The sequence below is a fragment of the Sphingobacterium faecale genome (genome assembly GCF_016746095.1).
GTDB classification, from domain to species: Bacteria; Bacteroidota; Bacteroidia; order Sphingobacteriales; family Sphingobacteriaceae; genus Sphingobacterium; species Sphingobacterium faecale.
The window spans coordinates 403,700-461,370 of record NZ_JAERTY010000003.1; the positions used below are offsets into that span (position 1 = coordinate 403,700).

50 protein-coding genes, 3 tRNA genes and 1 riboswitch (2 of these 54 running past the window's edge) are annotated in these 57,671 nt (G+C 40.0%); of the genes, 17 read left to right on the forward strand and 36 right to left on the reverse strand.

Going from position 1 to position 57,671, the window contains the following annotated elements; genetic code table 11:
* On the forward strand, positions 1-69 hold the final stretch of the coding sequence (locus JKG61_RS07355) for an ABC-F family ATP-binding cassette domain-containing protein (protein WP_202102317.1). It extends 1,563 nt beyond the left edge of the window; the window shows 69 of its 1,632 coding nt (coding positions 1,564-1,632); its start codon lies beyond the left edge, outside the window; it ends in the stop codon at positions 67-69.
* Between the two features lie 29 nt (positions 70-98).
* Here the strand turns inward: JKG61_RS07355 and JKG61_RS07360 are convergent, their stop codons facing one another.
* The 3 genes from JKG61_RS07360 to dnaE all read right to left on the reverse strand — a co-directional run bounded on the left by JKG61_RS07360 (position 99) and on the right by dnaE (position 5,930).
* Entirely contained in the window at positions 99-962 is an 864-nt protein-coding gene (locus JKG61_RS07360) for a pirin family protein (RefSeq protein ID WP_202102318.1), read from the reverse strand.
* A gap of 144 nt (positions 963-1,106) precedes the next feature.
* Positions 1,107-1,424, reverse strand: coding sequence for a thioredoxin (gene trxA, locus JKG61_RS07365; RefSeq protein ID WP_021070119.1), 318 nt, complete (start codon positions 1,422-1,424; stop codon positions 1,107-1,109).
* A gap of 90 nt (positions 1,425-1,514) precedes the next feature.
* Positions 1,515-5,930, reverse strand: a complete 4,416-nt coding sequence (gene dnaE / locus JKG61_RS07370; protein ID WP_202102319.1) for a DNA polymerase III subunit alpha — start codon at positions 5,928-5,930, stop codon at positions 1,515-1,517.
* Between the two features lie 148 nt (positions 5,931-6,078).
* Here dnaE and JKG61_RS23285 point away from each other — a divergent pair, with 148 nt between their 5' ends.
* Positions 6,079-6,324, forward strand: a complete 246-nt coding sequence (locus tag JKG61_RS23285) for a PLDc N-terminal domain-containing protein (RefSeq protein WP_202102320.1) — start codon at positions 6,079-6,081, stop codon at positions 6,322-6,324.
* A gap of 32 nt (positions 6,325-6,356) precedes the next feature.
* Here the strand turns inward: JKG61_RS23285 and JKG61_RS07380 are convergent, their stop codons facing one another.
* Complete coding sequence (locus tag JKG61_RS07380; protein WP_202102321.1) at positions 6,357-6,869, reverse strand: OmpA family protein; 513 nt, start codon at positions 6,867-6,869, stop codon at positions 6,357-6,359.
* A 51-nt stretch (positions 6,870-6,920) separates the two neighbouring features.
* Positions 6,921-9,128, reverse strand: coding sequence for a glucoamylase family protein (locus tag JKG61_RS07385; protein WP_202102322.1), 2,208 nt, complete (start codon positions 9,126-9,128; stop codon positions 6,921-6,923).
* A 185-nt stretch (positions 9,129-9,313) separates the two neighbouring features.
* Here JKG61_RS07385 and JKG61_RS07390 point away from each other — a divergent pair.
* Both JKG61_RS07390 and JKG61_RS07395 read left to right on the forward strand, forming a co-directional pair.
* Positions 9,314-9,386 (forward strand) — tRNA-Gly (locus tag JKG61_RS07390).
* A gap of 5 nt (positions 9,387-9,391) precedes the next feature.
* Positions 9,392-9,476: transfer RNA gene (locus JKG61_RS07395), tRNA-Leu, on the forward strand.
* A gap of 292 nt (positions 9,477-9,768) precedes the next feature.
* Here JKG61_RS07395 and JKG61_RS07400 read toward each other — a convergent pair.
* Positions 9,769-10,065, reverse strand: coding sequence for an FtsB family cell division protein (locus tag JKG61_RS07400; RefSeq protein WP_202102323.1), 297 nt, complete (start codon positions 10,063-10,065; stop codon positions 9,769-9,771).
* A gap of 140 nt (positions 10,066-10,205) precedes the next feature.
* Positions 10,206-11,501, reverse strand: coding sequence for a phosphopyruvate hydratase (gene eno, locus JKG61_RS07405; protein WP_202102324.1), 1,296 nt, complete (start codon positions 11,499-11,501; stop codon positions 10,206-10,208).
* A gap of 295 nt (positions 11,502-11,796) precedes the next feature.
* On the opposite strand from eno, the gene JKG61_RS07410 reads away from it, so the two are divergent.
* Positions 11,797-13,101 (forward strand): DEAD/DEAH box helicase, encoded by a 1,305-nt coding sequence (locus JKG61_RS07410; protein WP_202102325.1) that lies wholly within the window; start codon positions 11,797-11,799, stop codon positions 13,099-13,101.
* Here JKG61_RS07410 and coaD read toward each other — a convergent pair.
* Genes coaD through JKG61_RS07425 form a run of 3 tightly spaced genes read right to left on the reverse strand, consistent with a single transcriptional unit; the run spans position 13,091 to position 14,942 of the window.
* Entirely contained in the window at positions 13,091-13,564 is a 474-nt protein-coding gene (gene coaD, locus JKG61_RS07415; protein WP_021070110.1) for a pantetheine-phosphate adenylyltransferase, read from the reverse strand. The genes JKG61_RS07410 and coaD overlap by 11 nt on opposite strands.
* A 44-nt stretch (positions 13,565-13,608) precedes the next feature.
* Complete coding sequence (locus tag JKG61_RS07420) at positions 13,609-14,157, reverse strand: RsmD family RNA methyltransferase (RefSeq protein ID WP_202102326.1); 549 nt, start codon at positions 14,155-14,157, stop codon at positions 13,609-13,611.
* A complete protein-coding gene (locus JKG61_RS07425) occupies positions 14,148-14,942 on the reverse strand; it encodes a DUF3822 family protein (protein ID WP_202102327.1) in 795 nt (264 codons plus the stop codon). The genes JKG61_RS07420 and JKG61_RS07425 overlap by 10 nt, the downstream gene beginning before the upstream one ends.
* 93 nt (positions 14,943-15,035) lie before the next feature.
* Here JKG61_RS07425 and JKG61_RS07430 point away from each other — a divergent pair, with 93 nt between their 5' ends.
* The 3 genes from JKG61_RS07430 (at position 15,036) to JKG61_RS07440 (ending at position 19,585) form a co-directional block, all read left to right on the forward strand.
* Positions 15,036-16,454: an ATP-dependent DNA helicase gene (locus JKG61_RS07430; protein WP_021070107.1), complete on the forward strand. Its 1,419-nt coding sequence runs from the start codon at positions 15,036-15,038 to the stop codon at positions 16,452-16,454.
* 87 nt (positions 16,455-16,541) lie between these two features.
* Positions 16,542-19,028: a S9 family peptidase gene (locus JKG61_RS07435; RefSeq protein ID WP_202102328.1), complete on the forward strand. Its 2,487-nt coding sequence runs from the start codon at positions 16,542-16,544 to the stop codon at positions 19,026-19,028.
* Positions 19,029-19,036: 8 nt separating this feature from the next.
* On the forward strand, positions 19,037-19,585 hold the full coding sequence (locus tag JKG61_RS07440) for a hypothetical protein (protein ID WP_202102329.1): 549 nt from the start codon (positions 19,037-19,039) through the stop codon (positions 19,583-19,585).
* Between the two features lie 34 nt (positions 19,586-19,619).
* Here JKG61_RS07440 and JKG61_RS07445 read toward each other — a convergent pair whose 3' ends face one another.
* The 13 genes from JKG61_RS07445 to JKG61_RS07505 form a co-directional block, all read right to left on the reverse strand.
* Positions 19,620-20,399 carry a hypothetical protein gene (locus tag JKG61_RS07445; RefSeq protein ID WP_202102330.1) on the reverse strand — a complete coding sequence of 260 codons (780 nt, stop codon included), beginning with the start codon at positions 20,397-20,399 and terminating at the stop codon, positions 19,620-19,622.
* Between the two features lie 20 nt (positions 20,400-20,419).
* The gene (ruvB, locus tag JKG61_RS07450; RefSeq protein ID WP_202102331.1) at positions 20,420-21,442 is read right to left on the reverse strand and encodes a Holliday junction branch migration DNA helicase RuvB; all 1,023 of its coding nucleotides are present in this window, start codon (positions 21,440-21,442) and stop codon (positions 20,420-20,422) included.
* Entirely contained in the window at positions 21,442-22,167 is a 726-nt protein-coding gene (locus tag JKG61_RS07455) for a polyprenol monophosphomannose synthase (RefSeq protein ID WP_202102332.1), read from the reverse strand. The genes ruvB and JKG61_RS07455 overlap by 1 nt, the downstream gene beginning before the upstream one ends.
* A gap of 63 nt (positions 22,168-22,230) precedes the next feature.
* Positions 22,231-23,763 (reverse strand): peptide MFS transporter, encoded by a 1,533-nt coding sequence (locus tag JKG61_RS07460; RefSeq protein ID WP_202102333.1) that lies wholly within the window; start codon positions 23,761-23,763, stop codon positions 22,231-22,233.
* A gap of 55 nt (positions 23,764-23,818) precedes the next feature.
* Complete coding sequence (locus tag JKG61_RS07465; RefSeq protein ID WP_202102334.1) at positions 23,819-25,606, reverse strand: peptide MFS transporter; 1,788 nt, start codon at positions 25,604-25,606, stop codon at positions 23,819-23,821.
* A 129-nt stretch (positions 25,607-25,735) separates the two neighbouring features.
* Positions 25,736-27,298, reverse strand: a complete 1,563-nt coding sequence (locus JKG61_RS07470; protein WP_202102335.1) for a peptide MFS transporter — start codon at positions 27,296-27,298, stop codon at positions 25,736-25,738.
* A 99-nt stretch (positions 27,299-27,397) separates the two neighbouring features.
* Complete coding sequence (locus tag JKG61_RS07475; protein WP_202102336.1) at positions 27,398-28,198, reverse strand: hypothetical protein; 801 nt, start codon at positions 28,196-28,198, stop codon at positions 27,398-27,400.
* Between the two features lie 79 nt (positions 28,199-28,277).
* Positions 28,278-29,156 carry a sugar phosphate isomerase/epimerase family protein gene (locus JKG61_RS07480; protein WP_202102337.1) on the reverse strand — a complete coding sequence of 293 codons (879 nt, stop codon included), beginning with the start codon at positions 29,154-29,156 and terminating at the stop codon, positions 28,278-28,280.
* A gap of 89 nt (positions 29,157-29,245) precedes the next feature.
* The gene (locus tag JKG61_RS07485; protein ID WP_202102338.1) at positions 29,246-29,980 is read right to left on the reverse strand and encodes a (Fe-S)-binding protein; all 735 of its coding nucleotides are present in this window, start codon (positions 29,978-29,980) and stop codon (positions 29,246-29,248) included.
* On the reverse strand, positions 29,973-31,295 hold the full coding sequence (locus JKG61_RS07490) for an MFS transporter (protein WP_202102339.1): 1,323 nt from the start codon (positions 31,293-31,295) through the stop codon (positions 29,973-29,975). The genes JKG61_RS07485 and JKG61_RS07490 overlap by 8 nt, the downstream gene beginning before the upstream one ends.
* A 41-nt stretch (positions 31,296-31,336) precedes the next feature.
* A complete protein-coding gene (locus JKG61_RS07495) occupies positions 31,337-32,659 on the reverse strand; it encodes a D-alanyl-D-alanine carboxypeptidase (RefSeq protein ID WP_202102340.1) in 1,323 nt (440 codons plus the stop codon).
* A gap of 135 nt (positions 32,660-32,794) precedes the next feature.
* Entirely contained in the window at positions 32,795-34,240 is a 1,446-nt protein-coding gene (locus tag JKG61_RS07500; RefSeq protein ID WP_202102341.1) for a dicarboxylate/amino acid:cation symporter, read from the reverse strand.
* Positions 34,241-34,388: 148 nt separating this feature from the next.
* The gene (locus tag JKG61_RS07505; RefSeq protein WP_202102343.1) at positions 34,389-34,739 is read right to left on the reverse strand and encodes a 4Fe-4S binding protein; all 351 of its coding nucleotides are present in this window, start codon (positions 34,737-34,739) and stop codon (positions 34,389-34,391) included.
* Between the two features lie 165 nt (positions 34,740-34,904).
* Here JKG61_RS07505 and JKG61_RS07510 point away from each other — a divergent pair, with 165 nt between their 5' ends.
* The 5 genes from JKG61_RS07510 (at position 34,905) to dnaJ (ending at position 38,667) form a co-directional block, all read left to right on the forward strand.
* Positions 34,905-35,918, forward strand: a complete 1,014-nt coding sequence (locus tag JKG61_RS07510; RefSeq protein ID WP_202102345.1) for an acyl-CoA reductase — start codon at positions 34,905-34,907, stop codon at positions 35,916-35,918.
* 35 nt (positions 35,919-35,953) lie between these two features.
* Positions 35,954-36,157, forward strand: a complete 204-nt coding sequence (locus JKG61_RS07515; RefSeq protein WP_202102346.1) for a fructose-6-phosphate aldolase — start codon at positions 35,954-35,956, stop codon at positions 36,155-36,157.
* A 3-nt stretch (positions 36,158-36,160) separates the two neighbouring features.
* On the forward strand, positions 36,161-36,841 hold the full coding sequence (locus JKG61_RS07520) for a cell division ATP-binding protein FtsE (protein WP_202102347.1): 681 nt from the start codon (positions 36,161-36,163) through the stop codon (positions 36,839-36,841).
* Between the two features lie 82 nt (positions 36,842-36,923).
* Positions 36,924-37,508 carry a nucleotide exchange factor GrpE gene (locus tag JKG61_RS07525; RefSeq protein ID WP_021070088.1) on the forward strand — a complete coding sequence of 195 codons (585 nt, stop codon included), beginning with the start codon at positions 36,924-36,926 and terminating at the stop codon, positions 37,506-37,508.
* Positions 37,509-37,521: 13 nt separating this feature from the next.
* On the forward strand, positions 37,522-38,667 hold the full coding sequence (dnaJ, locus tag JKG61_RS07530; protein ID WP_202102348.1) for a molecular chaperone DnaJ: 1,146 nt from the start codon (positions 37,522-37,524) through the stop codon (positions 38,665-38,667).
* A gap of 30 nt (positions 38,668-38,697) precedes the next feature.
* Here the strand turns inward: dnaJ and JKG61_RS07535 are convergent, their stop codons facing one another.
* The 4 genes from JKG61_RS07535 to pdxH form a co-directional block, all read right to left on the reverse strand.
* Positions 38,698-40,107, reverse strand: a complete 1,410-nt coding sequence (locus JKG61_RS07535) for a PDZ domain-containing protein (protein WP_202102350.1) — start codon at positions 40,105-40,107, stop codon at positions 38,698-38,700.
* A gap of 259 nt (positions 40,108-40,366) precedes the next feature.
* Positions 40,367-41,560, reverse strand: coding sequence for an NADH-quinone oxidoreductase subunit D (locus tag JKG61_RS07540; protein WP_021070085.1), 1,194 nt, complete (start codon positions 41,558-41,560; stop codon positions 40,367-40,369).
* An 8-nt stretch (positions 41,561-41,568) separates the two neighbouring features.
* Positions 41,569-42,048 (reverse strand): NADH-quinone oxidoreductase subunit C, encoded by a 480-nt coding sequence (locus tag JKG61_RS07545; RefSeq protein WP_202102352.1) that lies wholly within the window; start codon positions 42,046-42,048, stop codon positions 41,569-41,571.
* A complete protein-coding gene (gene pdxH / locus JKG61_RS07550; protein WP_202102353.1) occupies positions 42,045-42,698 on the reverse strand; it encodes a pyridoxamine 5'-phosphate oxidase in 654 nt (217 codons plus the stop codon). Before pdxH ends, JKG61_RS07545 begins: the two co-directional genes overlap by 4 nt.
* Positions 42,699-42,894: 196 nt before the next feature.
* Here pdxH and JKG61_RS07555 point away from each other — a divergent pair, with 196 nt between their 5' ends.
* Positions 42,895-43,455 carry a YqgE/AlgH family protein gene (locus JKG61_RS07555; RefSeq protein WP_237249406.1) on the forward strand — a complete coding sequence of 187 codons (561 nt, stop codon included), beginning with the start codon at positions 42,895-42,897 and terminating at the stop codon, positions 43,453-43,455.
* A 52-nt stretch (positions 43,456-43,507) separates the two neighbouring features.
* Here the strand turns inward: JKG61_RS07555 and JKG61_RS07560 are convergent.
* Positions 43,508-43,581 (reverse strand) — tRNA-His (locus tag JKG61_RS07560).
* Positions 43,582-43,694: 113 nt separating this feature from the next.
* Entirely contained in the window at positions 43,695-45,581 is a 1,887-nt protein-coding gene (htpG, locus tag JKG61_RS07565) for a molecular chaperone HtpG (protein ID WP_202102355.1), read from the reverse strand.
* Positions 45,582-46,018: 437 nt separating this feature from the next.
* Positions 46,019-46,113, forward strand: a riboswitch (SAM-I-IV-variant riboswitch).
* Positions 46,114-46,180: 67 nt separating this feature from the next.
* On the opposite strand from htpG, the gene JKG61_RS07570 reads away from it, so the two are divergent.
* Entirely contained in the window at positions 46,181-46,468 is a 288-nt protein-coding gene (locus tag JKG61_RS07570) for a 5-oxoprolinase (protein WP_202102357.1), read from the forward strand.
* On the opposite strand, the gene JKG61_RS07575 is transcribed toward JKG61_RS07570, so the two are convergent.
* Positions 46,465-47,577: a DUF2891 domain-containing protein gene (locus JKG61_RS07575; protein ID WP_202102359.1), complete on the reverse strand. Its 1,113-nt coding sequence runs from the start codon at positions 47,575-47,577 to the stop codon at positions 46,465-46,467. The two genes, JKG61_RS07570 and JKG61_RS07575, sit on opposite strands and share 4 nt — an antisense overlap.
* A gap of 117 nt (positions 47,578-47,694) precedes the next feature.
* On the opposite strand from JKG61_RS07575, the gene JKG61_RS07580 reads away from it, so the two are divergent.
* On the forward strand, positions 47,695-48,357 hold the full coding sequence (locus tag JKG61_RS07580) for a DUF937 domain-containing protein (RefSeq protein ID WP_202102360.1): 663 nt from the start codon (positions 47,695-47,697) through the stop codon (positions 48,355-48,357).
* Positions 48,358-48,508: 151 nt separating this feature from the next.
* A complete protein-coding gene (locus JKG61_RS07585; protein WP_021070077.1) occupies positions 48,509-49,714 on the forward strand; it encodes an MFS transporter in 1,206 nt (401 codons plus the stop codon).
* On the opposite strand, the gene JKG61_RS07590 is transcribed toward JKG61_RS07585, so the two are convergent.
* The 6 genes from JKG61_RS07590 to JKG61_RS07615 form a co-directional block, all read right to left on the reverse strand.
* Positions 49,711-50,871, reverse strand: coding sequence for a BaiN/RdsA family NAD(P)/FAD-dependent oxidoreductase (locus JKG61_RS07590; RefSeq protein WP_202102361.1), 1,161 nt, complete (start codon positions 50,869-50,871; stop codon positions 49,711-49,713). The two genes, JKG61_RS07585 and JKG61_RS07590, sit on opposite strands and share 4 nt — an antisense overlap.
* Before the next feature lie 13 nt (positions 50,872-50,884).
* Entirely contained in the window at positions 50,885-52,300 is a 1,416-nt protein-coding gene (locus JKG61_RS07595) for a M14 family zinc carboxypeptidase (RefSeq protein ID WP_235049495.1), read from the reverse strand.
* A gap of 140 nt (positions 52,301-52,440) precedes the next feature.
* Positions 52,441-53,487, reverse strand: coding sequence for a S66 peptidase family protein (locus tag JKG61_RS07600; RefSeq protein ID WP_202102362.1), 1,047 nt, complete (start codon positions 53,485-53,487; stop codon positions 52,441-52,443).
* A 118-nt stretch (positions 53,488-53,605) separates the two neighbouring features.
* Positions 53,606-54,940, reverse strand: coding sequence for a dihydroorotase (locus tag JKG61_RS07605; RefSeq protein WP_202102363.1), 1,335 nt, complete (start codon positions 54,938-54,940; stop codon positions 53,606-53,608).
* Between the two features lie 65 nt (positions 54,941-55,005).
* The gene (locus JKG61_RS07610) at positions 55,006-55,677 is read right to left on the reverse strand and encodes an ATP-binding cassette domain-containing protein (RefSeq protein ID WP_202102364.1); all 672 of its coding nucleotides are present in this window, start codon (positions 55,675-55,677) and stop codon (positions 55,006-55,008) included.
* A gap of 336 nt (positions 55,678-56,013) precedes the next feature.
* Positions 56,014-57,671, reverse strand: partial view of a UbiD family decarboxylase gene (locus tag JKG61_RS07615; protein WP_202102365.1) — the 3' portion only. The gene runs 181 nt beyond the window's last position; the window shows 1,658 of its 1,839 coding nt (coding positions 182-1,839); the start codon falls outside the window, past its right edge; the stop codon is at positions 56,014-56,016.

Sequence of the window (57,671 nt, forward strand, 5' to 3'; positions counted from 1 at the left end):
ACTTATGACGAATACATAAACTCTGATATTGTACAAACACAACGCGAAGAAATGTATAAAGTAAAATAAAAAAGAGCGGTAATACCGCTCTTTTTTATTTATACCAATTCTCCAAACTTACCTGTATTAAAGTCTTCAAACGCTTGTTGTATCTCTTCTTTAGTATTCATCACAAAGGGGCCATACGTCGCAATCGGCTCATTAATCGGCTCTCCACTCATAATCAATACTATCACATCGTCTTCAGCTTCCACAGTAAATTGATCTCCATCGTTATAGAATAGTACCATTTTGTCTGTTCCTGCTTTAAAAGTATCGTTTACTATAACATTTCCCTGAATAACCAATAAGGCTGTATTGTAATGCGCGGGGAAATCAAATGTTGCGACCGCCCCCTTATTCAACTTAGCATTCATTAAATGTAATGGTGTGAAAGTCGAAGCTCCCCCCTGTATCCCATTATACTCTCCAGCAATCACCTCGATAATCCCTTCGTTATCTTCTAATGCATAAGTAGGGATATCTCCATGTATCAAGGCTTGGTATTTAGGCGGATCCATCTTATGTCTTGCAGGAAGATTTACCCACAACTGCACCATCTGAAAATCACCTCCCTGTTTACTCCATTCCGTCTCATGAAATTCTTTATGCAACACACCAGATGCTGCAGTCATCCATTGTACATCCCCTTCTCCAATAATCCCACCACCACCAGAACTGTCACCATGCTCTACTCTACCTTTATAGGCAATTGTTACGGTCTCAAACCCACGGTGAGGATGTACACCGACCCCCTTCGGAATGTCGCTAGCTGGAAAATTATACATAGAGTTATAATCCAACATAATAAAAGGACTCATCCTTGTCATCGGCACGTAACTCGGTATAAAATTGTGCACTCTGAACCCATCTCCAACAAAATGTGCTGGTTTGGGATTAAAAATATGTTCAACAGTTTTCATCTTTACAGTCTCCTTAAATTCATATAACAAAGATACATGCAACGGACTTACTAGAACTTAATATAGGTTAAGAAACAAAAACAGTGTACAAAAAAAAGCATTCATTACTGAATGCTTTTCTATGTAGTTTCCAAAAAGAAAATTTTACAATTGCTTTTCTAATTTTTCAGTCAATACCGATTTAGGAACTGCACCTACTTGTTTATCAACGATCTCACCATTTTTGAAATATAACAATGCAGGAATATTTCTAATACCAAAACGTACTGATATCTCAGGGTTGTTATCAACGTTCACCTTGCCAACAACAGCTTTACCATCATATTCTTTTGCAATCTCATCCACTACCGGACCTACCATACGACAAGGACCACACCATTCTGCCCAAAAATCGATCAATACAGGTTTATCGGATTTCAAAACAAGCTCCTCAAAGTTGCTATCTGTAATTTCTAATGCCATAATAATATCCTCTTTTTATAATTTAACACAAATATAATCAATTGCCCACAATTGTAGTCTAATCGTATTGTAATAAATATCTATACCCTATCAATTTAATTGATATCGGATTCCTTTATTCTCCAACTCATCGATCAATTCGTTAGTCACTTTAATCTTTATAGTTTTGGCTGGCATCTCTACAACAATATTTTCCTGTACATCCATTACCTTAAACTTCAAGCTACAATTGGCAACCTCTCCCTCTTCGACTGAAGCATGTACCAGCTCATTGATCAGCTTCACCACCTCTTCATTCAACTGCTGCAAAGCAATCTGTATAGTAAAGCTCTTAGCCAGCTTTTCTCTTAAATCAGAGAGCAATTGTATATTCTTGATTTCAAAGCCCCAGTTTCCGACCTGCTTAAAACGTTCTTGCACCAGTCCTCGGATCTGTACGAAATAACCGTCTTGGAGATATCCTTTAAATTTGACATAATCCTCTCCAAAAACAGCAATTTCATAAGAGTCGGAATAATCCTCAATTATAAACGAACCAAAAGGTTTACCATTTTTGGAAACACGATGTGCCGCATTCGCAATAATACCACCGACAACAGCTTCTTTATTTTTGATGCGATTAAATTCAAGAAGCACTTCCTCTTCTACTTCCGAAGCTTTTACCTTATTGATCAGCTGTAAATCTCGAACTGTATTCGCACAAAAGTGCTTAATCTCAAACTTATAGTTATCTAACGGATGACTTGTCAAATATATACCAATGACATCTCTTTCATATTTAAGTTTCTCGATCAATCCCCAAGGAGGACAAGGCGCCAAAACAGGCTCTGGCAATTCAGCTGCAGCTCCCCCTCCAAAAAGACTGGCCTGAGCCGAGTGCTCATTTTCCTTAAAGCGCTGCGCAAATTTTATGGCTTTTTCAATCCCAGTCGTATTATCCCCATCTTTATAGAAATACTGAGCTCGATGCGTATCCGTAAAGCTGTCAAAGCCACCGGCATGTACCAAACTTTCAAAGGCCTTCTTATTAGCCGAGCGCAAATCAATACGCTTAGCAAAATCAAATATAGATTTATACAATCCTTCGCTACGCGTCTCCACAATAGTATCTACTGCTCCTGCACCAACCCCCTTCACCGCACCAATACCAAACCGGATAGCTCCTTGCTCATTCACCGTAAACTTGTAGTGAGATTCATTCACATCAGGCCCCAATACCGCAAGCCCCATTCGCTTACATTCCTCCATAAAGAAAGTGACTTGCTTAATATCATTCATGTTATTCGACAGTACCGCAGCCATATACTCTGCAGGATAATGTGCTTTTAGATAAGCGGTCTGATAAGCTACCCAAGCGTAACAGGTCGAGTGTGACTTGTTGAAAGCATAACTTGCAAAAGCCTCCCAGTCAGTCCATATCTTCTCCAGAACCTTCGCTTTATGGCCCTTTTCTACAGCCTGCTCTACGAACTTAGGTTTCATTTTATCCAACACAGCCTTCTGCTTCTTACCCATTGCTTTACGCAGAACGTCAGCGTCTCCTTTAGAGAATCCAGCAAGCTTTTGCGACAAAAGCATGACCTGCTCCTGATATACCGTAATACCATAAGTCTCTTGCAGATATTCTTCACAAGCGTCCAAATCGTAAACAATAGGTTCAATACCATGCTTACGTTTAATGAAAGAAGGAATATACTCCATCGGCCCCGGTCTATACAAGGCGTTCATAGCGATTAAATCCGCAAACACCGTCGGCTTCAGTTCTTTCATATACTTCTGCATCCCAGGAGATTCGTATTGGAAAACCCCAATAGTCTCTCCACGTTGGAATAGTTCGTAAGTGATCTCATCGTCAATAGGAAACTCATCCGGATCCAACTCAATACCATGTCTCAGTTTAACATTCGCAACTGTGTCCTTAATAAGAGTCAGCGTCTTAAGACCCAAAAAGTCCATCTTAAGCAATCCTGCACTCTCAACCACCGAGTTATCAAACTGAGTAACATACAAGTCGGAGTCCTTTGCCAACGATACCGGCACAAAATTCGTAATATCATCAGGCGTAATAATCACACCACAAGCATGAATTCCTGTATTACGCATAGATCCTTCCAACACACGCGCTTGCTTGATTGTCTCTGCTTCAAGTCCGGCCCCATCTGCCAAAGATTTTAAGCGATTCACCGCATCCAACTCTTCTGTGCGAAGCACTTCCTTGAGCGCCTTTTCTTCCAGATTGAAAATCTTACTCAGCTTAAGATTCGGGATTAACTTCGCTATTTCGTTCGCGTCTGACAAAGGCAGATCCAAAACACGCGCCGTATCCTTTATAGAAGATTTGGCAGCCATGGTACCATACGTAATAATCTGTGCTACCTGAGATGCACCATATTTGTCTATTACATATTGCATTACACGACCACGTCCCTCATCATCAAAGTCGATATCAATATCTGGCATGGATACCCGATCTGGATTCAAAAACCGCTCAAAGAGCAAATCATATTGAATCGGATCAAGGTTAGTAATACCCAGACAGTAAGCTACAGCAGAACCTGCTGCAGAACCACGTCCAGGCCCAACAGAGACCCCCATATCACGTGCAGCAGCAATAAAGTCTTGTACAATCAAAAAGTACCCTGGATATCCTGTACGTTCAATGGTTTCGAGTTCGAAATCCAATCGTTCGGTAATCAGATCATCTATTTCCTTATAACGCTTTCTCGCTCCCACATAAGTAAGATGCTTCAAATAGGCATTTTCCCCTCGCTTCCCACCATCCAAATCATCTTCAGCATGTTGAAATTCTTCGGGGATATCAAACTTAGGAAGGAGAACATCCCTATTAAGCGAAAAGATTTCGACCTTATCCAAAATCTCCTGTATAGTCAAAATAGCCTCAGGCAGGTTACCAAAGGCTTTCTTCATCTCTTCAGAAGATTTAAAATAATACTCTTGATTAGGCATACCAAAACGGAAACCTCTTCCCCTTCCTTTTGGGGTCGAGAGCTTCTCTCCATCTTTTACGCACAACAAGATGTCATGGGCATGCGCATCAGCCTTATTTACGTAGTACGTATTATTAGTTGCGACTATTTTTACCTGATGCTTGTTTGCCAGTCTGATCAGGGTTTCATTAACCCTATCCTCATCCTCCTGCCCATGTCGCATCACTTCGATGTAAAAATCATCTCCAAACAGCTCTTTCCACCACACCAAAGCTTCTTCTGCCTGATTTTCACCAATGTTCAATACTTTACTGGGCACCTCACCTTGGAGATTACCCGAAAGCACAATCAAATCATCTTTATATTTCTCGACAATGCTCTTGTCGATCCTAGGCACATAATAGAACCCCTCAGTATAGGCTGCCGAGGCCATTTTTGCTAAATTGTGATATCCGTTTTTATTTTTCGCCAAAAATACAATTTGATAGCCATTGTCCTTTCTAGACTTATCCTTGCGGTCCTCACAAACAAAAAACTCACACCCCACAATAGGTTTAATCAGCTGTCCTGTTGGTTCCTGTCCCCCGTCAATCTCCTCCTTCTGCTTTGCTTCGACCTCTTTATTATGCCCGAGCACTTTACTCACAAAATGAAAGGCCCCCATCATATTCCCGTGATCCGTCATTGCTACCGCAGGCATATTATGTTTTGCTGCCGCTGCTACCAAATCTCCAATAGAAATCGTTGACTGAAGCACCGAAAACTGAGAATGATTATGCAGATGCGCAAAAGGCGCATTCTTCAATGCCTCTAATGCCCCCTGATCAACAACTATCTTTTTATCTCCTTGATCACGTCGGCGAATAGCATCCGAAGCAGCCTTTAAGTTCGTATGTTGAAGACCAACAGTAGCAATTGGTTCCTGGTTCTGTTTCTTGAAATCGACGAAATACCCCGTATCGACCTGTAAATCCTCAGCCGTAAAGACATCCTGTCGTATTAATTCAAAAAAACACCTTGTCGTAGCCTCCACATCGGCTGTCGCGTTATGTGCTTCTGCAAAAGGAACACCAAATAGATAAGAGTGCAGTTCAGTAAGATTCGGTAATTTATATCTCCCCCCTCTACCTCCAGGAAGTTTCAATAAATTTGCAGTAACCTCCGTACACGTATCAAGTACAGGCATAGAGGCCATTGGCGATTCTACCCCATAGCGGTAGAACTCACAGCCCATAATATTGATATCAAATCCAATATTTTGGCCGACAACAAATTTAGCTTTGGAAAGCGCCTCATTAAACTTGACAAGTACGTCTTGCAATGGGACTCCATTCTCAGTAGCTAATGCCGTAGAAATTCCATGAATTTTTTCTGAGTCAAAAGGAATATCGAAGCCATCCGGTTTAATAAGATAATCCTGATGTTCAATTAGATTACCCAATTCATCGTGTAATTGCCAAGCAATCTGCACACACCTAGGCCAATTATCTACATCCGTAATTGGCGCATCCCATCGCTTTGGTAACCCTGTTGTTTCGGTATCAAATATAATGTACATAGTCTATCCCTCTAAATCAAAACAAAAATACTCAAATAAGCTAAGATATTATCGACATTGTTTCCACAATGAAAGTTAAAAAATGGCATCGACCTATTTTTATTCGAATTTTATGTAACTTAGGAAAGAATCAAACAATTAAACCCTTATGAATGATTTACTTTTTTTAAATTTAGGCACACAGGAGATTGTCTTTTTTACAGTATTTTTTGTAGCGGGCTTGGCTCCCTTAATTTTTGCTATTCTAGCGTTAGTTGACATTTTCAAAAGAGATTTCTCTAAAAAGACAACAGATCGCATTCTATTGATTTTGTTGGTACTTCTTCTTCCGATTATAGGATCAACTATATATCTAATAGCCTTACGAAATACCTATCCATTAAAAAGCTTTTAGGTTGTACATACATGCGCACAACCTAAAAGACTTTACTGTAGAATAGTGACCTCTACCCGTCTGTTTTTCTGTCTTCCTTCAGCACTCTTATTGTCTGCTACAGGTTTAGATGGTCCGAATCCTTTTGTAGATATCCTCCCTCCTGAGACCCCTGCATCTTCCAGATACTTCTTCACCGAAGCAGCACGTTTATCCGAAAGCCATACATTATACCCCTCTTCTCCGGTAGCATCCGTATGTCCATCTACCCGAATTTTCTTCGATTTATCCTCTTTCAATAATTTCGCTAATTTTGTAAGTTCTACTTTGGCTTTATCTGTGAGGTAAGACGAATTCGTAGGGAACAATACATCCGACGATAAAGTAAACTTTATCCCTTCGTCTGTTCTCAACGCATCTTCAAATTCACTTTTAACATTTTTCAATCCATCATCTGTTCCGTCTTTAGATATGACAGCTCCGGGATTTACAACAATCTGTTGTTGTTTACAAGCTGTAAAAAACAGAACAGACGCACTCACTGAAAATAAAAAGATTTTCTTCATATAACTTATTATAACAATCTATCCAAAAACACAAACTAATATATAAAAATTTTAGTTAATGTGTTCTTGCTGTTTAAAAAACAATTCCTCTCTAATTTTTTTCAATTCCGGAATCTCTTTATAAAGTTTCCATATCATTCCTGTCTTAGCATTCTCCAACATAACTGCTATTGCACCTTGATTCAAGGCCAGATATTCATCAGAAACATCGTCATTCCGCAAATCTAACCAAGATCTAAAACCATATTCCGTAAACAATATATGCCCATATTGCCCATATAATGCTAATAAAGAAGCTATTCCTAGCTCCCTATCGGCAATAATCGAAGATGGTGCTATAGCTGGATTTATTCTATAATTTCCCACACTATCCTTATGTTGATAAAACCCCCAAATATCACTATTCGTGGTACCGACCCCCAATTCATTATCCCTTCGCTTTACATAATGAACATAAGAAGCCAAAATCTGATCCCAATCTAAAATACTATCTCTTAATTCTCGTGGTTCTATAGTCAAAAAAGGCTTATATAAGTCCATTAAACTGCCTCCGATTTCTCCTAAAGGGAGATACACACCAAAACGTGTCGACGGTTGAAAAATTGAAAATCCTGTCACTGTATCCGTTCTTTCTTCCATAAAAGAAAGGAGACCATGAGGCTCATGCACAATACTATCAGAATAGATATCTGTATCCAACTCTTCGATATGCTCGTATCGTTTTATATCATATTGTTTATAAACCCCGCTACGGTAAGCCGAAGCCGGGAGCGGATATTTAGATGAAGAGATAGCTAACAAATAAGTATTTAAAGCGTCATTAGCTCCCGAGACCAACGAAGCTGGGTTAAATATATCTACAGCTTCACCTTCCATCAAACTTAACTTAGAACGAAGAATATTATCAGTCCCCTCCACAACTAGCTTTTGCCAATTTATATGGTCATAAAGTGCGGTTATTCTATTTCTCAAATCGTTCTCCACCTCGTTATCTGCCGAAAAATATTGTCTGGCGATCAGTAGCGCCTCAACTAGTGAGGCTGTTCCATTAACGTCGTAGGAAGATACCCCCCTGCGATATTCAGGCACACCTTTTCTACCATCAAAATAAGCTGGAAAAACACCATATCTATTCTGCGCACGTAACAGAAAATAAGTCATCTTGGAAATTCTATTAAGTGCTACCTGTCTGCTGATAAATTTACGTTCCACACCAATCAAAAGTGCCAATACCGCTGGAGCAGTTTCCTTTGTGGAGACCACAGCCTTTTCCTTCGATCGATAAGGCATATACATTCCACTGTTAATGTCGAAATTCTCCACAAAATAGTTGACATGAGTCATCTGAATGAGTGTAATCAATGCGTCGCTTTCCATAGACTTGGTTGAAGCCTCCTTAACTGAAGAAAACAAAGACTCTTCATAGTTGTAATCCATCCAAGTGATTTTATAAAAATACTTCTGTCCAATAACTGGAACGATATCAAGACAAGACTGCATCTGAATTGGCCGTATCCCTATAGGTTTGAATACCTCCCCATCTTCGGATCTATAAATTTTAATATAACGTATACTAGGAGTCAGGGGAAGTTGCCATTTCAAATGAACGATCCGATCGTAACCTACAGCTTCCGTTAGCACAGCGTTAGTACTTAACTTGACTTCGGAATACTTTGCCGGCAAAAATTCAACTTGATCAATAAATATGTGATGTAGATCACGGGATGTCGCACTTTGAATAAAATGTATGCCTTGAATAGGTTCGTCAAGATTCGAAATTTTAAATTCCCTAGTAGGAATTTTGACTTGCACCCATTTACCTACCTCAAAGTCCTCGACATATGACCTTATATCTAACGTATCAGAGGTCTTATACGACTGGCCAATGTATATCTTTGGCAAATCAATTAACCCGGTGTTTTCTGACTTTATATACAGACGTATGCTCAAAAAATCTTTATCAGAAAACCTATAATGATATTTCTGCCTACTATAGCGTAAACTAACATCCCAATGCCCCTGTTCATTGGACAGGTATTGAAGAGAAAGTGCATTACCCGGTGTAAAAAACAAAGTGTCTGACACCAATAGATGTCCGTTAACATTTTCCACCCAACTCGATCCAGCATATTGAACCCTACTCTTTGCATAACTCCCTTTCACCAAACTATTGTCAAACACGACCTCAGGATAGGTATCAGCATACACCTGCCCTAGACAAAAGCTAAAGAAAACAACGAGAAAACCTAAGTACTTCATATCTTTCTATTGATTCAACGCTCAAAAATACGCAAAAACCATGCATTAATAACCTACAGTAGGTAATTTGTTCAATACAACAAAAATTAATCTACACAAATTGAGCGGATTACATACTGGAGTAACAATTAAGAAAATAAAAATTTTACTTTTTCAATTTTCTCTCTATCTTTGCATCACGTCAAGCGAAAGTAGCTCAGTTGGTAGAGCACAACCTTGCCAAGGTTGGGGTCGCGAGTTCGAATCTCGTCTTTCGCTCAGTTGCCTAGGTGGTGGAACTGGTAGACACGCAGGACTTAAAATCCTGTTCCCGTTAAGGGAGTGCGGGTTCGATTCCCGCCCTAGGTACAAGAAAAAGGCTAATCTTAAGATTAGCCTTTTTCTTTTTAAAGAATCCATTTATCTTTCGCATCCCCTCCATTCACTGAAACCTATACTACCTTTATTTAAAGTCTTAGATCACATCTAATCCCACATTTTTTTTATGCTCAACAAATTTCTCTGTATATAAACAATCCAAAACCCAACTTATTCCCTCCAGCGTTAATTAATTCCACTAAAGGAAAATCTATAAAAGGTAAAGAAAAGAGAACACACACAACAGAAAAACGCAAACTGATGTGGACATAAAAATAAAAAATTATTCTGGATCGACTTCTGAGATTACATATACATCCTCATTCGTCTTCTTCATTTTATACTTCTCACGGGCTATGCGCTGTATCTCAGTAGGATTGAACTGCGCATCTTTAATAGCCTTTTCTATATTATCTGTTTCGGTAGAATAGAATTCTTTTTCCAACTCCAATTTATTCCGTTCCTGTTGATAGCCAATTTGCGTAGCTACATCATATCTATCAAAAAAGCACATCCATATTAAAAAAGCTATCCCAGATATAAGGAATCTATTCTTAACTAAAGATACTATTCTTTCCATGACACAAAAGTAATACTATGATTGGACTTTCCATCTAAGTTAAGCAAACTTTTACACATATAACCCATCACTAGATATAGTGGCAAAAGGCGACAATAAAACTTTCAAAAAAAGGGGCTAAAGCCCCTTCTTATTATCTTTTATTTAATTGCAAACTTAAAATTCTTCCCAATGAATCTAGCATTTGCACCAAGTTCTTCTTCGATACGTAACAACTGATTATATTTTGCCATACGATCCGAACGTGAAGCCGAACCAGTTTTAATCTGACCACAGTTTAAAGCTACGGCCAAATCAGCGATTGTAAAATCTTCTGTTTCGCCCGAGCGGTGAGACATGACAGAGGTATAACCACTATTTTGAGCGAGAGTAACCGCATTAATCGTTTCTGTCAACGATCCGATCTGATTTACCTTAACCAAGATAGAATTGGCGGTATCTGTATCGATACCTTGTTGAAGACGTTTTGTATTTGTCACGAACAGATCGTCACCTACCAATTGTACACGTTCTCCGATTTTATCCGTCAACAATTTCCAACCTGCCCAATCATCCTCTTGCATTCCATCCTCGATTGAAATGATAGGATATTTTTCGGACAGCTCGGCTAGATAAGCAGCCTGTTCTTCCGAACTACGCACAGCTCCCTTATCGCCTTCAAATTTCGTATAATCGTATTTTCCATTTACAAAAAACTCAGATGCAGCGCAATCTAAAGCCAGACAAATATCCGAACCTGGTTTGTAACCTGCCGACTCAATAGCTTTCAACACCGTCTCAATAGCATCCTCAGTACCCTCAAAAGTTGGAGCAAAACCACCTTCATCCCCTACTGCAGTAGACAGACCTCGATCGTGCAAGATCTTTTTAAGACTATGAAACACTTCTGTTCCCCAGCGCAAGGCTTCGGAAAAAGAAGGTGCCCCTACAGGCATGATCATAAATTCCTGAAAAGCGATAGGAGCATCAGAGTGCGATCCGCCATTAATGATATTCATCATTGGAATAGGCAATGTATTCGCATTGACACCTCCGATATAACGATATAACGGCTGACGGGACTCCTGAGCAGCAGCTTTTGCAACAGCTAGAGACACACCTAAAATAGCATTAGCACCCAACTTACCTTTATTCTCTGTACCATCAAGATCAATCATGATCTTATCAATTGCGTTTTGTTCAAAAACATCAACACCTTCCAAAGCCTTCGCTATAGCTGTATTAACATTCTCCACCGCCTTCAAAACACCCTTACCAAGGTATTTTGCTTTATCGCCATCACGCAACTCGACCGCTTCGTGAACACCTGTAGATGCTCCTGAAGGAACAGCAGCTCTTCCCACAAAACCATTTTGTGTGGTTACATCAACTTCAATTGTTGGATTTCCGCGCGAATCTAAAATCTGGCGCGCATGTACATCGATAATTAAACTCATTTTCTTTTATAAGGTTATGATCAAACACAGCTAACACTTAGTGTATTATTAACACTAATATATGGCCTATAATTCAAAAATAGAAATTATATATGAAATATCCATACAGAGCTTACATACTATATCATAAAAAAGCGTTCAATCGGGGAGATTGAACGCTTTTTAACTAACCAATTATTAACCTAAATTATGAATACTAAATAACAAACAAAACCCATGCCAAAAAACAAACCATTATCAACTACAGCAACATCTTATTCGGCAGATAATAGATAGAAAAAAGTATCTTTGCGCTATGGAATTATCAGCACTGTTAAAAAGGCTACAGATCGAAGATCTTAATAATATGCAGAAACAGACCTTGTCGCAATTCACTCCAGCACAAGATCTTCTATTATTATCCCCCACCGGTTCGGGTAAGACACTAGCTTTTAGTCTCTTAATAGAGCAGTTAATTATAAACAAAAAAAATGAAGTACAAGTCCTTATAGTCGTTCCTACACGCGAACTGGCTTTACAAATAGAATTTGTTATCAAAACAGTCATAAAAGGTCATAAAACAGTATGTTGCTATGGAGGGCACGACACGAAGACAGAGAGAAATGCATTGAAAGAGGCTCCTGGTATCTTAATAGGTACTCCTGGACGCATCATATACCACCTGGATCACAAACATTTTTCAACAGACAGCATCCACACCCTAGTATTGGATGAGTTTGACAAATCGCTAGAACTGGGTTTTCTAGATCAACTGGAAAGAATCATCTCCGAATGTACTGCTATTCAGCGTAAAATATTGACATCCGCTACCGATCTAGATGATTTCCCCTCTGTTCTCAAATTGAACAACCCCATAAAATTAGACTTCTTAGCAGACATAGAAAACAAACCTGCTATACATTTCAAAAAGACAGTATGTCCGCCACAATACAAATTACAAACACTATTCAACCTAATATGCAGCTTAGAGAACCAAAAGATACTAATATTCTGTAACCACCGAGATGCAGTCGACCATATCAGTGAGCTATTAGAAGACAGAGGTCTCATCCACGATATGTTTCACGGTGGGCTAGAACAACGAGATCGGGAATTGGCAATACTTAAATTCAGGAATAACAGCAACAGGATACTCATTACTACCGACCTGGCAGCAAGAGGATTGGACATTCCTCAGATTGACACAATCATACATTATCAGCTGCCCAACAAAGAAGACGCATTTATACATCGAAACGGACGAACAGCACGCATGAACAATGCTGGAGAAGTTGTCATTATGTTAAAACCTGAAGATCATTTCGCCTACCTTCCAGACGACACCGAAGAGATCATCTTAGAAGACAGGTATCCGCTTCCGGACAATACCCCTTATGCAACCGTATACATCCCTTATGGCAAAAAAGATAAGGTAAATAAAATAGATATCGTTGGATATATGCTACAAATGGAAGGATTGGAAAAGACAGATATAGGTCTGATTGAAGTAAAAGACAAAGAGTCTTATATTGCCATAAAAAGACATTTGCTGACAACCATCATTAAGAATACTGAAAACGGTAAGATCAAAGGCAAGAAAATAAAGTTCTTCAGGACCTAGCCTTTAAAAACGCCAGCACCGCAGGAGGGACCAACTTATTGACAGATCCTCCATTTCCGAGAATATCACGAACAATCGTTGAAGAGATATGAGCCGTACCACTACGGCTTATCAGGAAATAAGTTTCTATACCCGGAGCCAGTATAAGGTTGTTTTGCGCTATCGTATCTTCATATTCAAAATCCTTCGTATTCCGCAATCCCCTCAGGATAAAGTTGGCTCCTACTTTCTGACAATAATCAACTGTCAATCCGGTAAAGAGATCCACAACCACTCTCGAGTCCCCTCTATACAGCTCTTCGATAGCCAACTTTCGCTCCTCGTAGGTCATAAGCCCCTTCTTAGAAGCATTGACCCCTACAGCAATATAAACTTTATCAAACAGCGTTAAAGAGCGATCCACTAAATCCTGATGTGCATAAGTAAAGGGATCAAATGAACCTGGGAAAACTGCTACTTTCATATCGAAACAAAATCAATAATACTTAATTATTCCAAACTATCAGCCTAAGGTTGCAAATCAGGCTGCTTATAAAAACTAAAAGAGGAATTTCCATATTTCCTAGTCTCAACATGTAAAGCATGTTGTCCTAATTTGCGCATAGTGGGATGTTCCACAACCAAAACTCCTCCCGGATTTAAAAGACCGTTGGACAGGATCAACTCTGGCAACTGGGGCAGCACACCGATATCATATGGCGGATCCGCAAAAACAAAATCAAACGAATCGCCACAACTCTGTACAAACTTAACCACATCTGCTTTACGCGTACGTATAGCTTCAAGATTGTGCTTACTCGCTATATCACGCACATACAGTAGACACTTGTTATGAATATCGACAGATAGCACCTCTTTTACTCCTCTAGAAGCTAATTCAAACGAAATATTTCCAGTACCGCAAAATAAATCTAGACAGCTAAGCCCATCCCAATCGACATATTGCTGCAATATACTAAACAAAGCCTCTTTAGCAATATCCGTGGTTGGACGCACCGGCAAATTAGTTGGAGGATTAAGCCTAATTCCTCCCAATGTTCCCCCAATTATACGCATGACACACTATCCGCTAAAACATTCAATGCTTCCAGTGCTCGTTCCACATCACCATCCGCTACGGACCACTTGTCTTTCGCTTGAATCATATCGACCCATTCTGCATATCTATTCAAACGGGCAAACCATTCAGACTCCCTAGATGCTCCACTCAATAAGATCTTCGATATTTTCCCCTTAATAGAAAAATTGTTAAACACATTCAGTACAAAGTAGCTAAGATCATCCGCAGTAGCCACTTCAAATGTATTATACAATCGCATCTCCCCATTTATGAACAAGAACAAATCAGCCTGATCATCATAAATATGAACACCGAGAACCTCACCCTGAATAGGGATATAGCTTTGAACCTGATTGATAACAACCTCAAAACACGGAGTAAAACCAGCCTCTGGAAATATCTTTTTCCAACGATTGAGCAAAGAACGTTCGTATTGATACAAAGCAGTGATTCCCAAAACAGAAATATTACTTGTCATAATATGCTCAACTTGACTATCCATAAAATAATCCACATACAAATTCTTTTCTGTTTCATGGTATACATCCGAAGGTACCCATATCAGCCCTTGGTGTGGAAGATTTACAGATACATTCTTAAATGGCAGGCTCAACATCTTCGTTGCCTCCGCAGAAGGACTTAGGTTATCATAAGCCATATAGACCAACACCTGCCTATCTTCATCCAGCACTACCAAGTGGTCAGTTTGAAAATCACTCTGAATAAGGAGTGAATAATTTGACACGTAGTGTAGATAAAAATCGGCTGCTATATAATGCATGTGTATAAATTTTTAAGATAGAGGTAAATCGTCCAATCAAACAAAATTAGCTTTTACAATTGAAATGCCAAACCTTTTTAGATAACTTTGGACGTGTTCATCAACAATTTACTTTTACAACAATTCAGCTGGCCCCCTACCGATCAACAAAAGGAAGTCTTTGGACTGTTGTCGGAATTTCTGCACACTTTTTCAGAAGCCTCCTGCTTTATTCTTAAAGGATATGCCGGTACAGGTAAAACCACAATAATAAGTACATTAGTCAAAAGTCTTCCAGCTATACGAAAAAAAACAGTATTATTGGCCCCCACTGGACGGGCAGCCAAGGTGATGGGATCTTATTCAGGCAGGAATGCATTGACGATACATAAAAAAATCTACAGAAAACGCAGTGTCACTTCCCTTCAGATGGATTTCGAACTCGCCGAAAACCTCCATGAAAACACCCTATTTATAGTAGACGAAGCTTCCATGATCACCACCGAGGGATTTAATATGTTCTCCAGCGGGCTACTCAGCGACTTGATAACCTATGTACAATCCGGCAAAAACTGTTGTTTAATGCTCGTAGGCGACAGTGCCCAATTGCCTCCTGTTGGACTAGACAACAGCCCTGCTTTAAATCCAGATTTTATACAATCCGAATTTGGATTTCACATTTACCTATATGAATTGACAGATGTTGTCCGTCAGGACAAAGCATCAGGTATATTGTTTAATGCTACAAAAATCAGGAATGAGATTCGCCTCGATGAAGAATCTCCCCAATACACATTTCCTCAATTCGTCACCAAATCATTTAATGATATTTTCAGAATGAATGGCGACAGGCTTATCGAAGGACTACATTATGCTTATGACAAATTCGATATTGAAAATTGCATGGTCATCTGCCGATCCAACAAATCAGCCAATCTCTACAACAAACATATCCGCAATCAAATTTTATTCAGAGAGGAAGAGATAACAGGTTCTGACCGCATCATGGTCGTCAAAAACAACTACTACTGGTTGCAACAGCATGACGAAACACATACTGGCTTTATAGCTAATGGAGACATGGCAGTCATCAGAAAAGTAGGCAATATCCATGAGATGCACGGTTTTCGTTTTGCCGATCTCTATCTTGAATTTACAGATAATAATGAAGGCGATGCCATACGCTGCCGTGTCAACCTAGACAGCTTGCACGTTGATGCCCCTTCCCTACCTTATGAACAACAGCAACAGCTCTACGAATCTATAGCTCGAGACTATGAAGATATCCCACAAAAAAAGGACAGAATGGAGGCTATAAAAAAAGACCCCTATTACAATGCTTTACAAATCAAATTTGCTTACGCCATCACCTGCCATAAAGCACAGGGCGGCCAATGGCCCCTCGTATTTGTAGATCAAGGCTATATGACCGATGAAATGCTAAACACCGAGTTTCTGAGATGGCTTTACACCGGTATTACCCGGGCTACAAAAGAATTATTCTTGGTAAACTTCAATGAGAAGTTCTTCTAGCTATCAAAAATATTACAGGTTTCCATCGTTTCTCCCCAAATAAAAGGATATTTTAGCCTTCCTAAATTATTAACATTCTCATTTGGCATGAAGTATTATTTATTAGGTCTATTAGCCTTATGTGTCACCTTAGGACACACTCAAGAAGCAGAGAAGCCAATTCGACCAAACTATCAGCAAGCGGCTAAGTTTGCCCCCCACAAGTTAAGAAGTTTAATTTTTTCAACCGAAGTAACACCAAACTGGATTAATTATGGGGATAAATTTTGGTATGAATATACCACCCCATCGGGGAAAAACTGGTACCTGGTTGACCCGAGCGCACGAAAAAAAACCAATCTATTTGACAATGCTGAAATGGCAGCAAAAGTCACCTCGATAGTCCGTAATCCATTCGATGCTCAGCACCTTTCTCTACAGAATATCCGTTTTATGGACAATGAGAATCTAATCCGTTTTGAAGTACAAAGCACCAAAGATACCGTAAAGAGTAAGGAGGAAATCCAAAAACAAACCAACAAAAGAGATACTATCAAACGTAAAACTTTTCACTTTGAATATAACATTGTATCCAAACAGCTCAAAGAAATAAGCGATACTACCAAAGAAAAAGCCAAGCCAAGCTGGGCCAGCTTTAATCCAGACACTACCCGTGTGTATTTTGCAAAAAATTACAACCTCTATTGGATGGATTATGATAATTACCTGAAAGCATCCAAAGATGAAAAGGACTCTACTATCGTCGAACATCAAATTACAACCGATGGTGTACCTTATTATGCCTGGGGCGGTGATCAATACAGCACCACCACGACCGACAAAAAGTCAAAGGAAGAAGAATTAAAAAAACGTAAAGCGGTATGGCTCAACTGGTCTCCGAACGGAAAGCACTTTGCCATTTCCAGAAAAGACAACCGTGAGATATCCGATCTATGGGTGATTAACAATGTCGGTGGCAAACGTCCTACCTTAGAGACCTACAAGTACTTGATGCCTGGCGAAAAGGACTCTACAGAAGCGGAGTTATATCTATTTAACACCGACACACACCAAGCCAAACAAATCAGTATAGCAGCTTTTAAAAATCAAACCTTGAGCCTATGGGGACAAGAAAGAACAAAAGCCAGTTATAAAGGCAAACATTACATCAACTACTGGCTTGGCAATGACCAAGAGTTTTACATGGCACGCTCGAGTCGCGACCTAAAAAAAATAGATGTTATCGCAGTAAATATCGATGGAAGCACCCGCGTACTTGTCGAAGAACGCGCCAATGTATATTTAGATATCAAAGCGCCGAAACTTGTCAACAATGGTAAACAATTCATACACTGGTCTCAACGCGATGGATGGGGACATTTTTATCTGTACGATATACAAGGTAAGCTGATCCATCAGATCACAAAAGGAGACTTCCACTGTGATGAACTAACAGCGTACCAAGAATCTACCGGAAACCTGTTTTTTAAAGCCAATGGTAGAGAAAAAGGAATAGATCCTTATTACACATTCTACTATTCGATCAACAAGAATGGAGGTGCCGCAAAATTATTAACACCTGGAGATTTCGATCATCAGGTAGCTGTCAGCGAAAGTGGCAACTATATCATTGACAACTTCTCACGCGTCAATACACAGCCGGCCACGAATCTTTACAGCTCTTCAGGTCAGCTAATCATGAAATTGGAAGAAGCAGACCTATCCCAATTATTTGCAACAGGGTACAAATTCCCCGAACCTTTTAAAGTCAAAGCAGGAGATGGTATTACCGACCTATATGGTGTGATGTACAAACCATTCGACTTCGATTCGACAAAAACATATCCAATTATTGAGTATGTGTATCCTGGTCCTCAAACAGAAGCCGTAAATAAGAGCTTCGGCAGGGGGATGGATCGAATTGACCGTTTAGCGCAAATGGGATTCATCGTTATTTCCGTAGGAAATCGGGGCGGACACCCTTCCCGTTCAAAATGGTACCATACTTACGGTTATGGAAATTTGAGGGATTACGGTTTAGAAGACAAGAAAGTGGTAGCCGAACAACTAGCCAATAAGTATCCCTATATAGACATCAACCGTGTCGGTATAACAGGACACTCCGGAGGTGGATTTATGTCCACTGCAGCTATGCTCGTATATCCTGATTTCTTTAAGGTAGCCGTATCTGGAGCTGGTAACCACGAAAACAACATCTATAACAGATGGTGGTCCGAACGTCATCACGGTGTTAAAGAAGAAGTATCAGCAAAAGGAGACACCTCATTCAACTACCAAATTGAGAAAAACACCGAATTGGCTAAAAATTTAAAAGGCAAACTATTAATCGTCACCGGAGACATTGACAACAATGTACACCCTGCCAACTCCATACGTATGGTAGATGCTCTTATCAAAGCAAATAAAAGATTTGATTTTGTATTATTACCGGGACAACGCCACGCCTTTGGTGATATGACAGAATATTTCTTCTGGAAAATGGCAGATTACTTCAGCGAACATTTACTGGGTTCCTCCAACATGAACGAGGTAGATATGACGGAGATAAATAAAGACCGTCCCTTGAGACGTTAATAGAAACAATGGACAACCAACGGTTCCAGACTATTTCAGAAGCACTGTACCAATACGGTGCTTCTGATCTTAATAAGGATATCTTAAAACATATATCTATTGATGAATTGATCTGCGTAAGCACATCAACAGAAAACCAACGCGCTGCGTTTCGTGCAGCATGGGCATTAGAACACATCCTGCTCTCCTCTGTCGATCTACTCCATCGATACCAGAAACAGATTACAACCTTATACATCACTACGAAGAATTGGAGTGTCTTAAGAAGCATCTCAAAACTCCTCATGGAGCTACACAACGCTTCAAAAAAAGGATTAGACCTTCCAGATGAAGATAACGAAGAAAAACTCCTCGAAAAGACCTTTGAACTATTAGCAGATACCAACTGCCCCATTGCCGTACGTTGTAACGCATACGACATACTCCTGGCATTCGTTGTCAAACACCCCTGGCTTGCACATGAATTACGGATTCAGATCCAATTTGACTTAGAGAAAAAAAATACCCCCGCTTTATCAAGCAGAGGTTTAAGAATCTTAAAGAAGCTGAAAGATTAAAGACAACATGATCGTCTAAAGAGGCTATCCTATACTAAAACGAATACCTAGCTCCTAGCGAATACATCGTATACATATCATTTTTCGTACCTATTCTTACAAGATTAGCATCACGGGGCATATAACCGTCCAGCAAATCATTATTAGCAAAGTTAAACTGTCCATTAACAAGTATGCTCCAATAGTTACCTGATTTGGAGTAGCGTCTATTCACAGGTACGGCAAAACCAATGTTAACAGTAGGAAGCGTTACCGAATTTATTTTCTTTTTAAACACCGGATTACGCGTACCATCATCGGTCTCTATCGGGCCATAATTACCGGGCGGCACTTGAGGTTGCGTAGGATTTTTACGAAAGACAGAATCATAATTATTCATAATCCCCAGTACACCTACTCCAACATAAAAGGACTTTCCCAAAATATCCAAGGTAGACTGTCCTGATTTTGCTGCCGAAGAAAAAAATTCAAAAGGATGAAATGTTAACATCAGCCCACCACCCATATAATTATTCTTTACGTAACGATTACTAGTGGATAAAATATTGTCTTCCATAGCCTCCAGCACGCCAAACTGTCCCTCTACCCCAACATATAACCCACGTTTTATCTGATAATCTCCTTTTACAAAGACCGCTTTACCTATTGTTCCTGCCTTTTCAATATCACCATATAGATGTGTCAATCCTACGCCAGCTGCAACGTGATATCTCTTAAGTTCATTTTGAACACCGAAAGGAGTTGGGCAACCTTCTTGGGCCCAGACAACAAATACTCCTAAAACGAGACTAATGGTAAATATTGTTCTCAGCATATAATTTTCTTAATTAAACCCTAAAATAAAGTATTTCCTTTATTAAAATGAATTTTCCCCAAATGTTTATAAGCACTTTCCGTACATTCCCGTCCACGTGATGTACGCATGATATATCCTTCTTGGATCAAAAAAGGTTCGTAGACTTCTTCAATAGTCCCCTCATCCTCTCCTACCGCTGTTGCAATAGTTTTCAGACCGACTGGTCCACCTTTAAATTTATCAATGATTGTCGACAATATACGATTGTCCATTTCATCCAAACCATGCTCGTCCACATTCAAAGCATTCAGCGCATACTGAGCTATGGCTTTGTCTATGCTTCCATTTCCCTTTATCTGGGCAAAATCCCGTGTTCTTCGCAACAGCGCATTAGCTATCCTTGGAGTACCCCTGCTTCTTCTAGCTATTTCATAAGCACCTTCTTCACTGATAGCGGCCTGTAGTATACTCGCGGAACGCTGCACGATCGTTGTCAGCAACTTGGCATCATAATACTGCAAACGAGAGTTGATACCAAATCGAGCCCTTAATGGGGCTGTGAGCAGACCAGATCTGGTCGTCGCTCCAACCAACGTAAACGGATTTAAAGAAATCTGTACAGACCTCGCATTAGGCCCCGTCTCTAACATGATATCTATCTTGAAATCCTCCATAGCCGAATACAAATACTCCTCCACAACAGGTGACAAACGGTGTATCTCATCAATAAATAAAATATCACCTTCGTCCAGATTGGTCAATAACCCGGCTAGATCGCCAGGTTTATCCAACACCGGGCCAGAAGTAATTTTGATTCCGACCCCCATTTCATTGGCTATAATATGAGAAAGCGTAGTTTTCCCTAATCCCGGAGGCCCATGTAGCAATACATGATCCAGTGCTTCCCCCCTCAGTTTCGCAGCTTGAACAAAGATTGATAGATTTTCTAGAATTTTGGCTTGCCCAGTAAAATCCTCAAATGCTTGCGGACGCAAGACCCGCTCCATCTCCTTATCGGTAGGGTTCATTCTTTCAGGATTCGGATCTAGATTCTCATTCATTACTTATAGGGTTTAAAAAGACTTTCCAACTTTAGCTGTATAACGCCAAAAAATGCTTCTCTAAAAATTTTGGTACTCATTTTGGACACACCAAGAGTTCGATCTGTAAATATAATAGGCACCTCCACAACATTAAAACCGTACTGAATGGCTTTAAATTTCATCTCGATCTGGAAGGCATAGCCTACAAATTTTATTTTATCTAAATCCAACTTTTCAAGTACTTTACGATTAAAACAAACAAAGCCCGCCGTAGCATCCTGTATATTGATACGTGTAATCAACCGGACATACACCGATGCAAAGTACGACATCAATACCCTACTCATCGGCCAGTTAACCACATTGACACCCCGAACATAACGTGAACCTATGACCATATCTGCTCCAGATAACGCTGCTGCCCGTAAGCGAATCAGATCTTCCGGATTATGGCTAAAGTCAGCATCCATCTCGAAGATATAAGTGTAACTACGTACCAGAGACCATTTAAACCCATGTATATAGGCAGTTCCCAAACCCAACTTACCCCTCCGTTCTTCAATAAAAAGTCGCATAGGAAACTCTTCCATCAAGTTCTTTACGACATCCGCTGTGCCGTCCGGAGAACCATCATCAACTACTAAAACATCAAAATCTACCTCAAGAGAGAGCACCTTTCTAATGATATTCTCAATATTTTCAATCTCGTTGTACGTTGGAATTATTACAATACTGTCAGCCACTATATGATAAAAGTATAAAAGGCAAAAATAATAAATTTAAAGGCAAAGTGCGATTCTCTAATGTTAATTGACGCCATGCATCAGCTTCTTGATATAAGGCGACAATACGATCAATATAGCTCCTGCGATCAACGAGTACAATCCTAACTGTTTATATCCTTCCGTATAAGTAACCAGCTTATCCATTAAGGAATCTCCTTCTCGTGCTTCAGCCATGTTTGCACCGATCAATCCCGCCACATATTGCCCGTATGCACTGGCCAAAAACCACATCCCCATCATAATACCCTGTAATCTTGCAGGAGATAATTTGGTCATAATAGATAGTCCTATTGGTGACAGACACAACTCTCCTACGGTAATAACCAATAAGGCTACCGTAAAGATATCCAATGAAGTCATTCCATCAATAGCAAAGAAACGGGTAGCATACAACACATAGAAGCCCAATCCCAAGAATACAAAACCTAACCCAAATTTAATAATCGTATTGGGTTCCAATTTACGCTTGGACAACCATATCCACATCAGTCCAAATAAAGGAGCCAATAAGATAATAAAAAATGCACCTCCCGAATTATTCACCCCATTCGGGTCCAAGTGGAACGCGCCTCCCAATACCGAATCATTCAAATTCTTTGCAGCAAAAATACTTAACGAACCACCACTCTGCTCATAGATACCCCAAAAGACAATAGAGAACAAAATGAAAACAAGCGCAGCGATCAATTTATGTCGTTCTACCTTCTCTACCTTCGTCATTTCATAAAAAAGATAAAGCAATGTCAGCGGGCCGATGGTATACATGAAATAATCCGTATACTCCGTCTTAGAGACCATAACCTGAATCAATGGAACCAAAAGTAGGGTACCGATATAAACTGTATATTCTGCCCATTTGGGCAGTGCTGACGTTTTCACTATCGCATCCGGATGTCCTGGTTGTAAACCTATAGGACCCAAGTGTCTTTTTGTAAAATGAAAATTAATCAAGCTCATCAACATCCCTATCGCGGCAAGACCAAATGCTACATTCCAACGGTGCGCTTCATCAATAACCGAACTTAACATATACCCTTTACCGATTGCCACACAGATATAGCCACCTAAAAAAGCACCTAAATTAATACCGGCATAGAAAAGAGAAAAACCAGCATCCCTTCGGCTATCTCCATCCTTATAGAGCTCACCCACCATTGTAGAAATATTAGGTTTGAAAAAACCTGTTCCGATAATGATAAATGCTAAACCAAAAAAGAAAAACTGATGGGTGTCGATAGCCAGTAGCACACTACCAACAATCATCAACAATCCCCCCCAAAACAAAGATTTCCTAAATCCTAAAATTTTGTCCGCAAACAATCCACCAATAAAGGTAAATGCATATACGAATGCCTGTGTAGCACCATACTGTAAATTTGCTTCTTTCTCCCCAAAGTTCAATTGGGTAATCATGAAGAAAACCAACATTCCTCGCATACCATAGAAGCAAAAACGCTCCCACATTTCAGAAAAAAACAAACTCCATATCTGCTTTGGATATTTACCTTCAAAACTCTGAACATCCTCCAATGATTTCTGTGTCTCTATTGACATAACTAATATATAACTAATCGTAAAAATGCCTTCCGATGTGGAAGGCATTTACTTTTTATTTCACTCCGTGCATTAATTTTTTCAAGACGGGATGTAGCAACATCACAAGTATTCCTGCCACGATAGGTACAATAGTAAATATCAAAAAGAAGGTACTCAACGAGTAAGCTTCTGTAATATTTTCTATCTGTCCTCCCAATAACGCGGCCAACTTATTTCCGATAGCAATCGCTAGATACCACATACCAAACATAAACGCAATCATACGAGCCGGTACCAGTTTAGACACGTAAGACAAGCCTACCGGCGATAAACACAGCTCGCCCAAGGTATGAAATAGGTATGCTAATACCAACCAAAGCATCGATACTTTTACACCATCTTGGATACCATAAGAACCATAGGCCAATAATCCGAATCCAATTGCCATAATGATTAAGCCTAATCCATATTTAATAGCGGCCGGCGGATTGAATTTTGAATCCCATATTTTTGATACAGAAGAAGCAAATGTGATAATGAAAAATGAATTCATGATAGAAAACCATGAAGGTTCGATTTCCGACGCCTCTTTGGTGTATTCATTGTACAACATCCATCCCGCGACTCCCCATACAACCAAAAATGTTATTGCTAATACAATATTGGTCGAAGGCGCTTTGTTCCAAGTCCTTTTCGTCAACAATATTAAAACATACGATATTAAGATTAATGGAACAACAGTTAATAACGTATTAAAAGTATTAAAAGCCGTTAATGAAGTTCCTTCTAATGCCCGGTCTACATTATCTCTCGCAAAAATCACTAATGAAGAAGCTCCTTGTTCAAAACTCATCCAGAAGAAAATCGTAAAAAAGGCAAAAATGATTACAGCTATCATTCTGTCTCTTACTACTTTTTCATAACGAACAAGCCGAGATATAATCAACCCTATGAACACCAAAAGGCCTGCTATCGTTAGCACATACATTCCTCTCAGTGTATCCAATCCCAGCACAGACAAATCAACGGATGGTAATAAATCTATTTTTCCAATAACATGGAGTGGTGCATCAAAAGCAAATAATAGACCTATAACAGTCGTTATTCCTATTAAAATATAATCTAATGTTGAAAAAGGATTTCTTTTACTATCGACATCATCAGCTACATTTTGCACTTTATCTTCCTTAGTCGGAACATCCCCAATTTTACCAAAAAGAGGTTTAGCCAACCAAAACTGTAAGGTTCCCAAGCCCATAAATACAGCGGCTAATCCAAATCCATAATGCCATCCTAAATTGCTCGCTAAATAACCACATAGCATCATTCCAAAAAAGGCCCCCGCGTTGACCCCCATGTAGAAGATAGTATAAGCACCATCTTTTTTCTGTGGGAATTTTTTATACATCTCCGAAAGAATAGACGTCATATTAGGCTTGAAAAAACCTGTCCCCACGACTAATAAGGTAAGTCCCAGATATAAAGGAATCGTACCATCAAAAAACATGGCCACATGCCCCAAAGTCATAACGATAGAACCTATCACTACTGCCCAACGATACCCAATAAATCTATCCGCTATTATCCCTCCGAAAATAGGAGTTATATAAAGCAACATCGCATAAGTAGAATATAATGCGCCCGCATTCTCTGCTGACCATCCTAAACCAGGATTGCCTCCTGTAATAGCTGCCGTAAGAAACAACACCAGCAAAACACGCATTCCATAAAAGGAAAAACGCTCCCACATTTCTGTAAAAAACAAAACAAACAAACCCGATGGGTGTCCTAAGACCAAACTACCATCTATCCCCTGCTTCTCTAATTCTTCCGAAAAAGAAGCCTCCGAAACTTGACTCATACGTTATATACTTATCGATTTACTATAAAAACTACCAAAAATACGATTTCACCCCTAATAGTAGGTAACTAAAACGCAAAAGGTTCAGAAAATGTATTCACTGAACCTTTTGCAACTCATCCCAAATCTTTAGTTTATTCCATGCATCTTCCTTTTCAGCATTGGATTTAACAATAACAAAACTAATGCTACAACGATCGGCAAAGCTGCTATAATTAGAAAAAATACAGACATCGAATACTCTTGCGATATCTTATCGATCATACCTCCCATAGATGCTCCGATTTTGTTGGCAATAGCCGAAGCAAGAAACCAAAATCCAAAAATCAATCCTAACAGTTTTTTAGGGGACAGCTTACTAACATACGACAACCCCACAGGAGATAAGCACAACTCACCCATTGTATGAAAAAAATATGCCAAAACCAACCAAATCATACTTACCGCAGCTGTCTCCGCTCCTTTGGGTATAGAACTACTACCGTACGCTAAAGCTATAAAACCAACACCAACCAAGAGTAGCCCCATTGCAAATTTAACTGGACCAGATGGATTCCATACTTTTTCCCATAATTTACTGAATAAAGAAGCAAAAGTAACAATAAAGAAAGCATTCAAAATCTGAAACCACGCCACCGTAACCTCTGTTTCTACGGCTGTAAACTCTCTATAGACTTTCCATATGCCTAATGCAGCAATGGAAACAAACGAAAGCAAAGTAAAAATAATCGTTAATGGATACTTATCAAAAATCTTTGCAGACAGTTTAAACAAAACAAAAGTGACTGCAGCAATAGGTATGATTGTTAATAGTGCATCTAACCATTTAAAAGTAACCGCTTGAGTTCCTTCTAATATACGTTGTGTATAGTTTTTAGCGAAAATAGTCATGGATCCGCCAGCTTGTTCAAACGCTAAAAAGAAAAAGATACTGGCAATCATTAATACAGCTACGACAAACAAACGATCACGGACTACATTTTTTGGTACTTCTTCTTCCTCGACCACCTTATTGTCTTTCTTTGGTTGTTCACCTATCACACCGAATATTTTTTGTGCAACAAAAAACTGCAACATACCGAAGAACATAAATATTCCTGCTAACCCGAAACCATAATGCCAACCTATTTTTTCACCTAAGTAACCGCACAATAGAGATCCTAAGAATGCACCTGCATTGATTCCCATATAGAAAATAGTGTACCCTGCGTCTTTCTTAGTACTAGTATTCGGATAAAGTTGACCAACCATAGATGAAATATTTGGTTTGAACATGCCGTTACCCAATATCATAAGACCTAAACCCAAGAAGAAAAAGTTCTTTTCAAATCCCTCTAGTGCCATAGACGCGTGACCCAATGTCATTAACAACGCACCAATGAGAATAGCTTTTCTTTGTCCGGTCAGTTTATCTGCAATATACCCACCGATGATTGGAGTAGCATACACCAACATGGTATACCAGCCGTATAAGCTCATCGCGCTCTCGTTTGTCCATCCCCATCCACCTTTAGCAATTTCCGTTATCAAAAATGTCGTCAGCAAAGCACGCATACCGTAGTAGCTGAAGCGTTCCCACATTTCTGTAAAGAATAAGACAAATAATCCAGCGGGATGCCCCATAACCATTTTACCACCTACTCCCCTATCAGCTAGGTGTTTTACCAATACCTCATCTTTCTGTTCAATCATAATCTTAGATCAATATCAATATTTTAGTTATAATAAATAACAAAGAAAACATAATTTCTTAATAAAGCGTCATAACCCAATAAAATAGTTACATTTCTCTTATAGACCGCTCTTAAGTTTTTTATTATTTTTTTTGGGATCTATATACCTACCATCGTCTTCCAATGAAGAGTTTTCTATCAAGATATCTTCTTCGAAAACAAGCTTCCCATTCTTTAAACGGTAAGCATCATGCGTTAGATCAGGCCCATGGTACTTAAAGTTCTCTTTTAAACTTGGGTCTGCAGGCACAATATGATCAAACTCGACACGAGTTTCTTTCGCATTGTACTTCAGGTACATTGCTGCCTCTCTAGTAAAAGAAAATATTTTTCGAGCTACTTGAGGATTATCCGAAAACACCTTCGCTCCAAAAGAAACATGACCATCAGGAGCAATGTTCAAGATGTCAATCACCTTCTTCATATAATCCGTATGGTGTCCCTTCCATCCTAATAAAATATATTGATTTTTGGCCAAAGGCCGTATATCGTAGTATTGCGCACCATACCAACTTTTGTTGGACACAATATCCTCTTCAGGAGAGTTAATCTCAAAAGTCTTGTCAAGTAAAGGGGTCAACTTGATTGTACCTGATTTATGCTGGATAGTTCCGTAATATAAATAAGAACCATCTTGCAGCGGAATATTCCAACTTATGATCCGGAATGATTTATCCGGAGCATCTAGAATGGAAACCATTTTTAATTTTTCAAAAGCAAAGTAGAAAGAATTTGGTTCCTTAAGAGCAGAAACCAAAGTCTTTACAAAAGTAAAATTACTTTCTATACGTATTGTTTCCTCCGATTCTCCAAACATCTTGGCACCAAGATTCAACAAGCTATCTTGCCATACATTCATTCTAAGATTATTTTGTCCATAAGCATATGAGCATATAATCAACAGCGTAAATGATAAAAAGTAATTTCGTAACATTAGCCTATTGAAAACGCTCCAATAATGCTTTTGTAGCGATAATACCATCTATTTCACTCAAATCGCTTCCTTCATACTCAATACCTACATAGCCCCTATAACCTGCCTTTTTCACGATATTCATCATTTTAGCATAATCGATTACAGCTTCATTACCATTGGCATCAAACACATTAGATTTAGCGCTTACCCCCTTAGCATAAGGCATTAAATCAATCACACCTTGGTAACGGTCATATTCGTAGAAGTTGCCAAAATCAGGTAACGATCCACAATTTTTCTTACCTACGGTTTTTAATACATCTGCCAACCAATCACCTAGCGATGAGGTTCCACCATGATTCTCCACCACGACATTGATTTTTGCTTTTTTACCATATTCAGCCAACGTAGATAAACTTTCAACCATCCGACCTTTCATTTCCTCTTTGGAACCTTTACCAGCGGCATTGACACGGATTGATTTACATCCTAAAAAATGCGCTGCATCAATCCACTTATAATGATTCTCGACCGCTTGCTTACGCTTAGTTTCGTCAGCACCTGCCAATTCTCCTTCACCATCTACCATAATCAACACATTAGTCACTCCGTTACTTTTAGCTCTATCTTTAAGGTCTTTCAAATAGGTCATATCTTGTGCCTTATCCTTAAAGAACTGATTTACATATTCGACACCATATATACCAAATTTCTTAGCTGCAAATTCAGGAAAATCTATATTCTTCAATTCGCCTTTTCTCAACGTACGATGCAAAGACCACTCCGCTAGTGAAATTTCAAACCATTTCTTTTTGCCTGCAAAAAGGTCTAGATTCGGTGCAATGGTTAACCCAGCTGTAGCGAGGCCCAAAGTCTTGATAAAATCTCTTCTTGAATTCATTTTTAGTTTGTTTAGATTTATGTGTTGTTATTTGATTTTAATCGATCACTAATTTGATGCAACCCTTCGGGATAGAATATCCGCATAATTTATATATTGGCCCATCCCGAGGTCAATACATCAACCAAGTGTAACGTTTTGATCGGAATATGATGTTTGTCAATGTACGCTTGAAGCTGTAATAGACAAGAAGCGTCTGTTGAAATAATATAATCCGCATTCACAGCTTGCGCATTTTTCACTTTCCGTTCCGCCATTGCTACAGATATACCTTCAAACTTGACAGCGAAAGTACCACCAAAACCACAACATGTCTCGCCATCTTTCGTTTCTAACAATTCCAATCCCCCCACCTGAGCCAGCAATTTTCTAGGTTCCTCTCTGATTCCACACTCCCGCAGTGCAGCACATGAATCATGGTACACCGCTGTGCCAACTAATTCAGCACCAAAATAATCCCTTTTTATTACATTAACCAAAAAATCCGAAATTTCATGTACATGACGCTGAATATTTCTACAGCGGTTATGCTCTATAGAATTTGTAAAAAGGTCATTGTAGCCGCCTTTTAACATACCTACACAAGAGGCCGAGGGCGACACTATATAGTTCTCCTCCGAGAAATTATTAAGAAAACTAGTCCCTACTTCTTTGGCTTCGTCCCAAAACCCAGCATTATATGCAGGTTGTCCACAACAGGTCTGCTCACTATTGTATACAACTTCACACCCCGCACGTTCCAACAACCGTATCGTATTAAACGCCGTATCAGGATATAGCTGATCTATAAAACAAGGAACAAATAACTCTACTTTCTTATCCATTGGACACCTGTTTTAAATATGTATTGTATCTCAGCGCTCTGATCAACAGTAAAAAACCCAAGATAAAGAAAATCGACAATGATAACGCAGAATATCTAATATTATGAGTGACCTGCTCTATAAATCCGAAAAGAAATAAACCGACCACAATGGCTAATTTCTCCGTTATATCATAAAAGCTAAAAAATGAAGTTGTGTCCTCCATTTCTTGAGGCAAAAGTTTCGAATAAGTAGACCGAGAAAGGGATTGGATTCCCCCCATTAATAACCCCACCATAAATGCTAAACCATAAAATTGAAGCTCACTGTTCAAGTAATAAGCAGAGACACAAATACCTGCCCACAGTAGCGTGACTAGCATCAAAACTTTAATATTCCCAAAAAGCTTAGCTAAATAAGACATCACATAAGCGCCTATAATAGCAACCAGCTGAATTAAAATAATAGTAATAATGAGTGATTCCTGCTCGAGATCGAGCTCTTTCTGTCCAAACATCGTCGCTACAACCATAATGGTCTGTACGCCCACAGAATTAAAAAAATAAGCCGGCAAAAACCGCTTTATTCCTTTATTAAGTCGTATCTGCTCCCAAACACTTAAAAATTCAGTTCTCACCCTTTCAAAAATTCTTTTTCCCGAAGCATGATCCGAGGGTTGATTATTGGGCAATACGCGAAAAGGGATCATCGAAAATCCCAGCCACCAAATACCGACCAACAAGAAAGACAGACGAGCCGGGAAAGATCCATCCTCTATTCCAAACCATTCTGGTTTCAATACAAAAACAAAGCAGATAACCTGAATAGTGACACAGCCTACATAACCGTAAGCAAATCCCTTTGCACTTACCGCATCCTGCTGATCCGGTGTCGCAATCACCGGTAGGTAAGAATTATTGACAGCTACACCTCCGATATAACCCATAGCGGCTAGTGTAAAACACACGATGCCCCACTCCAAAGTATCCAGCTTGAAAAAGAAAAGTCCCATACAGGCGAAGGCTCCGATATACGTAAAGGCCTTCATCACCTGCATCTTTCGACCATTAGCATCCGCATGTGCAGAGAGAAACGGCAAAGCTAAAACCATAACAAGATAGGCAAAGGCCAGGGCATAATTGGAGAGCACCGTATTGATGACTTCAAATCCAAAAAACTGAACCCAATCGTCACCCACGGATTTTGAAGTCGTAATAGCGATATAGTATATCGGAAATATGGTGGAAGTAATAACAAGATTATAAGCTGAATTGGCCCAATCAAACATGGCCCAAGAACGAATCATCTTCTTGTCATTCTTTATAAGATCTTGCATATTAAAAATTGACTAGCGAATATAGCAATTGTTAAGAAATATTAATAATTCTGGCGAATAAAGGTCATGATCTTCACCATTTCCTTACGGATATTAGAAGTACTCGTGATAAAATTATTATTCAAAAAAGAGAATGCATACCGTCGACCCGTCCGCGTAACAATATAGCCCGACTGGCAATGGACAGCATGTATAGTGCCTGTTTTAGCCCATACAAAAGGAGTTCCTTGATCTAGCGCGTAAGCATTTTTTAAAGTTCCATCCACTCCACCTGCAGGAAAAAACAAATAACGTTGATTTTCATCAGGTATCAATTTCTTTATCTCTAATAAAACTTGGATCATACTCCTTGGAGACACACTATTATACGTTGATAAGCCACTACCATCGCGCAATTCGATACTATCTAAAAAATGACTATAATAAGTTTTGTGTATTTCAGTCCGTAGCGAATCCGTATAAAACCCTTGATAACGGATATCAGCGGCCACCATCGTCAAATGTTCAGCTAGAAAATTATCACTGGGAAGCATCATTTCTCGCAAAACATGGTTGCGAGGGGAGGAATATAAAGTTTTTATATCCGCTGGCTTTTCATAACCTGGCAAAGCCTCTATGGGTCTATGTAAGGTATCTTGTAATAGCTTTACCAGCAAACTATCCGACCAAATAAAAGGTTTGCTTGAACCGTATCCAGATGGAACACTTAACGCACTCCTATCAAACCGATTCGAATTAAGTGCTCTAGTAACCGAAAAATACTTACTGGATCTGTCACTGATTCCAACTGTTGTATTAAAATAACTCGGAATAGCTATTAAATCTTTACCACTAGCCTTAAATCTCACCACATTACCATAAATAGGAAAACTAGCAACCTCAGGCTGGTAGTCATAGGCATAATCCTCAATAGCCCATCCCTCTCGGTAAGCAGGTTCAGAGGAAGACTGAGGAACATAATAAAGATACTTAGCTTCAGCGGAATGCAAAAAATCATACACCCGTCTGGTATCTAACTTAGGATGTAAAAAAGTTGGATCGCCTGTCCCCCAGAAGATAAGCGAATCCCCTCGCTGTACATATTGAATACCGGGAATAGAGTCACCTATGGTTTTCAATGCCGTAAACAGTGTGAATACTTTCGTATTAGAAGCAGGTGTAAAGTGCTGATCCTCTTGTTTCCCAAAGACAAACCTACTGCTATCCAAGTCATAAAGACTAAACCCAAAATGATGCTTGGGTAATATAACTGACTTAGCAAATTGATCTTCTAACAATGAAAAATCTTGTGCTTTGGCCAAATTTAGGATAAATAAATACCAGACCAGAATAGGCGCTATAAAATAAGGAAGATAACTTTTCATTTTAGAAAGATAAAAAAAAACCTTACGTTTTACAACTATAACCAGATATAGAGCAAAACGTAAGGAATAGTATAGCGAAATGGTCCGATTCGTCCAAGTCAGCTTCTGGCGACCTTAGATGCGCAGACCAAAGATCTAGTTAGCATCTTCTAAAAACTTTGGATTTTGCGAAGCTGTTTCGTCAAACTCCCCCTCCCACTTCGCTACCACCACAGTTGCTAAACAGTTACCGATTACATTGACTGAAGTGCGGGCCATATCCATCAACTCATCAATACCAAGAATAGCGGCAATAACGAAAGTCGGCAAGCCAAACTGATCTGCCGTAGCTATCAAAACGATTAGAGATGCCCTAGGAACGGCTGCTACACCTTTTGACGTAATCATCAACGTAAATGCGATCAACAACTGTTGCCCAATACTCAAATCAATACCCGCGGCCTGGGCGACAAATATAGAAGCCAAGGACAAATAGAGCGATGTACCATCTAAATTAAAACTATAGCCAGTAGGAATAACAAAAGATACTATTTTACGTGGAACACCAAATTTCTCCATATTCTCCATGGCTTTGGGAAGCGCAGCATCAGAGCTTGTTGTAGCAAAAGCAATAGATACCGGTTCTTTTATCGCATTTATAAATTGTTTTACAGGTACCTTAAGGTATAAAGCAACAGGGAAAAGAACCAACAAAACAAACACTATCAATGCAATATAAAGACTCATCAATAGCATAAAGAGATTCTTCAAAATATCTACTCCTAAATGTCCAACGGTATAAGCCATGGCAGCCCCCACACCTATCGGTGCAAATAACATAACGAGGTTGGTAAACTTGAACATGGCCTCTGAGAGACTCTCTGTGAAATCAACAAGCGGCTTTCGCTTCCTTTCATTAACCATAGCCAATCCTATACCAAACAAAACACCGAAAATAACAATCTGCAAGACCTTATTCTCATACACCGATTTTACAATATTTTCGGGAAAAGTATCCCGAATAAAAGCGTTGAATTTATATACTCCATGTACATTTTCCGAAATGTGGTCCAATACCTTTTGATCTGCGTCAGTGACCGCTGAAGTTGTGGGCAATTCCTCATGAGGCATATGCTCAATATCGACACCAATCCCTGCCTTGGTAATATTAATCACAGCCAAGCCAATAAAAATAGCACATGTCGTGGCACAGAAAAAATAAAGCATCGACTTCCAGGCCATACGTCCCACAGATTTCAAATCCGAATGTCCTGCGATACCAAACACCAATGTAGCAAACAAGATGGGCCCCACAATAGTCTTGACAAGCTTGATAAATCCTTGACTGAGCGGATGCATAGCTATTGCTAAATCAGGAAAATCCAGACCAACAAAAACCCCTAAAATCAAACAAGTCAATATCCAGGTTGTTAGATTCCTCCTTGTTACTGCATTCACGATCAATACCAGTGCACTTAGCCAACGGACCCCCATCATGACCGAAGGAGAAACACCAAATAAATCAAATTCGTAGAATAGAGTTATAATTATCGCAATAGTTATTGTAACGAGCGTTACAAAACCTACATTTTTTTTTGACATCTATTAATAATATTTGTGATTACATAATTTATGATTACGACAAAAATATAAAAATAGAAAGGCTTAGCAAATAAATTTTGATAGAAAGGCAACAAAAAAAGCACGACTGCTAAGTCATGCTTTTCACTATCTTTCGATATTTGTATTTTTATTCAGCGTGCAACCAAGCCTTTTTCGCTAATAGCTCTTCTTCCGACTCAACCACATCTTCATCCTCCACACAACAGTCTACAGGACATACCGCAGCACATTGCGGTTCATCATGAAAACCGACACATTCTGTACATTTATCCGATACAATATAATAGACTTCATCAGAAACAGCATCCTGCGACGCAGCAGCATCAATAGTAACACCATCTCCAAAATCAATTACTCCATCCAAAGCCGTACCGTCAGCAAATTTCCAAGGTACCCCCGCATCATATATTGCATTATTTGGGCATTCCGGTTCACACGCGCCGCAATTAATACATTCATCTGTAATTTTTATCGCCATTTATAACCTCACAATTATAATAAATAAACTAATTTTGTACGTCAAAGGTAAATATTGGATTTATAAATAGCGAAAAAAAAGTATACAACTTTAGTCGTTTATCCAATTATTTGACATTACAAAGATAAACGAAATATTCATCAGAACGATTCTAAATAATATATTTTGACAAAGCAAGAACGGATAGCAGCCTTTGCTAAATTAGGAGAATGGTTAACCCATCCCGACACAGAAACAACTGAGAAAACAGCTCAATTTCACCATAAAAACCCTTGGTATACAGCAGATAATGTGCTGCGTCAGATGAATGCCATAGGACATCAACTCACCCCCGAAAAATTGAATGCTTGGATCCAAGATTATACCGCGCAGGATTCCGATAAAACCGTAGGTCTTGTTTTAGCTGGCAATCTTCCTCTAGTTGGGTTCCATGATATACTTTCCTGCTTGATCATGGGGTTTCATGTACAAGTAAAGCTTTCCTCGGACGATGCTGGACTCACGCCTTTTGTGATCAGTCAATTAATTCGAATATGCCCTTCGTTTAAAGATAAAATCCAAGAGGTCGACAAACTGACGAACTATGACCTTGTCATTGCGACAGGCTCCAATAATTCAGCGCGATATTTCGAGTATTATTTTGGTAAAAAACCGCATATTATACGAAAAAACAGAAATGCTGTCGCCGTACTTACCGGGCAAGAGACCCCTCAGGAACTTACAGCTTTAGGGTCAGATATTTTTGATTATTTCGGTCTGGGATGCAGATCCGTATCCAAACTTTATATCCCCAAGAACTATCCCATTGCCAACTTTTTTGAGGCAATTGAGCAATTCAGCCCTATCAGAGAACATTTCAAATACAACAACAACTACGACTATAATAAATCCATCTATCTCATCAATAAAGACAAACACTACGACAATGGTTTTTTGTTATTGAAAGAAGACAATACCCTTTCTTCTCCTTTAGCTGTTGTATTCTATGAAGAGTATAACAATACGGACCAATTAATAGCCGCTATTGAAGGACAAAAAGATAACATTCAGTGTGTAGTTTGTCAACAAGACCTGCAGATTTCACCACCGCTTTTTAGATTGGGAAGAAGTCAGCACCCTGCTCTTAATGACTATGCGGATGGGGTAAATACCCTTGATTTCTTAGCACAACGCCAATAATTCTTTAATTTGAAAAAAAAAATTAACTTTGTTTTATGTATGTAATAAAAGTAAAAGGTGTCGCTAAAATACCCGACTATGTCCAATTGCGAGACGATTCGTTTACTTTGTTAGCGTATTTCCGAGTAGATCGACCAGATAAATCTCTTGACAAAATTGGATTAGGTGATAAAGCCGAACAGATTATGCAATTGGTCAACGAATTGCCCTTTGGTCAAATTAAGAAAATAGAACTTTAATAGATGGCACAAAATACTGTAATAAGACTAAGAAACGTAGATATATACCAACAAAAACATTTGGTTTTGTCCGATGTCAATCTGGAAATTGCTCAAGGAGAATTCCTTTACCTTATCGGGCAATCCGGAACAGGAAAAAGTAGTTTATTAAAGATTATCTATGGTGATCTTTATATCGCAAACGGAGAAGGCTTGGTCGCCGGATTTGATTTGAAAAAGCTACGGGAGTCTGAAGTGCCTTTTCTGAGAAGAAAATTAGGCATTGTTTTTCAGGACTTCCATTTACTCAATGACCGTACCATAGAAAAGAACTTAGAGTTTGCTTTAAAAGCGACGGGATGGACAGACAAAGGCTTGATTCAAAACCGCATGTTAGATGTATTGGAAAAAGTAGGTCTTCGTTCCAAATTAAAGAAAATGCCACATGAGCTATCTGGTGGGGAACAGCAACGTGTCGTTATCGCACGTGCACTGCTTAATGATCCTGAAATCATTTTGGCGGATGAGCCAACAGGTAACCTAGATCCAGCCACTTCAGAAGAAATCGTACTGTTACTCCGTGACATCGCTTCTTCAGGCACAGCCGTCCTCATGGCTACACATGATTATCAAATCATCCGTAACATGCCGGCACGCATTATCAAAACAGAAGACGGTGCCATGCATGACAATGTAAGCATTTAAGGCAACTGACAAAACAGATCATAATCCGACACTTTGCATGTATTTATTTCAAAATACTGACAAGCTGTCGGATATTTTTATAATGGCAAATTTTTTGAATACCATACGCAAGCTATTAACGCAGATAAAAAACAGGGTGATGATGAACGAACAAGAACATATTCAAGACGAAAACTCAGCAAAAGACGACACGCAGCAAAACGAAGCTGCAGAATTATCTATGGAAGAGTCTTTAACCAATCAACTGGCAGAAGCTAACGATAAGTTTGCTCGGTTGTTTGCCGAATTTGACAATTATAAAAAGAGAACGTCCAAAGAACGTGTAGAGTTAATACAAACTGCAGGGCAAGGAGTAATTTCCAAATTATTACCGGTATTGGATGATTTCGACCGCGCACTTGCCTCAATGAACAATGCACAAGATCTTGAGGCCATCAAACAAGGTGTAGAACTGGTAAACAACAAGTTCAGAAAGCTCCTAGAAAATGAAGGTCTTAAAGAAATGGATACCACAGGACAACCTTTCGATGCCGATTTTCAAGAGGCAATAACAAGTATCCCTGCACCTTCCGAGGACTTAAAGAATAAAGTGGTAGATACCGTAGAAAAGGGATATTTTCTAAATGACAAAGTAATTCGTTTTGCTAAAGTAGTGATAGGACAATAAGAATAGAAGAGGAATGTCTAAGAGAGATTATTATGATGTACTTGGGGTATCGCGTCAAGCCGATGCAGCCGAGATAAAATCAGCTTACCGCAAACTGGCTATTAAATATCACCCTGACAAGAATCCGGGAGACAAAGACGCTGAAGAAAACTTTAAAGAAGCCGCTGAAGCTTATGAAATACTAAGCAACCAAGAAAAAAAAGCACGATACGATCAGTTTGGCCACGCGGGCAACTCGGGTGGTTTTGGCGGTGGCGGCGGTATGAATATGGATGACATATTCAGCCAGTTCGGCGATATATTTGGCGGAGGCCATCCCTTTGAAAGCTTTTTTGGTGGAGGTTCTCGTTCCAGTGGCCGCCGTGTTCAAAAAGGAAGTAACCTACGAATCAAAGTAAAACTGACCCTAGAAGAGATTGCAAAAGGAACGGAGAAAAAGGTTAAAGTCAACAAACAAATTGTATGTACGACCTGTGATGGCTCCGGAGCTAAAGACAAGTCATCTTTTCATACTTGCAACACCTGTGGCGGTTCGGGTTCCGTAAGACGGGTCACCAATACTATCCTAGGCCAAATGCAAACGACAAGCACCTGTCCTACCTGTAACGGGGAAGGTGTAGAAATCACTGCTAAATGTACCACCTGTAAGGGAGATGGTCTGGAAAGAGGTGAAGAAACGATAACGATAAATATTCCTGCAGGCGTAAGTGAAGGAATGCAGCTTTCCATGACAGGGAAAGGAAATGCAGCTCCTCGGGGAGGAATACCTGGAGATCTTATCATCTTGGTCGAAGAAGTACCACACGAATCACTGAAACGTGATGGTATCAATGTTATCTATGATCTTTACATCAATTTTGCAGATGCCGCTCTGGGCACCAGTGTAGAAGTCCCAACGATAGATGGCAAAGCGAAGATCAAAATAGATGCAGGAACACAAGGAGGAAAGATTCTAAGACTCAAAGGCAAAGGTATTCCTGAAGTAAACTCTTACCATAAAGGAGATCAATTGATATATGTAAACATTTGGACTCCCAAAGCGGTCTCTTCGGAAGAGCGTGAAATCCTGGAGAAACTGAAAGGTTCGGCAAATTTCAAACCACAACCTGGGAAATCGGAGAAATCATTCTTCGAAAGAATCAAAGAATATTTCGAATAATCACGAAAGGGCTGTTTTCACAGCCCTTTTTTATTTCAATAAAATAGGATCTATCAGCGCAAATCTGAACTTACGCAACTCTCCATCGCGTTTGACCTCAAGACTTACTCCATAATTATTTCTGACCTGCAATTTTTGTCTTATTTTCTCCAGCCCAATCTTTCCAGCATAACTACCATTTATCTTATAAATAACATCTCCGATCCTTATCCCTGCCAAATCAGCAGGAGAGTCCTTGCGTACATGGTACACCACATAAGAAGGTACCAACGCTATCTGATACGTAACATCTGTTCCCAAATTCACGGTTTTAGCGTCATATTTCATCTTTGAATCATTTACCTGTGGTGGCACTTCATTCTTTACCCAAGTAAATCCCTCATGGCGAATCTCCAACCCACTCATATCAATATTAAAGGCGTCAGCAAACAATCTGTTTTTCTTAAGATACAGTAGGCTATCTGTATAGTTGAAAACCACATCAAAGCGTGACATCACCTGGTTACCAATAGAGCCGACACGTCCTGTTGCCAACTTAAGCTCGTTATACGAATTGGTATCCGGATAAGAAACGAAGGGTTCGTTCAAGCTAAACCTACCAATGCTCACTTTAGCAATTCGACTTCTTTTACCATAGATATCACCATTGAATCCCTGTCCTAAAAATTCGTACACATAAGGCGTGTTGATCATATAATCTTGAAGTGCTGTAGTAAACAGCATTAAAGGATCAGAATTCCCCAAATCGACCAACATACGCAAACGTTCGAATTCTTGCCTCCCCGTCAGTATGTCCACCGCTACAAAAGGACGATCTTTCAAAAGATCCATTTTGAAAACTGTATATTTTTGGAGCATCTTCTCGATCCCATTTAAAGACTTAAAGACCTGCAATTTCTTTTTCACATAATCAATACGAACGATATGAGAGCTAAAAAAATGGCTTCCTAAAATCCCATGGATAGGAATACCTATATTTTTGGATAGGTTGACACTACTGTCCACCACAACATAGAGATCATGTCTATGATCAATCAACGCAGAATCCCCCAATACCAATACATTGCTTAGGGACAGGAGCCCTTTGAGCCCCTCAGAAATCCCCAGTCCATTAAAGTTTATTGACGTAACATTATGAAGAACTACAGAATCTATATTTCCGAACAATAAAGTTTCCTTCACACCTGTGTCTAAAATAAATCTCAACTCCTCTCCATTAAGCTGTACAGGGATAGTAATAATATGATTGATGATCTCTATAGGTATAGTTACACTACTTTTATTACCCTTGAAGTCCCAATGCTGCGCATAAACGTTAGCATACCCTCCAAAAAACACAAGAAGAGACAGAGCAACAACTTGTAGCAAATGGAATACAGGTCTGTTCAAACATTTTGCAGTCAATACACACCTCCACTTTGAAAGGATAAAGGGTTTCATATTTGTTATTGGTTATCGTTTTGACATATAAACTTAGATAAATCTCTCCAATACAACAACTTTTAGTAAAAAATCAAGTAGCTCTATTGTCGATCCTGATAACACGGAAAATATGGTCTCTACCAAAATAAAAAAGCCTGCATCCGGGCGGATGCAGACTTCCTATTAACCAATTATAAACTTAAATTATGAGAACTCAAAGATACAACTTAATGTTTAAACTCCAAATTTTTTATGCGCTTTTTTGCATTTTTATTCGTTATCTATCCACTTCTCCCAATACAATATCTATTGAGCCCAGGATTGCTATCAAATCAGCTATCAAAACACCCCTTCCTAATTCCGGAAGTACCGAAAGATTATTAAAACTTGGCCCTCTAGCCTTTAAACGCCTAGGAATGTCTGTCTTTTCTTGTGTCTCAAAGTAAAAGCCCAACTCTCCTTTTGGATTTTCGGCACGTACATAATAATTCTGAGCCTTCAGATTTACTTTTTTCGGGACTAATGCACGCGGATCAAAGTCCGGCAAACGTGCAAAATCAGACAACAACCGTGCAAGACATTGCTCTATTATTTTTACGGACTCATGGATTTCATCCACACGCACTTTGTACCGATCCCAGGAGTCACCTACTGTTCCAGCCTCGCCTTTTCCGATTGGAATTTCAAAATCCAATTCTGGGTACACCGAGTACCCGTCGATACGTCTCAAATCCCATTTGATGCCACTCGCTCGCAACATAGGTCCCGAACAGCCATAGTTTACTGCGACATCTGCTGGCAGCACACCTATATTTGCTGTTCTTGATATAAAAATCTGATTCGTTGACAATAAGTCATCCAATTCGACAAGCTTAGGTTTGAAATATTGGACAAACTCCTGACAGCGCTCTTCAAATCCGACGGGCAAATCATAAAACAAACCGCCCACCCAGATATAATTATACAGCATTCTGGAGCCAGACGCCCATTCCAATAGGTTCATGATATGTTCCCTATCTCTAAAACACCACATAAATGGTGTAAAAGCGCCGATATCTATACCATATGTGCCTATCGCTATTAGATGCGAGGCGATCCGGTTGAGTTCACAAACTAAGACACGTATATATTCTATCCGTTTGGGAATCTTATGTTCGATCCCAAGCATACGCTCCACTCCCATGACGAACGCATGGCTGTTATTCATCGATGCCAGATAATCCAGTCTATCCGTAAAAGGAATAGTTTTCCCATAGTTCATCGATTCCGCATGCTTATCAAAACAACGGTGTAAATAACCCAAGTGCGGTATGATATCCCTTACAACTTCACCATCCGTGATCAACTCCAACCGCAGCACACCGTGTGTCGACGGGTGCTGGGGTCCCATATTAATAACCATTTCCGTGGATCCAATCTGCTTCATTCGTTCCAAATATTGCAGGTACCCTTGATTATATTTTGTGTGCATACTCTTTATCAAATCTTAACTGGAATACCACGATAACTTTCAGGATCTTCGTAGTCTTTACGCAATGGGAAACCTTCCCAATCATCGGGCAACAATATCCTTCGTAGATCGGGATGTCCATCAAAGTAAATTCCCATCAAATCAAAAGCCTCCCGTTCATGCCAATCTGCTGTTCGCCATACAGAACTTACAGAAGGAACCTCGGGTACTCCATCACGTGCAACCTCAACACGCAATGTCAATTGCAATTGAAAAGGAATAGAAGTTAGATGGTATACTACAGCAAACTTAGGCTCCGGAAAATAATCCACCGCCGTAACATTTGCCAAAAAATCAAAGTAGTAGCTGGGATGGTCTCTTAACCAAAAACATACCTCACAGAACACCTCTTTTTTGATCATCAACGTAGCCTGAATACCACATTCGACCACCTCAGATGCCATGGCTTCAAACTTTAAATCCAGATCTTTCTTGATTCTTTCAATCATGGCGCTAATCTATTTATAACCCAATCATCAGCTTCCCATACATAGGTAATCCTATCATGCAGCCGTGAGCTTCTCCCCTGCCAAAATTCAACCTTAAGTGGTCTAACCAAATAACCGCCCCAAAATTCTGGCCGAGGAACGATTTCAGTGTCTTTAAATTTCTTTTCGTAAAAACTAACCCTTTCTTCCAAAAACTCTCTATTCGGGATAACCTGACTTTGCGGAGAAGCCCATGCACCAATACGGCTTCCTTTGGGACGCGACGCATAATATTCATTGGAATCTTCTTCACATAGCCGTTCAACGACTCCTTCCACGCGGACCTGCCGTTGCAATTCAGGCCAAAAAAATAAGAGACTTACCTTCGAACTGCCTTCCATATCCAATCCTTTTTTACTTTGGTAGTTCGTAAAAAAACTAAAACCGTTGGGTTTAATGTCTTTTAACAGCACTATCCTAGAAGCTGGAAACCCATCCTCGCCAAGCGTGGATAAAGTCATTGCATTAGGTTCGATAACATGAGCCTCCAATGCCTGTCCAAACCAGTTTTCAAACTGCTCAAAAGGATTCGCCGACATATGTTCTTCGGAGAGAGAATCCTTCAAATAATCCTCGCGGATAGCCGCAATATCTTTATGATCGATTGCCATGAGAATAGTTTTGTTTGTGATAGACAAACTTACTAAATGCAACACAAAAGATTGTCATCTTTATTCCTTTTTCGAAACGACACCAAAGTCATCTCCCATTACAGGCTGCTTCCATAGAATCGGCGGCTTCGAAGGTTTACAAATTGGATATAATTCCTATTTTACTTATGTTTATGTAATATAGTTAATAACAGAAATGATGTTCAATCAAAATACGCCCACTCGGGGAAGTCTGCTCGTATCCGAGCCTTTCATACTCGATCCCAATTTCGAGCGTTCAGTTATTATGCTTTGCGAGCACAACGAAGACGGCACACTTGGATTGGTTCTAAATCACCGCTCGAATTTACTATTATCAGATGTCATTGAAGGCATTCAGGTCGATGTACCTATTTATATCGGGGGACCAGTACAGAATGACGCCCTGTTCTTTTTACATCGTACGACAGACCTAGCAGGGGGAACACCCGTTACCAAAGATATCGCTCTAGGAAGAGATCTAAATCAAGCTATTTTTCTCGTTCAGGAAGGCATATTAACACCAGACAACATTAAGTTCTTTCTCGGATACTCTGGATGGTCACCCAAGCAGCTAGAGGAAGAGATAGCGCAAAACTCATGGGCGGTACATAATTCATTCGATAGCCATCTTCCTTTTGTACTGGATGGAGATGCTCTCTGGAAACAGGCGTTAATCAGTCTCGGCCCTAAATATGCTCACGTGGCAAACTTTCCCAAAAACCCGTCTTTAAATTAAGGCTGCAGTAAAAACAAAAAAGCCTCTCATTTCTGAGAAGCCTTTAGAAGCGGGTAAGTAATCGGGCTCGAACCGACGACCCCTAGAACCACAATCTAGTGCTCTAACCAACTGAGCTATACCTACCGTGTTTGTGATACAAAAGTAGGTTTTTTATCGATATACTCCAAATGTTTTTAACAAAAAATCCTCATTGCATAATAACACAATGAGGATTAAGCGATTATTTTTCGCACGTATTAAATCATCTCTACACTTCGCTTGACAAACGATGTCAAATCAGCTCCTGTTAACAAGCCTCTGGACAATAATGCCAGATCAAAAGCCTGTTTAGCCAACTTCTCTCCTTCTGCTTCACTACTTTCTAGAATACGTTTTACTAACGGGTGATTGCCATTTACGGTCACTTTATAATTGTCAGGAATATTACCATAGAACCCCATACCTCCACCAGTTTTAGCCATGTCTTTCATACGTCTCATAAACTCATCCAAAGTTACAGACACGGGCAACTCATCTTCTTTCAATGCCTCGATCTGTACATTCATATCCTGACGGTTAATAGCTTTTTGGAATAACTCCGTAGCCTTTTTACTTTCGTCCTCATTCAATAGCAGATCAATCTTCTCATCTTTCTGGATAAGTTTGTCGATGATATCTGAATCGATACGTTTCAATTGTACTTTTTCACCTCCCTTTTGCTCTAAGTAAGAAGTAAAATGCGTATCCAATGGACCATCTAGAACCAGTACATCGTAACCTTTAGCCGTAGCTGTGTTGATAAAACCGTCTTGTTGATTAACGTCTGAACTGTATAGGTATATGATATTGCCCTCTTTGTCGACCTGAATATCTTTCACTTTTTCATAGTACTCTTTCAACGTAAAACTTTCGTTGGAAGTGTTTTTCAACAGACAAAATTCATTCGCTTTCTCCGCAAACTTCTCATCACTCAACATACCATACTTGATGAAGAGACCGATATCAGTCCATTTATCTTCAAAGCCCTTACGATCGGCTTTATAAATCTCCTGAAGTTTGTCGGCTACTTTCTTAGTGATGTAATTGTTTATTTTTTTTACGTTACTGTCTGCCTGTAGAAAAGAACGGGACACATTCAACGGAATATCCGGAGAATCGATCACACCATGCAATAACATTAAAAACTCAGGGACAATGTCTTTAACTTCATCCGTAATAAATACTTGACGAGAATAAAGCTTGATTTTATTGCGCTGAATTTCTAACTCATTCTTTATTTTAGGAAAATAAAGAATACCTGTCAGATTGAAAGGATAATCCACATTGAGATGAATCCAAAATAAAGGCTCATCCATGGAAGCGGGATAAAGCTCACGGTAGAAGGCCAAATAATCTTCATCCTTCAGCTCGCTAGGAGATTTTGTCCATGCAGGATTCGTATTATTAATAATATTATCGACCTCTATTGATTTATATTTAGGCTTACCTTCTTCATCTTCGCCATCGGGCTCCGATGTCGTCTTCGTACCAAAACGGATAGGTACTGGCAAAAATTTAGCATACTTGTCCAAAATTTCCTGCAACCTAAATTTACTAAGGAATTCTGTCGAATCTGCATTAACATGCAAAATCACGTCTGTTCCACGTGTCGTACGTGTCCCCTTGGAGATTTCATAAGAAGTACTGCCATCACAAGTCCAATGCGCTGGTTCAGCGCCATCCTGGAAGGAGAGCGATTGAATCTCCACACGATCAGCAACCATAAAAGCGGAGTAGAAACCCAAACCGAAACGACCTATGATTTCGTTCGCATCGTTTGCTTCTTTAAATTTCTCCATGAATTCTGTGGCGCCCGAAAAAGCGATCTGATTGATATACTTCTTTATTTCATCAGCCGTCATTCCGATACCATTGTCCGATATGGTAATAGTTTTTGCTTCTTCGTCAAATTTAACGTCGACCAGTAAATCCCGAACTTCACCATTAAATTGTCCAAGAGAAGCCAATCTTTTAATCTTCTGAGAGGCATCTACTGCATTGGAAACCAACTCTCTTAAGAAAATTTCGTTGTCTGAGTATAAAAACTTTTTAATCACCGGAAATATATTCTCGGTATGAATCGAAATACTACCCTTTTCTTGCATATGTATTTTACTGTTTAACTATTTATTACTGCAATCAACTTATCAAGGGCTGTTCCAAAATTGACTTTAAGACAGAATGTCAGATTGACCGGTCAGAAGTACTCTAGTTTTGTCATTCCTATCTGCTTATCCCCATCTTTGGCCCTAAGTTATATTTTAAATTGTCTAAACAGATAATTAACTGAGTGGAAATAGAGGGTTTATAGAGATTTACCTCTATGAACCCTCTACAAATCCTCTATTATTCCCCTATAAACACGCCATAAATAAAGAGGTATTATCAGCCAAAGTAGCTATTAATATCCTATAAAGAAACATACATGTACAGGAAAAACCTCCAAAAAGAGACGTTTTTTCATAAATGCATCTATTTTGTTGATACAACAATTCAATAACTCGCAAAAGTTTTTGTTTTTATCAAAAAGTCCATTAATTTTGTAGAGTATTCAGAATTGCATGAAGCAATACCAACCGAGTGTAGTCACCGCGGTGGTAAAATAATACGGGTGCGAAGCCAAAATAAACGTTATAGCGACGCTTGTTTTTCCCACAGATTTCTGGATACAATTTATGGTTTAACATTTAAATTTTTAAATTGTATGTCTACAACACGTTCATTCTATCAGCATCTACTCGAAAAGTTTTCGGCTTACTCCACAGAAGAGCTCATATATCTCAATAATGAGACTGTCAAAAGTCAGGGATGGGGCTCATCGAGAGCGACTTTTAGAACAGCCATTATCGCTGCCTTTTCGAAGAAGGGTATTGACCTCTCCCATATTGTCACCAAAAACGACGGTTTTACGAGTATCCTGTCGGTACCCGTAAAACTGGTCGAAAACACGCTCGTTCCGATAAACGGCGACACCTCTATTGGAAGAGATTAATGGGCATGATCAAGCGCGTACAGCGCAAATGTGCCCAACCAATGTGAGCCCATATAGTCATCTTGTGCGGAAAGACTGGGCAGTGAAAAGTCAATATGTTCATCGGCTATCTTTTTCAGATAATCGAGCTCTGGTATGGCTTTAGCGATTCCGTAAAGACAAGCTGCACGGCTATAGTTCAATCCATCCAGATGAACTAATTTGCCGTCGGTACGATCTTTAACAACAGCAGGAGAAATAGAAAAGTCTACATTAAACAGTGAGGGCATAAACTTCTTCAGCCAATGGCTATATGCTTTACTATCGAGAGTCTTACTCATCAAGTAAGCCTCCTCCAGACAGGGAGACAAGAAATCGTAACCGCTGGGTTCATAGGCAAGATTGCACTCCATATCATGACCAAAAAGGCGTTGGCTGTGTTTCACAATATCTGCTTCAAAAGCAGTATCTGCTACCGTACGCGCATAATCCAAAGACAACGAAAGACTAAATGCGGAATTATCGTGTTGGCCTGCGCGAATAGGATAAACCAACTTGGGCAGATAAGTTCTATAACGCATTACCAGAAGGTCTACCAACGGTTGTAGATGAGCCTTCCATATCTTTGCATCGCCATCGTCCCATCGTACTAAACTCTCCTGAAGCTTGAATAACCATGCCCATCCATAGGTGCGTTCGAAACTCATATTATTAACGTCGTTAAAAAATGCCATTTCTACGGCAACATTATCAGCGGTAATATGCTTATTCAGAAGAGCTCTAACCTCTCCTTCCTTATCCAGCTGAGGGTACTTTTGCAGCAGTTCCACGATCGACCAATAACCATGGACAGACGAATGCCAATCAAAGCATCCATAAAAAATAGGCCTTAGCTTTTTCGGGGATTTCAAATCTGTATCAGCACCCAGTACTTGCCCCAGCTTATTGGGGTATTCAATTTCTAAACAATGAATAGGTAAAGAAAAAATCTGAGCAGCTTGTTTTTCCGTCAAAACAATGCCAGCACTATCTGTAAAATCAGTTTTCCTTTCCGTTATCGAATTATGGCTACATCCAGAAAAAGAAAGAAGGTACACCAGGGCTAAAGGGATATATTTTTTGATTTGCATTTTGTATTTTTATCTAGCTTTAAATGAGATTCTTTTAAAAATATTACAATTCCTTGAAACTATCAAGGCTATGATGCCTTACCACAAATAGAAACGAAAAACAAAACACTAAAAAACATGAATCTTACAGACTTAGTTACAGGAGGCGTTGGCTCTAAAGCCATATCTACGATTGCCAATTTATTGCATATTGAAGAGAGCAAAGCAAAATGGCTGGTAGCAGCAGCGGTCCCTTTAATGATTGCTGCGCTCAACTATAATTCCAAAAAAGGCGAGGACCAAGAAGCTGGAATTAACAAAGCACTGGATCAGCATAATGGCGGTATCCTGGACCAATTGGGAGGTTTGCTTGGTCAGGCTCCTTCGGATGATGACAATAAGATTGTCAACCATATGTTTGGCAGTAACACCGAAATGGTTAAAAATAACCTTTCCGCCAAGACCGGCATTTCCTCGGATAAAATAGGTAGCGCTCTAGCTGTACTCGCTCCTATCGTCATGGGATACTTGGGCAAACAGAAACAGGCACAAAGTAATGGTGGTGGCATGGGTGATCTCCTGGGAGGTATATTGTCTGGGGGGGCAAAATCCTCCGCAGGCGGAGGACTGTTGGGCAGCATATTAGGATCTGTCTTGGGTGGTGGAAGTCCCGATGCACAACAAAACTCCCCAAACATGGGTAATATTGGCGATCTCGCAGGTGAGTTTTTCAACAAAGAAAAAAAATCAGATCAAAAAGGCTCTGTATTGGATTCTTTGGTAGGTATGTTTACCAAGTAAGTTGTATCATTAGGAGGTTATGGAGTTATATCTATAACCTTTTTTACTTTACAATTAGATATAAAACCTTAGTTTTGTAGCCTTAAAACACCTTATCGAAGGTGTTAAACAGACATCATCAAGATGATTTCTTTTCCAAAAAAGGTTTTAAATGTCTATAAATAAAGGTTTAATAGCACTTGCATTCGGGGGACTGGCTATCGGAATGACCGAGTTCACCATGATGGGAATTCTGCCCGATATCGCAGCAGATATAGAAATTGATATTCCTACGGCCAGCAACCTGATTGGTCTATATGCCTTGGGCGTAGTTGTTGGGGCTCCCACGCTAGTTGCCGCGACATCAAAATATCCGGCAAAAAAGGTATTGCTATTCCTGATGCTGCTGTTTTTCGTCTTTAATGCAATTTTCACTTTTGCACCTAATCATTGGAGTCTTTTTGCTTCGCGATTTATTTCAGGTCTACCCCATGGGGCTTTTTTTGGAATCGGTTCCGTTGTTGCAGCCAAACTGGCCAAACCCGGTAAAGAGGCACAGGCCATCTCCATGATGTTTACAGGAATGACGATCGCCAATCTAGCAGGTGTGCCTTTAGGCACCTACATAGGCCATCACTACTCGTGGAGATTCACCTACGGAGCCATATCTCTTCTGGGACTCATCACCTTTCTGGCTATTTATTTCTGGATGCCGGTTATTCCAGCTAACAAAAACAATAATGTCGTGCAGCAGATCAGCTATTTCAAACGATGGGACGCTTGGCTGATGGTTGCCGTGATCGCTATCGGTACAGGAGGTCTTTTTGCATGGATCAGTTATATTTCCAAATTGGTAACGACCGTTTCTGGTCTATCCCCAGACCAGGTGTCGACCGTTATGATCCTAATCGGTGCAGGCATGCTTGTCGGCAACCTCATTGGTGGCAGATTGGCAGACCGCATATCCCCAAGCAAGGCTGCGATCACCAGTTTCGCCGCTATGGCTTGCTGTCTTCTGATCTTATTCTTCGTTGCCCATATTACGGCTTTGGCTTACCCGATGGCCTTTATAACCGGAATGATCGCATTTAGTATCGGTTCTCCTTTACAAATGATGCTGATCAATAACGCCAAAGGAGCTGAAACTTTTGCTGCCGCAGGTGGACAGGCTTCTTTTAATATAGGGAACTCATTGGGTGCATATTTTGGTGCCATTCCGATAGCGTATGGTTTTGCTTATAATTACCCATCGCTTATTGGTGTAGCCATGGCCGCCACAGGCGCTGTCTTAGCTTATATTTTTCTTCAGAAGGTAGAAAAAAAGCAGAATCAAAAAGGGCGAAAATTTGAAAGTCTTGAAGAACTGGAGCAGGCTTAGCTTAACGCTCTGCCTACCCAAGCACCTGTACTGAAACAGGCTTGCAATAAATATCCTCCTGTAGGAGCCTCCCAATCCAGCATCTCACCTACACAATGAACATTGGGGTATTTGTGCAATGCCAAGTTTTCATCCAGCTCGTCAAAGGAAACTCCTCCGGCTGTCGAGATGACTTCATCTATAGGTCGTAATCCTACAACACGTATAGGAAAACATTTAATCAATCTTGCTAATGCAACTGGGTTCATAAAAATGGTCTTTTCAGCACTCTTTAACAGGTTGATCGCCGTTTTGGAAAGATTTAGCTTTTCTTTTAATAAGTGGGTTACACTTCCTCCGACACGTAACTTATCGCTAATGGTATTTTCCGTTAAGTTGGGCTTAAGGTCCAGGTACAGATCAATAGGAAACACATCTTTCCTTGTAAATCGATTCATATAATAAAGCGGACTCCCCTCTATACCGTATTGGGTAAATACGATCTCACCCAAGCGTACTTCCTCTCCATAACGAACAGCAATATTTTTTAAAACCTGTCCCTCGAGAGCAGACCAATCGTCCAAGGTATTGTATCCAGAATTTGCCGATTGCAAGGGTCTTATTTGTACACCTCTATCTTCCAATATCCCAACCCAAGATGCATCGGATCCTGTTTTTGCCCAGGAACCGCCTCCCAATCCAAGTATTAATTTTTGATAAGGTCGACGTAACTGTTCGTCTTTATGATTTAGATACACATAATCTTTGTCAAAATCGACGAACTGGTATTGATAGAAAAAAATGACTCCTAATTTTTGGAGATATTGCAGCCAAGCCTGTAGTACATGAATGGGTTTGACCTGCCTTTCGGGAAAAACCTTTCCCGAGCTGCCTATATAGGTGGGAATACCTATGGTTGATAGCCAATCCCTAGTCGATTGATTATCAAACGATCGAACTATTTCCTTGATTTGCTGCGTATCATATTTTTCAACAAAACGATCAATAGGTTCACTATGGGTAAGATTGAAACCACCATCTCCTGCTACGAGAAATTTTCTTGCCGCCGCCTTATTTTGTTCGTACACATGTACTTTATGACCCCGAATCGCCAAATACTGTGCCGCCATTAGACCGGCAGGGCCCGCTCCTATAACAATAAAAGGATTATGATCCATAAATACGGTTACCTTAGTGGATCCTGCTTTTAAACAGCTGTCCTTTTATATCCTTCGATAAATCGATGAGGTAGCCATTGAAAACAGCATAGCGGAGGCCGCCTTTTTGATCGCCAATGTAAAAATTAGTGGTGCCACCAAGATCTAGACTTGTCGTTGGAAAGAACTGCTTCTGCGTGAAAAAGTGAACAGGGTAATTGTGCAAACTGCTTGCCTTGGTACTTCCGATGGTTTTAACCGGTACGGCCATGATTCCTCTTTTCAATAGGCCAAAAGCATCTGTCTGTGAAAGTACAGAAGCACTGTCCAGAACCACAGTTGACACTTTAGCTGGTATAAACTGTAAGCCTTGTGCATCGACCTCATCGTAACCAAAGGATTCCAATAGGTCTCCGATATCTTCTATACGTCCTCGAACAAAATAATCTCGGTTTACCGTGGTCTCCCCTCGACGTATTCCTATATCGGTACGGTAACTTGTAGAATCTGTCTTAATCTCCAGATTGCGGATTACTACGTCATGAAGCTGTGAAGCGTTAAATGGTATCTTCTCGTAGTCACCAATCGGATATCGATCATAAGAACCTTCCGCAATCTGTATCAAGGCATTGAGAATGATAATAAAATTAAGTTTCCTTATTTCTTGTTTCTCTGGGTCTCCTTTACGTCCTCCGGACTCGATTAGGATGGTACTCGCTCCCCAGGACTGAAAGTTATCTCCAAATCCACGAGGTGTATGAGCATCATCATATTTAGCAACAGCATGCGGAATATACTGCTGCAGCAACTCATTCATGCCGACAATTATCTTCATCGCATCGCCCCGTACTTCGTTGATCTCACGCTCGTAATTGTAAGCTGGCGCCAATAGCGAAATCTGTACAGGATTACTTGTTTCTGGCACATTGTAATAAATATTCTGATCATGCAGGTTAAAGCCGTATCTCGGCTTTAATACGTTCGCCCGCTGTTTCAACAATGCACCTTCCACCGTCTGACCAGCTCGTGCATCTCTGTTCATGTCTATACTCTGCGCGGTACGCCTGGTATAGCGTTCGGCCCCATCCGGGTTTAGCATCGGGATAAAGTGTAAACTTAATTTCGCTTTGAGCAATTCGCGAACGGCATCATTCCCATCCTCCTTGCCTTCTAGAAAATTGAAGAGATCAAACAGAGCCATGGTTGCCGTAGGTTCATCTCCATGCATTTGCGACCACAGCATGACCACCTTATCACCTGCCCCATACCTGAGCTCATAAATAGACCTTCCTTCAAATGACGTACCGATCGGCTCGACTTCCAGTATTTGTTTTTCTTTATGTTGCTGAACTAAAAAATCTACATCGGTATGTTTGAATCTACGATGTTGAAGTGTTTGCTCTTTGTAGGTATTGTAGATGTTGTTAAAAGTTGTTGTATCTAAATTCATAGCTGAAGAATGTTCTGTTACAGGCGTTTTTTGCCTATCACAGGTAGTGATTGCTCCAAGAATTAAAAGTATCGCAAAGAATTTCATGTAAATTTCCTTATTTAGCCTCTATAATTAGGAATCGATCGGAGTCGCTTGTATCATATCAATGATCTCTCCAGGTACTCGATCTTCCCTAAAGTTGCATCCATACGCGCTCTCACACCAACGGGCATGAGAAACTGATCGGAGATATGACCAATCATCGCGCCAGAATATGCCGGAATACCTAGCGGCTTGATATAATCGTTGAGCATCTGCTCCACGGTCAGCGCCCCATAACCACCGGATGGCCCGCAATTCGTGCATTTACCAAATATAAAGCCCTTAATTTGCGATAAGATTCCCGTATTCATCAGTTGGCAAAACATACGATCTAAACGATCTGATTTCTCGTCGATCTCTTCTATAAACAATATCGTATCACGAAAATCTGGTAAATAAGGGCTGCCGCAGAGCCCTGCTAACAGGGTGAGATTTCCTCCCAAAATAGTTCCTTCGACAACACCTGGAGTGATGGTCTGAATTCGATCTTTATATTGAATAATCTGGCTGTCAGACTTTTTTGGATTTTCAAACGAGGCTAGCTTATTGTCGAAAAACTGATCTTTAAACAGCTTAGCAACATAATTGCTCCAGGTGCTAATCCCTACGACACCATGAAAAGAAACAAGACCTACTTTAGCATAAAAAGCTAATAGCAAAGCCGTAACATCGCTGTAACCCAACAGTATTTTAGGGTTATTAGCGACCAATTCATAGTCGATATGCTGCAATAGACGTGAGGCACCATTTCCGCCACGAATACAAACAATCGCCTTTACGGACTTGTCCGCAAACATACCATGCAGATCTTCCAATCGCTGTTGATCGGTACCCGCTAGGTTTCCATAACGGGCGCGGAGGTTTTTACCTTCTTTCACGGAAAAACCAAAATAAGAAAACACCTCCTTGGCCATGGTGATAGACTCTTCGTCTTCTACTGCTCCCGCAGGAGCGATAAGCCCAATCGTATCTCCTGCCTTTAGCACAGACCCTTTTAACAGCTTCCCGGCTGTAGCTATATAGTCTCCAGCACGAGCAATTGTTGAAAGTGATACTGCGCCTGCACCAATGCCTAACGCTTTTAAAAAATCTCTTTTGTTCATTCTGTTATCGTGTTATCTTGTTATCGAGTGAACGTGTTATTCTGTTATAAGGTGGACTTACAATCACGCTAACCACATCACTTGTTAACTACATCCCTTTATAACCTTATAACTTCCTTTACCTGTTAAACAACAACCGATGTCCGGAGCCGACCTCTATAATCTTACCCTCTGAAAAAGCAAGGTTTCCGGATACGATGGTATGTACAATCGTTGATGAAAAGGTATGCCCTTCAAAAGGAGACCAACCACATTTGGAAAGAATATTGCTCTTATTGACCTGATAAGGTTTATTTAGATCTACCAAAACCAAATCGGCCCAATATCCTTCACGAATATATCCTCGTTGTTCGATTTCAAAACAAATGGCAGTATTGTGAGCGGTTTTTTGAACCAATTGCGCTAAGGTCATTTTACCTTGTTGCACCATATCCAACAATGCTTGTAGAGCATACTGTACTAACGGCCCTCCAGAAGGAGCCTGTAAATATTTCTGCTCTTTTTCTTCCATAGTATGGGGTGCATGATCTGTCGCGATCACATCGATGTGTCCATCCAACACCGCAGCAAGAATCTGATCTCTATCTTGCGCCGTCTTTACAGCAGGATTCCATTTGATGTAATTACCTTTCTGCTGATAGTCGGCATCTGAAAACCAAAGGTGATGTATACAAGCTTCCGCCGTAATCCTCTTCTGTTCTAAAGGTACATTATTCTCAAACAGTGCCGTCTCTTTACCTGTCGAGATATGCAGTATATGTAACCGTGTATTATTTTTCTTCGCTAAGTTCACTGCTTTAGAGGAGGACAGAAAGCAGGCTTCTTCGGAACGGATGAGCGGATGCATGTCTATAGTAACTTCTTCACCGTACAATTCTTTATAATGCGCCAGATTAGCTTTAACCGTCGCCTCGTCTTCACAATGTGTAGCGATAAGTGTAGGCGCATTTTTAAATATCTGATCCAGGGCTTGCTCATTGTCCACTAGCATATTACCGGTAGAAGAGCCCATAAATATTTTAATTCCGCACACATCCCGAGGATTTGTTTTCAACACCTCTTCCAGATTGTCATTGCCAGCTCCCATAAAGAAAGAATAATTGGCTAGCGAACTATCTTGTCCGATATCATATTTATCCTGCAATAAACGTTGTGTCAACACATTAGGAATGGTATTGGGCATCTCCATAAACGATGTCGTACCGCCTGCGACCGCAGCTCTACTTTCTGTAAAAATATCAGCCTTGTAGGTCAACCCGGGCTCACGGAAATGGACCTGATCATCTATCAACCCGGGTAGAAGGTGAAGGCCTTCTGCATTGATTTCCTTATCGGCCTGTAAATCCAACTGTTCACCTATTTTTTCAATGCGTCCATTTTTTATAAATAGATCCAGTGCTTCTATTTTTCCTTCGTTTACAACTTGTGCGTTTTTTATTAAAAGAGATGACATATCTTGATTTGAGTAGATTAAAATGATACACAAACTTACTAAACAAAACGCTCAGCACCTATTTTTTAATCATCAAAAGTTCCTTCGGGTACGTAGAAACTTTCTAAATCCCTCTTATTCTCGATCTGCCTACACCCACCATTTTGCAACAGCAGGATCCTGTTGCTGATATCCAAGACCGAATTATAATGGTGGTCTGAAATAACAAAACCTTTAGTATGACTGTAACGTAGGATAAGTTGTTGTATACGTTCTTTCAAATAAGGCGCTACACCAGAAAAAGGTTCGTCCAACAGGTAGTAGGTGGCCTTTTGTCCCAATAAAAGCAACAATTCCAAATAGCGCTGTTCTCCTAGGGACAAATCGGCTATTTTCTGAGAAAGAACTTTTTGCAGGATTGGGTCTGACATTATCTGTTCTTTTTCATCCCCATCCTTCAACATAAAAGAAATCATCTGTACAACAGTTTTACTGGTAGGGAGAAAACGGTGCTGTGGTAGATAACATACTTCTTTGGAAAGATAAGGATAACGAATACGCTTTCCGTCAAGCCTGATCAAACCATTCTTAGGTTTCTGGATGCCAAATAAAATTTTCAGAAGTGTCGATTTACCACAACCATTACGCCCCAGTAGGGCTACAACCTCCCCTGGCTTACAATTGATAAAAACGCCAGACAATAGGCTATATTGATTTCTATAGCTAAAAGCTATAGAATCGGCATACAACTCCTTCATATCCACAGCAGGGGTAAAAAAACTGCACCGACGACAGTGTTTATCAGAAATGAACCGAAAACCAAGCGGAGTTGTGAGTACCCTAGATTACAATAGATATACCTTGCTTTTTTATAAAAGAAAGAATATAACCATACGCTGAGGAAAAAGCCGAAAGAAACGAAAACCCAATAGAAAAGATCTATCGACATCATACTAAACGCTGTAGTTAATGCTACATTAACCGGTAGAATTTGCTTATAGTAGAACCAGTATACCTTCATAATTTGGATTTGCAACTCCAATATAAAGGAATACATTCGGCTTATCCTATTTTTTTAAGATTTTTAACACATCCTAAATAATACCGTGCAACGATCCGCCTTTAACACCCAATCGATCGATATGGCGTTCCACAGTCTCGTCCTTAATCAAATCAGGTGCATGATGCGGCTTACGGCGTGCATCTATAATAACAGGTCCTTCGCAGCCCCAATGCTTATACCTCGTAAAGGATTGGATACCGTAGATATCAAAAGCTGGATTGGACTTGGTAAACGTAATCCATACAAAATTATTGACACTCTCTGCTGCAAATCCCGCATCATCGACCAAAACCAACATAGCAATCCCTCCAAAATCGATCTCTTTCGCCGCCTCGCACCAAGCTTCCAAAATGCGTTGCTCCTCTTCATAAGAAGTAAATGCTGCTCCATCCAAAACGAGTACCCCCGGTAGCGCCAACTTAGCATTACTAAATGGCCTTGGTAGACTCATATTGCCCGGCACCTCTGTCAACAGGGTACGCTTCTTGGTACCTGCTGCGGCAAAAACCACCTTAGATCCGGCATTCAGACCATCTCCGGAATAATCCAGCGTATCTATTGTGGTGTTGGTATGAAAATGCAGATCGCGCGTTAAATCTATACGCTCGAGCACATGGCTAAAATAGGCAGGAATATCATGGATATCCAATTGAGGATTATCCTGATCAGCTGTTATAAACAAATATTTAGCAAGACTTAGTTGATTTTTGCCTAAAATCTGATTAGCAATAGTCAATATCTCCTGTGGCCGATCCACTTCCTGATAGGGCGTATAACTTTCTCGTCCAATAGCAAACAGTAGCGGGTGTACACCTGCCGGATCTACGGCGTGCACAGCTTTCAACCCTGCTATTTCTTTTGGAATAGCGCTTCCTGTTATTTCATGGATCAAAGCACCAAAACTTGTATCCTCCTGAGGGGGGCGTCCTACTACAGTGAATGACCAGATGGGGTCTTTTTTATGGTAGACATTATGCACCCGCATTAGCGGGAATGGATGTGTCAAACTATAATATCCGATATGATCGCCAAAGGGACCTTCGGGTTTATTCTCATTGGGATATACGGTACCTGTAATAACAAAATCGGCATCAGCAGAAATACAGAAACCTTCGTGATCATAGAAATAACGGAATCGGCGATTACCAAGGGCGCCTGCAAAAATCATCTCGGACAGTCCTTCTGGTAAAGGCATCACTGCGGACAGGGGATGTGAGGGTGGCCCTCCAACGAATATACTGACCTTAAGAGGACGGCCAAGAGCATTTGCTTTTTGTTGATGCACTCCAATGCCACGATGCAGTTGATAATGAAGTCCTATTTCTTGATCCTGAATATAGTCATTGCCGGATAGTTGAATGCGATACATACCCAGATTGGCTTTCATAACTCCGGGGTGCTCAACATCCTCCGTGTACACTTGTGGCATCGTTACAAAAGCTCCCCCATCCATCGGCCAATTCACAATCTGAGGAAGCTTACTGACACTCGTCTTTCCGTAAAGAATAGGTGCGTTTGATTTTTTCTTCCAAGGCAGCGCACCAAGCGCTACTGCGGAAGATCCAATATACTGCAAAGGATTTTTTAGGACAGCAGTGGGATCCATCTTTACATCGACCAGTTTCTTTATATGAGACAGCGTATCACGGAACATAAACTTAGAACGGTCCATAGTGCCGAACAGATTGG

Bases quoted from the DNA above. Each gene is read 5' to 3' on its own strand.
- JKG61_RS07360 (WP_202102318.1), bottom strand. From the start codon at position 962: ATGAAAACTGTTGAACATATTTTTAATCCCAAACCAGCACATTTTGTT.
- trxA (WP_021070119.1), bottom strand. From the start codon at position 1,424: ATGGCATTAGAAATTACAGATAGCAACTTTGAGGAGCTTGTTTTGAAA.
- dnaE (WP_202102319.1), bottom strand. From the start codon at position 5,930: ATGTACATTATATTTGATACCGAAACAACAGGGTTACCAAAGCGATGG.
- JKG61_RS23285 (WP_202102320.1), top strand. From the start codon at position 6,079: ATGAATGATTTACTTTTTTTAAATTTAGGCACACAGGAGATTGTCTTT.
- JKG61_RS07380 (WP_202102321.1), bottom strand. From the start codon at position 6,869: ATGAAGAAAATCTTTTTATTTTCAGTGAGTGCGTCTGTTCTGTTTTTT.
- JKG61_RS07385 (WP_202102322.1), bottom strand. From the start codon at position 9,128: ATGAAGTACTTAGGTTTTCTCGTTGTTTTCTTTAGCTTTTGTCTAGGG.
- JKG61_RS07400 (WP_202102323.1), bottom strand. From the start codon at position 10,065: ATGGAAAGAATAGTATCTTTAGTTAAGAATAGATTCCTTATATCTGGG.
- eno (WP_202102324.1), bottom strand. From the start codon at position 11,501: ATGAGTTTAATTATCGATGTACATGCGCGCCAGATTTTAGATTCGCGC.
- JKG61_RS07410 (WP_202102325.1), top strand. From the start codon at position 11,797: ATGGAATTATCAGCACTGTTAAAAAGGCTACAGATCGAAGATCTTAAT.
- coaD (WP_021070110.1), bottom strand. From the start codon at position 13,564: ATGAAAGTAGCAGTTTTCCCAGGTTCATTTGATCCCTTTACTTATGCA.
- JKG61_RS07420 (WP_202102326.1), bottom strand. From the start codon at position 14,157: ATGCGTATAATTGGGGGAACATTGGGAGGAATTAGGCTTAATCCTCCA.
- JKG61_RS07425 (WP_202102327.1), bottom strand. From the start codon at position 14,942: ATGCATTATATAGCAGCCGATTTTTATCTACACTACGTGTCAAATTAT.
- JKG61_RS07435 (WP_202102328.1), top strand. From the start codon at position 16,542: ATGAAGTATTATTTATTAGGTCTATTAGCCTTATGTGTCACCTTAGGA.
- JKG61_RS07440 (WP_202102329.1), top strand. From the start codon at position 19,037: ATGGACAACCAACGGTTCCAGACTATTTCAGAAGCACTGTACCAATAC.
- JKG61_RS07445 (WP_202102330.1), bottom strand. From the start codon at position 20,399: ATGCTGAGAACAATATTTACCATTAGTCTCGTTTTAGGAGTATTTGTT.
- ruvB (WP_202102331.1), bottom strand. From the start codon at position 21,442: ATGAATGAGAATCTAGATCCGAATCCTGAAAGAATGAACCCTACCGAT.
- JKG61_RS07460 (WP_202102333.1), bottom strand. From the start codon at position 23,763: ATGTCAATAGAGACACAGAAATCATTGGAGGATGTTCAGAGTTTTGAA.
- JKG61_RS07465 (WP_202102334.1), bottom strand. From the start codon at position 25,606: ATGAGTCAAGTTTCGGAGGCTTCTTTTTCGGAAGAATTAGAGAAGCAG.
- JKG61_RS07470 (WP_202102335.1), bottom strand. From the start codon at position 27,298: ATGATTGAACAGAAAGATGAGGTATTGGTAAAACACCTAGCTGATAGG.
- JKG61_RS07475 (WP_202102336.1), bottom strand. From the start codon at position 28,198: ATGAATGTATGGCAAGATAGCTTGTTGAATCTTGGTGCCAAGATGTTT.
- JKG61_RS07480 (WP_202102337.1), bottom strand. From the start codon at position 29,156: ATGAATTCAAGAAGAGATTTTATCAAGACTTTGGGCCTCGCTACAGCT.
- JKG61_RS07485 (WP_202102338.1), bottom strand. From the start codon at position 29,980: ATGGATAAGAAAGTAGAGTTATTTGTTCCTTGTTTTATAGATCAGCTA.
- JKG61_RS07490 (WP_202102339.1), bottom strand. From the start codon at position 31,295: ATGCAAGATCTTATAAAGAATGACAAGAAGATGATTCGTTCTTGGGCC.
- JKG61_RS07495 (WP_202102340.1), bottom strand. From the start codon at position 32,659: ATGAAAAGTTATCTTCCTTATTTTATAGCGCCTATTCTGGTCTGGTAT.
- JKG61_RS07500 (WP_202102341.1), bottom strand. From the start codon at position 34,240: ATGTCAAAAAAAAATGTAGGTTTTGTAACGCTCGTTACAATAACTATT.
- JKG61_RS07505 (WP_202102343.1), bottom strand. From the start codon at position 34,739: ATGGCGATAAAAATTACAGATGAATGTATTAATTGCGGCGCGTGTGAA.
- JKG61_RS07515 (WP_202102346.1), top strand. From the start codon at position 35,954: ATGTATGTAATAAAAGTAAAAGGTGTCGCTAAAATACCCGACTATGTC.
- JKG61_RS07520 (WP_202102347.1), top strand. From the start codon at position 36,161: ATGGCACAAAATACTGTAATAAGACTAAGAAACGTAGATATATACCAA.
- JKG61_RS07525 (WP_021070088.1), top strand. From the start codon at position 36,924: ATGGCAAATTTTTTGAATACCATACGCAAGCTATTAACGCAGATAAAA.
- dnaJ (WP_202102348.1), top strand. From the start codon at position 37,522: ATGTCTAAGAGAGATTATTATGATGTACTTGGGGTATCGCGTCAAGCC.
- JKG61_RS07535 (WP_202102350.1), bottom strand. From the start codon at position 40,107: ATGAAACCCTTTATCCTTTCAAAGTGGAGGTGTGTATTGACTGCAAAA.
- JKG61_RS07540 (WP_021070085.1), bottom strand. From the start codon at position 41,560: ATGCACACAAAATATAATCAAGGGTACCTGCAATATTTGGAACGAATG.
- JKG61_RS07545 (WP_202102352.1), bottom strand. From the start codon at position 42,048: ATGATTGAAAGAATCAAGAAAGATCTGGATTTAAAGTTTGAAGCCATG.
- pdxH (WP_202102353.1), bottom strand. From the start codon at position 42,698: ATGGCAATCGATCATAAAGATATTGCGGCTATCCGCGAGGATTATTTG.
- JKG61_RS07555 (WP_237249406.1), top strand. From the start codon at position 42,895: ATGATGTTCAATCAAAATACGCCCACTCGGGGAAGTCTGCTCGTATCC.
- htpG (WP_202102355.1), bottom strand. From the start codon at position 45,581: ATGCAAGAAAAGGGTAGTATTTCGATTCATACCGAGAATATATTTCCG.
- JKG61_RS07570 (WP_202102357.1), top strand. From the start codon at position 46,181: ATGTCTACAACACGTTCATTCTATCAGCATCTACTCGAAAAGTTTTCG.
- JKG61_RS07575 (WP_202102359.1), bottom strand. From the start codon at position 47,577: ATGCAAATCAAAAAATATATCCCTTTAGCCCTGGTGTACCTTCTTTCT.
- JKG61_RS07580 (WP_202102360.1), top strand. From the start codon at position 47,695: ATGAATCTTACAGACTTAGTTACAGGAGGCGTTGGCTCTAAAGCCATA.
- JKG61_RS07585 (WP_021070077.1), top strand. From the start codon at position 48,509: ATGTCTATAAATAAAGGTTTAATAGCACTTGCATTCGGGGGACTGGCT.
- JKG61_RS07590 (WP_202102361.1), bottom strand. From the start codon at position 50,871: ATGGATCATAATCCTTTTATTGTTATAGGAGCGGGCCCTGCCGGTCTA.
- JKG61_RS07595 (WP_235049495.1), bottom strand. From the start codon at position 52,300: ATGAATTTAGATACAACAACTTTTAACAACATCTACAATACCTACAAA.
- JKG61_RS07600 (WP_202102362.1), bottom strand. From the start codon at position 53,487: ATGAACAAAAGAGATTTTTTAAAAGCGTTAGGCATTGGTGCAGGCGCA.
- JKG61_RS07605 (WP_202102363.1), bottom strand. From the start codon at position 54,940: ATGTCATCTCTTTTAATAAAAAACGCACAAGTTGTAAACGAAGGAAAA.
- JKG61_RS07610 (WP_202102364.1), bottom strand. From the start codon at position 55,677: ATGAAGGAGTTGTATGCCGATTCTATAGCTTTTAGCTATAGAAATCAA.